Genomic DNA, 57,671 nt, shown 5'->3' with positions numbered 1-57,671 from the left:
TTTTTTTGCTCAGAAAATGAATGAGCATTCATTCAACGACTCAACGACCAACCATTAACCAACTCAACGACCATCGAGTCAACGAATCAATGAACGCAAAGAAGGGGGAGACAAATGTGATTCAATCGATTAGAAAAGCTGCCGTGCTTGGCTCTGGCGTCATGGGCTCAGGGATCGCCGCACACCTCGCGAACATCGGCATCCCGACACTTGTCCTCGACATCGTCCCAAGAGAACTGACCGCCGCAGAACAGACAAAGGGACTCACACTCGAAGACAAACAAGTCCGCAACCGGATCGCCACCGAGTCGCTCCAAAAGCTGCTCAAGCAAAAGCCGGCACCACTCACAGTCAAAGAAAACTTGAACCTCATCGAAGCAGGCAACCTTGAGGACGACATCCAGCGCATCAAAGATGTCGACTGGATCATCGAAGTCGTCACTGAGAACCTCACCTTAAAAAAGCAAGTATTTGAAAAAGTCGACCAGTACCGTAAAACAGGCAGCATCGTCTCATCCAACACTTCCGGCATCTCGGTCGAAGCAATGGCGGAAGGGCGCAGCGAGGATTTCCAGAAACACTTCCTAGGCACCCACTTCTTCAACCCGCCAAGATACCTAAAATTGCTCGAAGTCATCCCAACCCAGCACACCGACCCCGAAGTACTCAGCTTCATGAAAACCTTCGGTGAAGACGTGCTCGGCAAAGGCGTTGTCGTTGCGAAAGACACGCCAAACTTCATCGCCAACCGAATCGGCACCTACGGCCTGCTCGTCACACTGAGGGAAATGCTGAAAGGCGGCTACTCCGTCGGCGAAGTTGATTCCATTACAGGTCCGCTAATCGGCCGTCCGAAATCGGCAACCTTCCGTACACTTGACGTTGTCGGACTCGACACCTTTGTCCATGTAGCCAAAAACGTCTGGGATGGGGCAGTAGGCGAAGAAAAGGAAGTCTTCACAGTACCGGCATTTATGAACGAGATGCTGAAGAACGGCTGGCTTGGCAGCAAATCCGGCCAGGGCTTCTTCCTGAAGCAAGGTAAGGAAATCCTTGAACTGGATCCAGCAACACTCACATACGGACCGCGTAAGCAGCTGAAAACCGCGGCAACAGAAATGGCAAAACAAGAAAAAGGCACAGCGAATAAATTGAAAGCGCTTGTATACGCAAACGACCGCGCCGGTGAACTGCTCTGGAACATCTTCAGTCCGGTTCTCATCTACTCAGCGGACCTGCTCGGCACCATTGCCGATGACATTCCGTCCATCGACCGCGCGATGAAGTGGGGCTTCGGCTGGGAACAGGGGCCATTCGAAACATGGGATGCAATCGGCCTTGAAAAATCTGTTGCGAAAATGCAGGAAGAGGGCCGCACAGTTCCTGGCTGGATCTACGATATGCTCGCAGCTGGCCGCACAAGCTTCTATAAAGAAAACACCTACTACGACAACGGCGAATACAAACCGCTCGAAGTCAATCCGAAGGTAATCGACCTGAAAGCAATCAAAAAGGAAAAAGGCGTCATCAAAAAGAACTCCGGCGCAAGCCTGATCGACATCGGCGACGGCGTCCTCCTGCTCGAGTTCCATTCACAGAGCAATGCAATCGGTCCTGACATTCTTCAAATGATCAACTTCGCCATCGACGAAGTTGAAAAGAACTACAAAGGGCTCGTCATCGGCAACCAGGGCAAGAACTTCTGCGTCGGCGCAAACCTGGCGATGATTCTGATGGAAGCCCAGGATGACAACATCTGGGATCTCGACATGGTCGTCAAGATGTTCCAGAACACCATGATGAAAATCAAATACTCGCCAAAGCCAGTCGTCGCTGCACCATTCCAGATGACACTCGGCGGCGGAGCTGAAGTCTGTCTGCCAGCAGCCCACATCCAGGCAAGCATGGAAACCTACATGGGTCTCGTTGAAGCAGGTGTCGGGCTAATCCCTGGCGGAGGCGGCAACAAGGAGCTTTACATCAAGCACCTCAACTCGCTGCCTAAAGGAGTCGACTTCGACCTCATGAAGGTCGCAGCCAAAGTATTCGAAACCATCGCGACAGCGAAAGTCTCCATGTCCGGAGCCGAAGCACGCGAAAACAACTTCCTGAACTTCGCAGACGGCATCTCGGCAAACAGCGACCACCAGCTCTATGATGCCAAGCAGGCAGCACTTGCCTTGTATGAAGGAGGCTACAAGCCGCCAGTCCGGAAGAAAGTTCCGGTCACAGGTGAAACCGGCTATGCCGCACTCATCCTCGGCGCCCAGGCGATGCAGCTATCCGGCTACATCTCCGAGCACGACATGAAGATCGCCAAGAAGCTTGCTTACGTCATCGCAGGAGGAAAAGTTCCATTCGGTACCGAAGTCGACGAACAATATCTCCTCGACCTCGAACGCGAAGCCTTCCTAAGCCTCGTTGCCGAGCCAAAATCCCAGCAGCGCATGCAGCATATGCTAGTCAAAGGCAAACCATTAAGGAACTAAGAGTTTAAAGCCCCTTTTGGAAAAAGCGGTCGACGCTCGATGTTGGGTAATTCATATCTACGCACAACCATTCGGCGGACGGGTACCTACCGGTACCCAAACCCGCCTACTCATAGAACACTAGACCGAAAGAGAGGGAAACCAATGAGAGAAGCGGTGATTGTTGCCGGAGCGCGCACCCCAGTCGGGAAGGCGAAAAAAGGTTCGCTTGCCGGGGTCCGTCCCGACGACCTTGGTGCGCTCGTTATCAAGGAAACGTTGAAACGCGCCGGCAATTACGAAGGAAATATAGATGACGTCATTATCGGCTGTGCAATGCCGGAGGCTGAACAGGGCCTAAACATGGCGCGCAACATCGCGGGCCTTGCCGGGCTGCCATATGAAGTACCGGCGATTACCATCAACCGCTATTGCTCATCCGGATTGCAGGCCATCGCCTATGCAGCGGAGCGGATCATGATTGGCCACGCTGACACCGTGTTAGCTGGGGGCGCCGAATCGATGAGCATGGTGCCGATGATGGGACACGTAACCCGCCCGAATATCAAACTTGCAGAAACAGCTCCGCAATATTACATGAGTATGGGCCATACAGCCGAAGAAGTAGCAAGGAGATTCGGCATCTCTCGTGAGGACCAGGATGCCTTTGCCGTTCGCAGCCACGAACGTGCAGCACGCGCCATTCAGGAAGGTAAATTCAGAGACGAAATCGTTCCTGTCGATGTTACGATCCGCTCGGTCGGTGCCGACAACAAACTAAAGGAAAAGTCCTTCCAGTTCTCTGAAGACGAAGGTGTCCGTGTTGGTACAAATATGGAGACACTCGCGAAACTTCGCCCGGCTTTCTCTGTCACAGGATCTGTTACAGCCGGAAACGCCTCACAAACAAGCGACGGTGCAGCAGCTGTCATGGTGATGGAGCGCGAAAAAGCCGAATCGCTTGGGCTAAAGCCACTGGCAAAATTCCGCTCATTCGCAGTCGGTGGAGTGCCGCCTGAAATCATGGGTGTCGGGCCTGTCGTTGCGATTCCAAAGGCATTGAAGTTAGCTGGCCTTGAAGTAAGCGACATTTCACTATTTGAGCTCAACGAAGCTTTTGCTTCCCAGGCAATCCAGATCGTCCGTGAACTTGGCCTTGATGAGGAAAAAGTCAATGTCAACGGTGGTGCAATTGCCCTAGGACACCCGCTTGGCTGTACAGGTGCAAAGCTAACCCTGTCCCTAATTCACGAACTGAAGCGCCGTAATGAACAGTTCGGTGTTGTCACGATGTGTATCGGCGGCGGTATGGGGGCTGCCGGTGTATTTGAACTTCTATAACCGTTCTACCGTTCTATATAAAGCGTATCCAACTTATATAATAGAAGAAACTCGTCGAATAAGTGAAAAATAAGTCGAAAAATGTCGATTTTTTATAATGAAATGGAGGAATCATAATGACCAATACGCTTGATCAGTCCATCAAAGGCGGCAGCTTTCTAATTGAGGACGTCTCCTATGACCGTGTCTTTACCCCTGAGGATTTTAATGATGAACATAAAATGATAGCTAAAACGACCGAAGAGTACGTAAACAAATCAGTGCTTCCACAAGTAGAAGCGCTTGAAAACCACGAATTCGACAAATCCGTTAAGTTGTTGAAAGAAGCAGGCGAACTCGGCCTGCTTGGCGCGGATGTTCCCGAAGAATATGGCGGCCTTGGCCTTGATAAAGTAAGCTCGGCTGTTATCGCTGAAAAGATGGCCCGTGCCGGCGGCTTCTCGATTTCCCACGGAGCCCATGTAGGAATTGGTTCTCTACCAATAGTCCTCTTCGGTAACGAAGAGCAAAAGCAAAAGTACCTTCCAGACCTCGCAACAGGGGAGAAGCTTGCGGCATACGCACTAACTGAGCCAAGCTCAGGATCCGATGCCCTTGGCGCAAAAACAACTGCAAAATTGAATGCAGCGGGAACTCACTACATCCTCAATGGGGAAAAGCAATGGATCACGAACTCCGCGTTTGCTGATGTCTTTGTAGTTTACGCAAAAATTGATGGCGAGCAGTTCTCCGCCTTCATCGTTGAAAGGGAATTCCCAGGGGTCTCCACTGGTGCCGAAGAGAAGAAGATGGGAATCAAGAGCTCGTCTACTCGTACATTGATTCTTCAGGATGCAGAAGTACCAGTTGAAAACCTGCTAGGTGAAGCTGGTAAAGGCCACGTAATTGCCTTTAACATTCTGAACATCGGTCGTTATAAGCTTGGAGTAGGTGCTAATGGCGGAGCAAAGCGTGCTTTCGAAATCACTGTTCAATACGCAAACCAGCGCCAGCAGTTCAAAACGCCTATTTCTTCTTTCAACTTAACGAAAGAAAAGCTTGCCACGATGGCATCTAAAATCTATGCAACTGAAAGCTCAGTATGGCGTACGGTGGGTCTGTTTGAAGACAGAATGGGCCGCCTTTCTGAGGAAGAAGCAAAAGACGGTCTTCAAGTTGCTAAGTCTATTGCTGAGTATGCAATTGAGTGCTCGATGAACAAAGTATTCGCCACAGAAACACTTGATTATGTAGTTGACGAAGGCGTCCAAATCCATGGCGGCTACGGCTTCATGGCTGAGTATGAGATTGAACGTGCTTACCGTGACTCAAGGATCAATCGTATCTTCGAAGGAACAAACGAGATCAACCGCCTGCTTGTACCGGGTACATTCATCCGTAAAGCTATGAAAGGCGAGCTGCCATTGTTCGAGAAAGCAATGAAGCTCCAGGAAGAGCTCATGATGATGATGCCAGAAGAGCCAGGGGATGCGCCGCTCGAACAGGAGAAGCACCTTGTAACAAATGCCAAGAAGATTGGTCTTCTTGCTGCTGGCCTTGCGGCCCAAAAATTCGGCAAAGCCCTCGAGCAGGAACAAGAAATCTTGGTTAACATAGCCGACATCATCTCGAACGCGTATGCGATGGAATCCGCCGTTCTACGCACTGAAAAGGCCATCGCAAATCAAGGACTTGAGAAAGCCCAGCAGAAGCTTCTTTACACACAAATTTTCTGTCAGGAAGCGTTCAACGAAATCGAGCAGCATGCAAAAGAAACCCTTCTAGCCACAGAAGAAGGAGATGCTCTCCGTATGCTTTTGTCAGCGTTACGGAAGTTCACCCGCCACACACCAATCAATGTTGTGGCCAAGAAACGCCAGGCAGCTGAGAAGCTGATTGAAGCTGAAAAGTTCGTTGTATAATCCAACCATAAAGAAACGGCGTCCCGAAACTCGGGATGCCGTTTTTTACTTCGCTATTAAATAATTCAGGATATAGTTACTCCAAAGCTTGTGACCGGCCTCATTAGGCTGTTTTGTCGTTTGGTCAACGTAGTCATGGATTTCTTCGCTAGTAGGATCAGGCCATGATTCCCAGTGATCGAAATAGACGATCCCATTCTCAGTAGCGTATTTTTCAAGCTCAGCAACCTGAGTTTTGTACATCTTTGGTTTAAAGATGGGATTTGGCGGTTGAAGAATGAATTCTGCTTGTGGGTTGTCAGCCTGAACGTCTTCAATGATAGAAGTGACATTTACAAGCGTATCTTCTATCCGAACATAACCATTGTCACTAAGAAGAAACGGTTCGAAAATAACAAGGTCTGGATTTTGGCCTGAAAGCTGATCCTGCAGATTTCCCCTAACATAATCCATGGTAGTGGAGCTATATTTGGTAATTTCGACCTCAATTACTCCCTCACCATATGCTTCAGTCATGCCTTGCTTGACTAAGGATCCCCAGCCAATGGTTTCGTCGCCAATAGCGTTGGAACCAACAATGACAACCTTAAATGGTCTATTTTCCGATAATGCCTGTTGGAATCCACTCAAGCTCTTTGCGGGCCAATTTTTAGCCAAAGTTAAAAGGGCTTGATCTGGTGAAGCTTTCTCTACTTTAGCATCCTCACTATCATTTGATGACGGACTCTTAGTCTCAGTTTCCTTAGCAACCACAGAGGAATCCCCGTTTTTAATAACATTTTCCTTCCAATGCACATTCCCGAGAATTAATACAGCGGCACAAGCAGTAGCTAATACAATAGATAAGAACACTTTCATATATAAACCTCCAAAACCGTTTAAGTACCCAATCTTCTAACTTAATAAACTTTTAAATTTTTCCATTTCGAAAAAACTCTTTAACTTTTATTACAAATGGGTTACATTATCTAAAGAGCAAAATTTTCCACATTATCACTTAGATTATGACAATATTTTTAATAATTTACAATCATCCTAGTAATATTTTGGAGAAAAAATTAGAATTACATACGTTCGGAGGGGCACATGGAAGAAACAATCAGTTTAAAAGAATTGTTGGCAACACTACGGAAAAGATTAAGTTTAATTGTTATAACAACATTAGCTGCGGTTCTTATTGCTGGAATAGCCAGTTATTTCTTTATGACACCAATTTACCAGGCATCCTCGCAAATTCTTGTTAACCAGGAAAAAAAGGATGCAGTAGCATACAATACCGGTGATATTCAAACGAACCTTCAGTTAATTAATACGTACAAGGGAATCATTGTTGGTCATGCTATTCTTGATTTAGTGATAGACGAAATGAATCTCGATATGTCCTATGAAACATTAAAATCTAAAATATCTGTATCTACTGAGCAAGATTCACAACTTATGAACATTGTCGTTCAGGACGAGGACCCAAAACGGGCAGCAGATATCGCCAATAAAACAGCAGAAACTTTCCAAAAGGAAATTCCTGGAATTATGAGTGTTAATAATGTAAGCATACTTGCAAAAGCAACAGTTCAAGACGGTCAAGCACCTGTGAAGCCGCAACCACTTCTTAATATTGCTATTGCACTAGTCGTTGGTTTGATGGCAGGCGTGGGAATCGCATTCTTGCTGGAGTATTTTGATAACACGATTAAAACTGAGCAAGACGTCGAAAAATTACTGGAGCTTCCTGTCCTAGGTTCCATTCCTGTATTCGATGAACCGACATCCAAACAACAACGCACCGAACGTAAGTCAAGGGCTTAAGGAGGGTTACCATGGCGAAAAAGAAGCTTCTACAAGGAAAAAGAAAACTAATTACTAAGCTTGATCCTAAGTCCCCTATTTCTGAACAGTACCGGACCCTTCGGACAAATATCCAGTTCTCCTCAGTTGATGAGGAAATTAAGAAAATCATGGTCACTTCTTCAGGACCTGGTGAAGGGAAATCAACCACGACTGCAAACCTCGCAGTTGTATTTGCCCAGCAAGGCAAATCTGTCCTGCTAATTGATGCGGATCTCAGGAAGCCTACTGTCCATTATTCGTTTAATTTAACCAATACAATTGGGCTTACAAATGTCCTTTCCCATCAGGTTGAATTGAAAGAAGCAATTAATGAAACAGATGTAAAAGGGCTTTATGTTGTATCAAGCGGGCCGATTCCTCCTAATCCTTCAGAATTGCTTGGCTCTAGGATGATGGACAGCTTCATAAAAGAGGCAGAAGGGAAATTCGATATTGTTTTATTCGATACTCCACCAGTTCTAGCAGTAACGGATGCACAAATCCTTTCAAATAAATGTGATGGCACGATTCTAGTAGTTAGCAGCGAGAAAACTGAGATTGAACAAGCCGTTAAGGCGAAAGAATTGCTTGCTACAGCCCAGGCAAAAGTTCTTGGTGTCGTACTCAACAATAGAAAATTCGAGAAAAACCAGCAATATTACTATTACGGAGTTAAATGACAAGTTTCGACAAATTCACCCCCTTTACTGCATAGTTTGTAACATAGTACTATTAGATAAGGTAATTCAAGATATTGGAAGTGTTGTAAAATGATAGACATACATTGCCACATACTGCCGAAACTTGATGATGGAGCAGCAAACATGGAAGAAGCTCTGCGAATGGCAGCTCAAGCTGTCGAACAAGGAATCGATACCATAATTGCTACTCCACACCATATGAATAGTCGTGATGACAATCCAAGGTCTTTGGTTACGGAAAACGTGCAGAAGTTAAACCGGGTATTCCAAGAGGAAAGCGTAAATTTAACACTCCTTCCAGGCCAAGAGGTCCGGATACACGGGGAACTTCTCGAAGGTATAGAAAACGGGAATATCCAAGGTCTTGGAAATTCAAATTATCTTTTAATAGAATTCCCATCCAACCATGTGCCTCGGTATACAGAAAAATTATTTTTTGATTTGCAGCTGAAAGGGTTCATCCCAATTGTCGCCCATCCAGAGCGAAATCAGCAATTAATCGAGCGCCCCGAGCTTCTCTATAATCTAGTGAAAAATGGGGCCCTTTCACAAATTACCTCTGCAAGTGCAGCTGGCAAATTTGGCAAGAAAATCCGCAAGTTCACACTACAATTAATCGAAGCAAACCTGACACATTTCCTTGCATCTGATGCCCATAACACAACAAGCCGCGGCTTTGTAATGGGTGAAGCATACAACACGATCCAATCCGAGTACGGCATGGACATGGTCTATCTGTTAAAGGAAAACGCGGAACTTCTCCTTGAGGGAAAACAAGTGATCCGCGAAATTCCCGAAATGATTAAACAGAAAAAGTTCCTTGGCCTATTCTGAATCGGATACTAGTATTCTAGCTATTCATTTCAATATCATCGCCAAGTGAATTCTTGGCCGGCGAAGCTATCCTGTCCGTTACACATGGAAGCACTCGGTTATGCAGTGGGAGGGTTACCCCTCCTTAGACGCCAGTCGTCAATTGCGTGATGTGAGGGTGGGTTAGATGCCCATACATATAAAGGCGGACGGTCCTCGTATAGCTTACTGTACTAGACGCTGGACTAAAACAGGAAATATAAAATCTTATTAAATATCTAACGACAATACATGTTATTAAACGTGTATTGCCCTTAGGTATTTATTTTTTATTGATTATTTAGGGAATCTAAAAAGCATTTGGAGTGAATTATTTGAAAAAAGTACGTAAGGCAATCATACCTGCTGCAGGCTTAGGGACACGTTTTCTTCCTGTTACAAAAGCAATGCCAAAGGAAATGCTACCAATAGTTGATAAACCAACAATACAATATATTGTCGAAGAGGCAGTTGCATCCGGTATCGAGGATATAATTATTGTTACCGGTAAAGGTAAACGTGCAATAGAGGATCACTTCGATTTTGCCCCTGAATTGGAACAGAATTTAATAGAAAAAGAAAAGTTTGACTTGCTAGATAAAGTGCAATATTCCACGAATCTAGCAAATATTCATTATATTCGTCAGAAACAACCCAAAGGACTTGGGCATGCTGTTTGGTCTGCAAGAAAGTTCATAGGCAATGAACCATTCGCAGTTTTACTAGGCGATGATATCGTCCAAAGTGAAACGCCTTGTTTAAAACAACTTATCGACCAATATGAACAAACTTTTTCTTCTATTATTGGTGTTCAAACAGTTCCAGAGAATGAAACGCATCGATATGGGATAATAGACCCTTTTATTCAAGAAGGCCGACGATTTCAAGTGGAAAACTTTGTTGAGAAGCCCCTACCTGGTTCAGCTCCATCAAACTTGGCAATTATGGGTCGATATGTTCTTACACCCGATATTTTCTTATTCCTAGATGAGCAGGAAACTGGAGCCGGCGGTGAAATCCAATTAACTGATGCTATACAAAAGCTTAATAAAATCCAACGAGTCTTTGCTTATAATTTTAATGGACAACGCTATGACGTTGGAGAAAAAATGGGCTTTGTAAAAACAACGATAGAGTTTGCACTACAAAAAGAAGAAATGAAAGATGAATTACTAAACTATCTTAAAGATTTAGTATTAAATAATCAGAAAGAAAATGTTTTAATATAGAACTTTACGATTAATGTATTAAAAAGGGGAAATGAAGAGTGTCCTATAAATCCCGTTTAGCATTGCTAATTCTTATTGATTCAATTCTTGTCCTTAGTGCTGTCTATTTTAGTTACATTCCGTTGCATCCGTCGTTGGGAATTACTTCATTTCCTGCCGTAACTGTAAGTGCTCTTACTTTGCTAGTCAGCCATCATATTTTTTCTTTTTATTATCGTCTTTACCAAAAAGCATGGGAATATGCGAGTATAGGGGAGTTAATGGCAATTGCGAAGGCTGTTACCTTTTCTGTTCTAATGACGGCCTTAATGGAATTTGCCTCCTACGACGAAATACATGTTAGAGGATTAATTAGCACATGGATGGTATACCTATTGGCAATTGGCGGTTCAAGATTTATATGGAGATCATTTAGAGATTCTGTAATCCGTAAAGCTGCTAACAAGAAACGTGCACTAATTATCGGTGCAGGATCTGCAGGGACAATGGTTGTAAGGCAACTGCAGCACAATCCTGATGCAGAGTTGCTTCCGGTTGGGTTTATTGATGATGACTCACGAAAACATAAATTACAGCTTTATAATATCCCGGTAATCGGAGGGATTGAGCATATTAGAGAATCAGTCGAGAAGCTGAATATTGACCATATTATCATAGCCATCCCTTCTTTAAGCAAAAAGGAACTGAACCGCATTTTTAATGAGTGTTCGGCAACTAAGGCAAAAACGAAAATCATCCCAATGCTTGAAGATTTAATGACAGGGAAAGTATCGGTGAATAACTTTAGAGATGTTGAAGTTGAAGATCTTCTCGGTAGGGAACCAGTCAAACTTGATATGGAAAGTATAGCTAGTTACGTTACTGGTAAAACAGTTTTAGTTACCGGGGCGGGCGGCTCAATTGGTTCGGAAATCTGCCGTCAGATTAGCGTATTTCATCCAGCAAAGCTTGTACTTCTTGGCCACGGGGAGAATAGCATCTATCTGATTGATATGGAACTAAGAAGAAAGTACGGCGAACAATTTGAAATTATTCCGGTGATCGGTGACATTCAAGACCGGAATCGAATATTCGAAGTAATGAAAGAGCACCAGCCGAATGTTGTATATCATGCTGCAGCACATAAGCATGTGCCATTAATGGAATATAACCCTATAGAAGCAGTAAAGAACAATGTGTTCGGAACAAAGAATGTTGGCGAAGCAGCTGACACATTCGGTGTGGAAACCTTTGTTCTGATTTCATCCGATAAGGCAGTCAACCCGACGAACGTTATGGGTTCAACAAAACGAATTGCAGAAATGATTATCCAAAAGCTTGATCAAGAAAGCAAAACTAGGTTTGTAGCTGTACGCTTTGGGAATGTACTTGGCAGCCGTGGGAGTGTAATTCCATTGTTTAAAAAGCAAATACAGGCTGGTGGGCCTGTTACGGTTACACACCCAGATATGACCAGGTATTTCATGACAATACCCGAAGCTTCAAGGCTAGTCATTCAGGCGGGGGCACTTGCAAGAGGAGGAGAAGTCTTTGTCCTCGATATGGGAGAGCCTGTTAAAATTGTTGATCTGGCTAAAAACTTAATTAAACTTTCTGGTTATACTATAGAAGAAGTTGGGATAAAATTCTCAGGTATACGGCCTGGGGAGAAGATGTTTGAAGAGCTTCTTAATGAAAAAGAAGTTTATCCAGAACCTGTGTATCCGAAGATATTTATTGGTAAGGCTGTACTGGAGCAGGAGAAGGAGATAGAGTTTCTGCTAGAAAGGTTCGAAAACTTTACTTCTGAAGAAATGAAAACATTTGTAATTAATTTAGCTAATAGGCGCGAAAACAGGATTCTAACAATTGCAAAATAACAAGTTTCAAATAAAAGTACAGCTCCTAAACTAAAGATAGATAGGGGCTATTTTTTTGACCATAATTAATTGTTTTGTGTTTTTAGTAAATTAGCTCCCATTGGATAAGGAGATTAATAATATGTATCTTAAAGTAAAACGTTTACTAGACATTCTATTATCTTTATTTACTTTAATTATTCTGGCGCCCCTCTTTTTAATATTAATAATTGCTATTAAACTTGATTCAAGAGGTCCAGTATTCTTTAAACAGAAACGTGTTGGTATTCATAAAAATCATTTTAATATTTTGAAATTCCGAACAATGCGCATTGAGACACCAAACGATACCCCAACTCATTTATTAAAGAATCCGGATTCATACATTACTAATTTAGGAAAATATCTAAGGAAAACTTCTTTGGATGAGTTACCGCAAATTTGGAATATCTTTGTGGGAGAAATGAGTATAATTGGTCCTAGGCCGGCACTATGGAATCAATATGATTTAATAGAAGAGAGAGATAAATATGGTGCAAATGACATTCTTCCTGGATTAACAGGTTGGGCTCAAATCAATGGTAGAGATGAACTTCCAATTAAAATAAAGGCAAGTCTTGATGGCGAATATGTTAGTAATTTGTGTTTCTGGATGGATGTTAAGTGTTTCTTTGGAACTATAATTAGTGTTATAAAAAGTGAAGGTGTTCTTGAAGGTGGCACCGGACTAACCACAAAGAAGGAAAATAGTAAGTAATAGGAGATCTCTTAAATTGAAGAAAATACTCATTACAGGAAAAAATAGTTATGTAGGTAACAGTTTCATTAAGTGGTTACAAAACTATCCCGGTAAATATTCAATAGATACAATTAGCCTGAGAAAGGATACTTGGAAAGAGAAGGACTTTTCCATTTATGACGCTATTTTACATGTAGCAGGTATTGCTCATGTTTCATCTGATCCGAAATTAGAAGAACTTTATTACAAAGTTAACCGCGATCTTACAATTGAGATTGCTAGGAAGGCTAAGGCGGAAGGGATAAAACAATTTATTTTTATGAGTAGCATTATAGTTTACGGAGACAGCGGCAACGAAAATAGAGTTATTAATTTAAACACTAGGCCTTCTCCAAGTAACTTTTATGGAAATAGTAAACTCCAGGCTGAAAAAGGACTAGAAAGCTTAGTGAGTACGGAATTTAGAATTGTAATTGTTAGACCTCCCATGATATATGGTAAGGGTTCAAAAGGTAACTTTCCTAAATTATCAAAAATAGCAAGGGTGACACCTGTTTTCCCAGATATTGAAAATAGGCGAAGTATGATACATGTAGATAATTTAAGTGAATTTCTACGTTTGATGATTGAGTATGAAGAAAGCGGCACATTCTTTCCTCAAAATCTTGAGTACGTTAAAACAAGTGAAATGGTTAAAATTATTTCTGAACATCATGGGAAAAAGCTGAGGGTGACTAAATTATTAAATCCTTTTTTGAAATTGGTTTGGGATAAAACTAAACTATATAACAAGGTTTTTGGGAATTTGGTTTATGACCAAGAAATGTCTAAATATAAAGTAAATTATAGAGTATGGGATTTTGCTACTACTATATATAAGACAGAAAAATAAAAAGCTTGGTACAAATAAAATCGAGGAATGTGATACAAAAGATGGCGGACTTAACGGCAATAATTCTTACTAAAAATGAAAGTCAGAATATTGTTCCTTGTTTAGAATCAATAAAGGGTTTTGCAAGTAGAGTAGTTATTATCGATAGTGGAAGTACTGATAATACAGTTGAAATTGCCGAGGCTAATGGGGCAGAGGTTTATTATAATCCATTTGAATATTATGCTCAACAATTTAACTGGGGTATTGATAATACAAATATAACAACGAAATGGATACTTCGATTAGATGCTGACGAGAGATTTACTCCGGAATTGTGCAAAAAACTAGAGGATTTGATGGAGCTTCATTCAGACGATGATATAAATGGTTTTACAATGGAAGCTTGGCTTTATTTTTTGGGGAAGAGATTAAAATATGGGGCGAGTAAAAAAAGGAAGCTAATGGTTTTTAAGAGAGGGAAAGGAAAAATAGAGGATAGAAAAAGAGATGCTCATACTATCTTATTAAGCGGAAAGTCTATTTTCTTGAATGAAAGATTTATACATCATGATTTTAAAGATATAGATAGCTTTATAAAAAAATACAATTGGTATGCTACTCGAGAGATGCAAGATTATATCGCTTACAAAAATGGGTTATCGGAAAGTATAAAAACTGATAAGAAAATTGAGCAGACAAGAAAAAAGAAATTTGGAATATATTACAGGGCACCGAGATATATGAGAGCTTGGTTATGGTTTGTTTATAACTACTATATAAGATTAGGCTTCTTAGATGGAAGGGAAGGCTATATTTTCCACTACTTTGAGTGTTATTGGTACAGGTATTTAGTTGATGTAAAGATTTTTGAACAAGAAAAGTTCGGTGGAAATTTTACAGAACTTAAATCTCTTGGTGAATAAACTGTAAAGGGAAGTAATTTAATGAAGAAAAAAATTAAGAATATTTTGCTAACCCCACTAAACATACTCTATAAATATAATCCCAAAATAGTTTTTATTATTATATATTTTGTTAAATTTAGGCGAAAGTTAAATTTAGATAACCCCAAAACCTATAATGAGAAGCTCAATTGGATGAAATTAAATTATAGAAATGAATTAATGCCAGTCTGTACTGATAAGTTCTTAGTAAGAGAATATATAAAAAATATGGGTGGAGAAGACCTATTAAACGAGATAATTTGGGTCGGGCATGATCCTAATGAAATTCCGTTTGATGATTTACCTCGACAATTTGTAATTAAAGTAACTCATGGATCAGGAAATAATATTATATGTAAGAATAAAGACAAATTAGATAGAATTAAAACTAAAAAACAACTAGCAAAGTGGCTTAAAATGAAGTATGTCCCATGTTACGGCGAATGGTTTTATGGTGTAATTAAACCAAGAATAATAATTGAGCGTTTTCTTTCAGAAGATAATTTAAATGTTCCCGTCGACTATAAAGTGTTTTGCTTTAATAATATTGATGGGAAGCATGAAATTGCATTTACAGCAGTTGATACAGATAGATTTATAGAACATAAAAGAAGAGTATACGATAAAAATTGGAGCCTTTTGGAAAAGGTGCAAATAAATTTCCCCTATGAGGAAAGTAAGAATTTCAATAAGCCAGCACAGTATGAAAAAATGATAGATTATGCAAAGAAATTATCTTCTCCCTTTCCCCATGCTAGGATAGATTTTTATGTTATAAATAATAAATTATATTTCGGAGAAATTACATTTATGAGCGATGCAGGGTTCGGGAAAATTCAACCTCATAATATGGAATTAAAAATGGGTGATTGGATTAAATTGCCTAATTAATCTTCTGAATTAGAAAAATAGAGAGGGTTATAATGAAGATTTTAATAATATCAACTACTCGATTTGATATGGATGGAATAACAAACGTTATATTGAATTATTTTCGCGCAATGGATAAATCGGATATACAATTTGACTTTGTGGTTCCCAATACCATTAGGAGTGAATTGGAAGAAGAAATCTTATCATATAATAGTCAAATATATAAAATTGAAGGCAGAATGCGTAATCCCATTAGATATATCAATAAATTAATAAAAATAATCAAAAATAATAAATACGATATAATACATGCGCACGGAAATAGTTGCACATTAGCAATAGAAATGTATGCAGCCAAAAAAAGTGGAGTTCTTATAAGAATACCCCATAGCCATAACAGTAAAACAAAATACAAAATATTTCATGTTCTATTACGAAACTCTTTTGATTCCTATTATACTCATGGTTTTGCTTGTGGTACTAAAGCGGGAAGATGGCTTTATAAAGAAAAACCATTTGAAGTTATTAATAATGGTATTGATATATCTAAATATATTTTTAATAAAAACACTAGAGAAGAATATAGACAGAAGTTAAATCTTAAAGATGACAACATCTTAATTGGACACGTTGGTCACTTTAATTATCAAAAAAACCATGATTATTTAATAGAAGTATTTAAAGAGTTATATAAACTTAACCCTAAATTTAGATTAATGTTAATAGGTGAAGGTGCTTTAAAAAATGATATTGAACAAAAGACAAAAGAAATGGGACTTTCTGAATTTATATACTTTGTTGGAAAGTCCTTTGAAGTGCCAAACTTAATGCAAGCAATGGATATGATTGTAATGACTTCAAGATTCGAAGGATTACCATTAACATTAATAGAAGCACAAGCAGCTTGTTTACCATGCTTTGTAGCAGATACAGTTTCTAATGAAGTAGAAATAACTGACTTAGTGAGGTTTATTTCTTTAAATCAGAAACCTAATGAGTGGGCAAGTATAATAGTTAATAATAATCCTAAAGACCGTTCATTAATCTTAGAACAAGTTAAAAATAAAATAATAAGTTCAGGGTTTAGTATAAAAGAAAATGCCCAAAAAATGAAGGAACTTTATAACAACTATTACAGTAATGTTATCAAAAGTTAATTTTAAGGGGTGATTTAATGCCTAGTTTTGAAGGATTTAAAATTAGAGTGAAAAAAAAATATATAGAAAAAACATGCAAATATAGAAAGAAGATAGTAAAGGGAAAAGATTTTACTATCATATCAAATAATTGTTGGGGAGGATTTATATATCAAAGTTATGAACTACCCTATAATAGTCCGACTATAGGTTTATATTTTATGGCAGACGATTTTTTAAAGTTTGTTTCAAATTTGAGGTATTATTTAAATTCAAAATTAGAATTTATTAACCCTAATAATTCAAAGTATTATGAACAACTAAAAACTGATAAGAAATTTGGAACATACCCAATTGGCAAACTTCAGGATATAGAAATTATCTTTCTGCATTATAAAAGCGAGGAAGAAGCGCTCCGTAAATGGGTTAGAAGATGCAATAGAGTAAATTTAAATAAATTATTAGTGAAGTTTAATGATCAAAATGGATGTACAGAACAACATTTAATAGAATTTGATAACTTGCCCTTGAAAAATAAAATATGTTTTACATCAAAAGATTATCCACTTTTAAATTCGGTTGTTTATATTAAATCAGCAAAAAATCAAAAGCATATTGAAGCTTCCCAGGAGCCGTTTGGGTTATCAAGATTCATTGATATAAACAAATTAATCAACTCATTGTAATTTTTTTATTATATAAAGAGAAAAAGGGAGTTTTATTATTGAAAATAGCTTTTGTAACTCGTAGTATGTGGGCGGGTGGAGCTGAGCGAGTTATTTCAGAACTTGTTAAATATGCAGACAACATGGGAATACAAGCCACTATAATTACAATTGATAATGAAAAAGTATTATATGATATCCCTGAGAAAGTAAAGGTTCTACCTATAGGAAAGAAATCAATTAATTCTTTATTTGATAAAATGCTTAGATATAAAATTTTAAGAGATTTAGTAAAAGGGGTAAAACCGGATATAGTCTTATCATTACCAGAAGACATTGGAATTTATGTTATTCCTGCATTGTTAGGGACAAAAATCCCCGTAGTTGTCTCAGAAAGAAATAATCCTTGGGTGATGCCATGGAAAAAGGAGTCAAGAATATTAAGGAAAATTTTTTATCCTTTCGCATCCGGAATTATATTCCAAACTAAAGAAGCAGCTAGCTTTTTTTCTGCGAAAATTCAAAAAAAAGGAAAAATATTACCTAATCCATTAGATTTAAATCGTTTACCGCTCCCTTGGGAAGGTGAGAGACGAAAAGAAATTATAGGTGCTGGTCGATTTGATAATCAAAAAAACTTTCCATTATTAATAAAGGCTTTTGCCTTATTTCGGGAAACTCACCCAGAATATTCTTTAACTATTTATGGAGATGGTAATTTAAGAAACGAATTAACTGGTCTTGCTTCCTTACTTTTACCAGCTGGTTCATTTAATTTTCCAGGAAGGAGTTCCGAATTATTAGAGGACATTAACGGAGCTTCCATGTTTGTACTAAGTTCAAATTACGAAGGTTTGCCGAACGTTGTTATAGAATCTATGGCTATAGGTGTACCAGTAATATCAACTGATTGCCCCTCTGGCGGACCTGCTGAGATTATTAAAGACAGAGCTAATGGTATACTAGTGCCGGTAAATGATATTGATGCAATGAGTAATGCGATGAAAGAGTTAGCTAGTTCAAAAGAATTAGCTGATAAAATTAGTAGGAATGCAATACAAATTAGAAACTTATTTGATTCAAATATAGTCAGTCAAAAATGGGTGAATTATTTGCAAGATATTATAGCCAAAGGACGTAATAAAAACATGCGGTGCAACGATGAATAGGAAACAAGATATCTTATTAAGATCATTTGTAAATTTGACATTTGTTATATACCTCCTAAGTGAGGTTTTCCTCCCACACACACTGATTAATCAACTATTCATGTTATTATTTTGTGGGTTTATTGTACTTGTGATTTTAACAAAAAAAAAATTCTATTTTAATATATATTTCATTTTTTCTTTCCTTTTTATTGCCCAAAGTTTATTTGTTTCTTTTATGGGAATCTCAATTAATCAAAACACAAGCTTATCTATGGCCACTACACTAATTATTAATTTTATTTTTACCCTTTTATTTTATAATTTTGTTCTGATAAATGATTATTTGGAAAAGAGCCTTATCATTTTTGCAAGAGTAGGAATGATTTTTTCATTAGTTATTGTTTTCGTATCAATTGATCAAATTTTTTCAGGTAGACTGGGTTGGGATATTAGTTTAACTATCTTTGGACAATATGTCAGGTATAATGCAAATACAATTGCCTTAATAAGTGGTATTTCATATTTAATTTATCTTTATAAATATAACAAACTTAAAAATAATTGTGATTTATTTTTTCTAGTTTGGTTTAGTTTAATTGTTCTTCTCACGGGCTCTCGAAAAGGACTATTTTTAGTTGTTTTTGGTACTATACTTCTATTATTTATGTTGAATCCTAAAAGTAGAATAAAAAATATTTTTTTTGCATCCCTTGCTGCTATTACTTTTTATCTTGTTGTTATGAAAATGCCTGTTTTCTATAACATTATTGGTTATAGAATGGAAGCATTAATTAGCATGTTTTCTGGTGAAGAGATAGAAGAGGGTTCAGCTAAAACTAGAAATTTATTTGTTGAATTAGGGTGGGAGTATTTCAAATTAAGACCATGGACCGGATACGGATTAGATACTTTCAGACATTTCCCAGGATCATATGGGACATATTCGCATAATAACTACATTGAAATATTAATATCAGGAGGAATACCTTCACTTATATTTTATTATTTTATTAGATTAATAATATTAGTGAGGTTGTTTTTAAATCAAAATAAAGACTTTATAAATAAATTACTATTCGTAATATTATTAATCTTATTAATTTTAGACTATGGATTTGTTTCTTATTTTGATCGTATATATATCTTGCTCTTTGTTTTTGTTTTGTGTGGTTACGGACAAATAAAGTACAAAAGATCTAGTTAGGAGTATAAAACATTTAATCTTTAAAAGGGGAATTAAATTGCAAGAGTTAAATACTTCATATACTGCTCGTAAAATATTGTCAAAGGTTTGGCACTTGCCCATAATACAAACTTTTATTCCAGACAAATCTTATTTAAAGCTTCAATATAAAAACTTTACAGGCAATAGGCTTAATTTATCTAATCCGAAATCTTTTAACGAAAAACTACAATGGTTAAAGCTTTATAATCGCAACCCCTTATATACAGATTTAGTAGATAAGATCAAAGTTAGGGAACACATAAGTAGTGTAGTTGGTAATGAATATTTAGTACCAATTATAGGTATATATGATTCCTTTGAAGAAATTAACTTTGATGCTCTGCCTAAACAGTTTGTATTAAAGCCCAATCATACTTCTGGAGATGTATTTATTTGTAAAGATAAATCTAAAATTGATTTTTTAAAACTGAAAAAAGAAATTAACTCTTGGTTGAGAAAAAGATATTATTTGGTACACAGAGAGTGGCCTTACAAAGATATTAAGCCCAAAATTATTTGTGAGGAATACTTAACCCAAGAAAATGGAAAAGAATTATTGGATTATAAATTTATGTGTTTTAATGGAGAGGTAAAGTGTTCATTTGTATGTCTTAATAGAAATTCTTCAGAAGGTTTAAATATCGATTTCTATAATTTAGATTGGGAAAAAATGCCCTTTAAAAGACATTATCCCAACAGTACCAAGGTAACACCTAAGCCAAAGCATTATAACCAAATGATTGAATTTGCACAAAAATTGTCAAAGGATATTCCTTTTGTGAGAGTTGATTTTTATGAAACTAACGATCGGCTATATTTCGGAGAGTTAACATTTTTTCCGGGATCTGGTTATGAAAAATTCAGTCCGGAATCTTATGATCATTTATTAGGTAGTTGGTTAAAGTTGCCTACTAAGTATTAGGAGGAAATGATGAAGATAATTATAGGTGGCGATTTAGTGCCAACTAATTCTAACCTAGATGAATTTAATAGTGGCAATGTGGATAATTTACTTGGCAAAGACTTACTTCAAATATGGAAATCTGCTGATTTTAGAATATTTAATTTAGAGGTCCCCCTTACAAATATAAAGGACCCAATAGATAAAAATGGACCAAACCTTATAGCTCCAACTTCAACTATTAATGGAATACTGAAACTAGAACCTTCACTAATCTCATTGGCAAACAATCACATATTAGATCAAGGCATTTCAGGGCTAAACTCAACTCAAGAATGTTTTGAGAAGAATAAGATTCCTTATGTGGGGATAGGCAATAACTTAGCTGATTCTTACAAACCTTTTATTTTTGAGAGACAAGGTTTCAAAATTGGTGTATATGCGTGTACAGAAAGTGAATTTACTTTAGCTTCAAAAGAAAAACCAGGTGCTAATCCATTTGATCCATTAGAAAGTCTAGACCATATCAGAGAACTAAAAAATAAATGTGATTATGTAATTGTTCTTTATCATGGAGGTAAAGAGCACTATCGCTATCCCTCACCTTACTTGCAGAAGGTTTGCCGTAAAATGGTTGAAAAGGGAGCGGATATAGTAATTTGTCAACACAGTCACTCAATTGGATGTTATGAGGTTTATAATCAGGCAACGATAGTTTACGGCCAAGGGAATTTTATTTTTGATAACTCTGATAGTGAGTTCTGGAAGACGAGTTTATTAATTCAATTGGAAATTGACAATTTCGGAATTAATATAGATTATATTCCATTTGTTAAGAAGCAAGAATCTATACGTTTAGCTATAGATAAAGAAGCAACTAAAATATTGAATGATTTTGAGAATCGGTCAAGAGAAATAATTGAAGACGGAATAATAGAGAGTAAATATGAGGAATTCGCCCGAAAAAATATAGACGCTTACTTGAGAAGTTTTAGCGGTACTGGAAAGTGGATGTCACGCTTAGACAGAAAATTATTCAATGGGAAAATTTTAAAAAATAAGTATAAAAAAAGTCAAATGCTTGCCATTCAAAATTTTATTGAGTGTGAGGCTCATAGAGAGCTTTTAATAAGCGGCATAATTCAAAAGAGAAGTGAGAAGTGACAATGAAAGTTCTACATGTTTCTTGTGAAGGGTTGGGGAATGGTGGTGTTCAGTCGGTAATTATGAACACATGTCGGACTTTTACCGGAAAGTCTGACATAATACTATTTACAAAAGAGAAAAGGTATTATGATGAAGAGTTTCAGAGTCTTGGTGGGAAAATATATAGGTTACCAAATTATGAGGGAAGAAATAATCTAAGAAAAAAACTTGATTACTATATTAGATTTATAAGAATACTTAAAGGGACTTATAAAATTTTGAAAGAGCACGGTCCATATGATGCAATTCACTGTCATAATGAATTAGAAAGTGGAATTTGTAATCTAGCTGCTTATTTTGCTGGTGTGAAAGTTCGAATTAGTCATGCTCACACGTCCAATTTAGGTATATCCAAAAATAACCCAATTGCATATTACTATAAGAAATTTTTACAGAAATTAACCAACAGGGTTAGTAACATAAAAATAGGATGTTCTTTAGAAGCAAGTGTAAGTACCTTCGGAACTGATGTAAAAACTTTATTAATTCCAAATCCTATAGATACATCATTTTTTAAAAGAAAAGTTGAAATTAATCCATATAATAATGACCAAGACCAACGTATAGTTCATATTGGAAAATTCACAAAAAATAAGAACCAACTTTTTTTAATAGAAATATTACCAATTATTTTAGGAGAATACTCAAATGTAAAACTCCAATTAGTTGGTTATGGTGACGAATATAGAGAATTAGTTGAGAGTAAAGTACTCTCATTAGGACTTGAAAAACATGTAGAATTTTTACCTTCAGACTCAAATATAAAAGAGATACTTCAGAATTCAAGTTTATTTATGTTTCCTTCACTGCATGAAGGGTTTGGGATCTCATTATTGGAAGCACAATCTATGGAATTACCTTGTTTAGTTTCGGAATCTGTCCCAAAATTGGTTGATTGTGGATTATGTATCTATCTCCCTTTAAATAAAATGGTTTGGGCAGGTAAGGTTTCGGATATTCTGGCTGGCAAACATAATTTGAAATTGGATGTGACTAAACTTCATTCTTTTGATATTAAGGAGTATTCCAATAAAATATCCACTTTATATAGAGGAGAAAAATATGAAAATAGGCACACTAACTTACCATCAAGCGAATAATTATGGTGCGGTTTTACAAGCATATGCACTACAAAAATATTTAGCAAAACAGGGGTTTCAAACAGAAATTATAAATTACCGCCCTAAAAGTCATCTGGTAAGTCAAAACTTTAAAAAAGAAAACGTAGTAAGAAAAAAGATAAAGAAAATTTTAAACTTTAAGACATTTATTAATAATAGAATAAAAAGTAAAAGGTTTACATCGTTTAGAAAAAGTTATTTCAACATCTCAAACACTATATTTATAGGGGATGAGCAGATTTTAAAAAGCAAACCTAAATATGATGCATATATTGTAGGTAGTGATCAAGTGTGGAACACAGAGATTTCTAATAAATCAAAAGCATATTTTTTTCATTTCGTTAGTGAAGGGAAGAAAATTTCATATGCGGCCAGTTTAGGTAAACAAGAACCAAATGAATTAGAAAGACAGTATTTTACTAGCTTTTTGCCTTACTTTGATGCAATTTCAGTTAGGGAAAGATCTTTAAAGGATCATCTCAAGGAAAATTTCAACATTAATGCTGAACATGTGCTAGACCCTGTATTTTTATTAGATAAAGAAGAATGGTTTAAGATTGCACGAAAAACAAATTTACCTCAAAATTTTGTTTTATGCTATATGATGGAGTACTCTGAAGATCTTATAGAGCATACAAAACAAATAGCATTGGAAAAGAAATGTACAGCTATATTTATATCTCCCTCTCACCAGAATTTTAACGGAAAGAAGATTGAAAGTTTTGGTCCGGCAGAATTTATATATGCTTTAGCAAGAGCTTCTTATATTTGTACGAATTCATTTCATGGAACTGCTTTTTCTTTGATTTTTCAAAAGGACTTCTCCATTGTAAAACATTCAAAGTTAAATTCCAGGATTTCAAGTTTAATAGAATCAGTTGGTTTGGGATCAAGGTTTTTAGATTCAAAACATTTCTCAAATGAGGAAATTAATTACCCACTAGTGCAGAAAAGGCTATTTGATCAAGTAAACGAGTCGAAGAGTTTTTTAAAAAGGCATCTGAATGCTGATTTAAAATAAAGATAAGCAAGAGTATATTGTGCTCGAATATAACAAAAAGGAAAAACTATGAAAATATTATATAGATTTCTAAGTGCAAATTCTTCAAATGAAAGAAAGATAGGAATTATTACATCATACCTTAATTTAGTACTTCATATCTTGATTGGCTTATTAATGGTTCCTTTTTTAATAAGGAATCTTGGAGCTTCTGAATATGGACTATATATGTTAATCGGAGCTTTTGTAGGTTATATGAGTATTCTAGATTTTGGGATTGGCAGCACGATAGTTAGGTATGTAGCTAAGTACCAAAGTATGAATAAAATGAGAGACCAAGAAAATTTCCTAGGTCTTTGTATTTTAATTTATACTGCAATGTCTTTATTGGTCTTATTAATAGGGTTATTGTTCTATATAAACATAGAAATGATTTTTTCTTCATCATTAACCGAGGGTCAACTTGAAAGAGCGAAAGTTATGTTTAGCCTCTTAGTAATAAATATTGCCGTTTCATTACCTTTAAATTCTGCTGGCTCAATTATGCGCGGTATGGAAAAATTTTTAGCATTAAATTCATTTGAAACTATTAGGCTTATAATAAGACCGATAATTCTGGTTACTCTTTTGTTAAACGGTTTTGGAGTAGTTTCTATTGTTGTAGTAGATACAATTTTGAATTTAACGCTACTTTTAATAAAGGTTTTTTATGTCTTGTTTATATTAAAAGTAAAAATCAATATCTTTTATTTTGATAGAGTATTATTGAAAGAAATTTTTTCTTATTCTTTCTTTGTTTTTCTCGCTGTAATGGTTGACCAAATTTACTGGAAGCTAGGACATACTATTCTTGGTATATACGAAGACACTGTTAAAGTCGGTATTTATGCAATTGCTATGCAATTGGTTCTCTATTATATGCAATTTGCCACAGTTGTATCAGGAATATTTTTACCAAGGGCAACGCAATTGGTTAGTCAAAATGCTTCAAAGGAAGATCTAACTAAATTGATGATTAGAACTGGAAGGATGCAACTTTTTCTTCTGGGGTTATTTTTTATTTGCTTTGTATCAATAGGTAAGGAATTTATTCGACTTTGGGCTGGGGAAGAATTTTTAGAAGCCTACTTTGTTACTCTGATTTTAATGGTCCCTGTAACAATCCCAATGATTCAAACTGTTGGTGTATCGATCCTACAAGCTAAGAAGATGCACCGTTTTAGAGCAATAGCCTATGTCTTTACTGCAATATTAAATATAGCAATTAGTATTCCCTTAACTTCCTTATTTGGAATATATGGAGCAACAACTGGTACTTTCATTTCGCTAATAATCGGTAATATTCTAATCATTAACATATACTATTCTAAAAAAATTGGTATAGATATAAGAAAGTTTTTTTCTAGTGTTTCAAAAGGTTATATAGTAATTATTCCGCTTCTATTGTTATTTGGAAACATATTAAATAACCTTCAGGTGTTGGGATGGTTGGGTCTGCTTATAAAAGCAGTACTCATAACTATAATGTATGTGTTATTAATGTGGTTGTTTGGTTTAAATAAGGATGAGAAAAATCTTATTTTAACTCCCAAAAAAAGTACTAATTAAGGCTGAATAAGGAAGGGGGATTTAAAGATATGAATAGCAAAATTATCAGTAAAAAAACTGATACCTTATCGAGGTATCGAACCCAACACTATTTCCAATATTATGGTGAAATTGAATCTATAGAAGATTATATTTTTTATATTGATTGGGCTAAAAAAAATAAGAAAAAGCTTTTCTTTTTAGGAAATGGCTCAAATACCTTATTTACTAGGAAAAATGTAAAAACATTGGTATTAAAAAACAACTTAAAAAAGGAAATTAACTGTATTTCAGAGAAAGAGAACCTATATGAAATATCATCTAATGTCTTAGTTTCTGAGGTGCTTAGCTACTGCTATAAAAGATCACTTGACTCTTTTTACTATTTAGCTTCAGTACCAGCAACCATAGGTGGGGCACTGGCCATGAATGCAGGTCAGGGGCGACAAGTTAATCAATCTATATATGACTTCGTGGAAAGTGTAACATATATAGATAGTGACCAAAGAGTTGTAAAATTAATGAGAAATGAAATGAATATAGAATTTAGGAAAACTATTTTCACAGGATGTCAGGATAAGTTTATTATAGGTGCTGTTTTTAAATTCCCAAATAAAGAATTTCATGGTCAAAATCCTATTATGGATCGAATTAGATGGGCAAAAGCCCACCAAGATAATGTATTACCTAATTGTGGTTCAGTCTTTAATAAAGGTAGCAGTAGATTGTTGAGATATCTGAAAGGATTTAGGATAGGTAAAGCAAAGTTCTCCTCAAAGGCTCAAAACTGGATCAATAATGAATCCACTAGTCCTTATCCAATCCTAACATTAATATTCATTACTAGATTACTACATCTTTTTATCTTTAAAAAAACAAAAATAGAGGTTATACGAGTTAAGTAAGTGTTTTCACTTTACTGTGTTTGCTAACCAGAATGTCATTTAAAGGTTTAATATCTAATAAGGAGTTTCTATCTATGAATAAAATAGCAGTTGCAGGAACTGGGTATGTAGGATTGGTTGCGGGTGCTTGTTTTGCAGAAGTTGGACATTTTGTTACCTGTGTAGATATTGATGAGAGTAAAGTTAAACTAATGAAATCTGGTATCTCTCCTATATATGAAGCCGGTTTAGAGGAGTTAATGAAAAAAAATTACTCTGCAGGAAGAATTGATTATACAACAGATTATAAGACAGCCTATAAAGATGCAGATGCTATTTTTATTGGCGTTGGTACTCCGGAACAATCCGATGGTTCTGCGAATCTTTCATATATTGCTACTGTTGCGAGACAAATTGCCGAATCAATAGAAAAAGATTGTTTAGTCGTTGTTAAATCCACAGTTCCAGTTGGTACAAATGATAAAGTAGAACAATTTATTAAAGACTTTTTAGTTAATGATGTACGTGTTGAAGTAGCTTCTAATCCAGAGTTTCTTGCTCAAGGTTCTGCAGTACACGATACTCTTTATGCTGAAAGGGTTGTTATCGGTACAGAAAGCAAATGGGCAGAACAAAGACTAATGGAAATCTATGAACCGTTCCATTTGCCAATTGTTTCTGTTAATAGAAGATCTGCTGAGATGATCAAGTATGCCTCTAATGATTTTCTTGCACTTAAAATCTCTTACATGAACGATGTTGCTAATCTATGTGAATTAGTTGGTGCCGATATCCAGGATGTAGCCAAAGGAATGAGCTTTGATGAACGTATTGGCAGCAAATTCCTTAATGCTGGTATCGGTTTTGGGGGGTCTTGCTTCCCTAAAGATACAAAAGCACTTGAATATATTGCTAAACAAAATGGATACGAGCTTAAAACTGTAAAAGCTGCAATTGATGTTAATAAAGATCAAAAAACAATGTTATACAAGAAAGCTAGGAAACGACTTATTACCTTTAATGGACTTAAGGTTGCAGTGCTTGGTCTTACATTTAAGCCTGGGACAGATGATTTAAGGGAAGCGGCCTCCCTTGAAAATGTTCCACTGTTGCTAGAACAAGGGGCAGATATCTTTGCTTTTGATCCTGTAGGTGCTAAGAATTTCTCAAAAGTATATCCTGAGGGTCAAAATGGAAGAGGAACTATTACGTATGTAGATAGTCCTGAAGCAGCATTAGAAGGAGCAAATGTTTGTTTTATCTTCACTGAGTGGGGGGAAGTCAAAGCAGTAACTCCTGAAGATTATAAGGAGTTAATGAGAACTCCGCTTGTTTACGATGGGCGGAATATTTATAGTGTAAACGATATGCGAGAAGTTGGGGTTGAGTATCATTCTATTGGACGAGCTTCAACTAGCAGGAAGGGTACAAAGGAGTCGAAGGAACTTGACCTACAATCAGTTAGATACTAATAAAGTCTACCTAATTACCGGAGCAGCTGGGTTTATTGGATATTATCTTTCTATGAAACTATTAGACCGAGGCTGCAAGGTAATCGGATTGGATAATATAAATGATTACTATGACGTAAACCTTAAGTATGCCCGTTTACATCAACTAGAACCTTATGAAAACTTTACTTTTATTAAGGGAGATATTGCAGACAAAGGGCTTATCACCGAGATTTTTGAAGGGCAAAAACCTAACATCGTGGTTAATTTAGCCGCCCAGGCGGGTGTTAGATATTCTATCGAAAATCCTGACGTGTACATCCAGAGTAATATTATTGGCTTTTACAATATACTGGAGGCATGCAGACACTATCCGGTTGATCATCTAGTATATGCTTCATCTAGTTCTGTATATGGGGCTAATAAAAAGGTACCTTTTGAAGAAACTGATTTTGTTGATACCCCAGTGTCTTTATATGCTGCTACGAAGAAATCTAATGAATTGATGGCTTATACTTACAGCCACCTCTATAAGATTCCAGCAACAGGGCTTAGGTTCTTTACCGTATATGGTCCGATGGGAAGGCCAGACATGGCTTACTTTGGCTTTGCAGATAAGTATTTTGCTGGAGAGCCAATTAAAATCTTTAACAATGGCGACTTTGAAAACGATCTGTATCGTGACTTTACCTATGTCGATGATATTGTAGAGGGAATTGAACGTTTGTTAAGCAATCCACCTGTTGGTGATGTTCAACACAAAGTCTTTAACATCGGGAACAATAACCCAGAGAAACTAATGGTTTTCATTGAAACACTAGAAAAATGCTTAGGCAAAGCACTTGGCAGGGAAGTTGTCTTTGAAAAGATGTTTGAACCAATCAAGCCCGGGGATGTTCCGGCAACATATGCTTCTACAGATGAACTCCAAAAAGCTGTTGGGTTTAAACCGAAAACTTCTATTGAAGAAGGGTTGCAGAAGTTTGCGGATTGGTATGTGGAGTATTACAACCAAAAATAATTATTCCTCAGCACCAATTGTCAGGCGGAATTTTTAAGGCGGCCAAATTCATGGCCGCCTTTTATCTTCACAAAGTATTAAATTTCTAAATGTGATTTTAAATCAGTTTGGATGTTTTTTATTTCACTTTCTGGAACAACATAATAATAAATTTTGTTTATTTTTGTTCCTTCACCTTTTATTTCTAGCTGCTGAACATTACCAACCACAGGCTTATAATTTTTCTAAATATCCATCATTTGATCAAAGCTTAAGTTAGTTCGGACATTTTTGCCCAGTGCGTTAAATATATCACCGAAGTTAGTTAGTGATGAGAGGGAAGCCCCTTCTTTTATTACAGCCTGAATAATGTTTCGCTGCCTATTTTGGCGCCCAAAATCACCTCTTGGGTCATTATACCTCATTCTTGCAAACTTTAATGCTGAATCACCATCGAGGGTGATTTGCCCTTTAGGGAATGTTTCTCCTCCCGAAGTGAATTCAAAAGAGTTTGTAACTGTAACTCCTCCAACAGCGTCCACAATATCCTTAAAACCTTCCATATTGATTTGAGCATAGTAATGTATAGGGATATCGAGAAAACTTTCTATAGTGTCCATTGACATTTTTACTCCACCAAAGGCATAAGCATGGTTGATTTTATCCACTGTTCCATGACCTATTATATCAGTTCTAGTATCCCTTGGTATGCTTAGCATTTTAACTGACTTTTGCTTTGGATTTACCGTTAGGACAATGATTGTATCTGAACGACCTCTGTCTCCTTGTCTCTCATCAACACCAAGTAGAAGTACAGAAAAAGGTTCTTGGTTTTCAAAGGTTACTTGGTCGGTCCTTTTGGGAGATTTGTCTCGGTCAATCGGATCATGCATTCTATCTACAGCAGCGGTTAAAGATTCATAAACGATAAAAGTATATGTGCCAACAGCTAATGCCAAGACGAAAAAGGAAATAAATAGGATGCGAACCCAACGTTTTTTCTTCTTCTTTTCTGTTCTCATTTTTCTCCTACGTTTTTCTGATTGCTCCTACTAGAGTACCAAAAATTTGAAGTAGTGGCTATATCGTTTAGTAATAATTTGTCAATGTTTGTAGAATTAAAGCTAACAAGGGGACTACCCCTATTAAAAAGGGAGTCTGCAAACAATTACAATTATATATGCTGGGATTATCCGAAACAAAAATGCACTGGAAGCCTCTATTGATATCCTCGAGCAAATCTACCTTAAGACCCCCGTTCAAAATATCAATATACTGATACAAATCAGTACCGCCTAAATCCTCTTACACCAAATTTAATTTTTCGTTCATTTGGAAAAGAGTAAAAAGAAATATTTACCTTTATTATTTTGATACAAAAATAGACCCCTATCTTTGGGAACCATTTTTGTTGTAAATGGCAGCCTAAAAAGAGAAACAGAAGACAAAAAAATTTAATAATATCAGTAAAAAACTGGGTTTTTCATGGTAAAATATTGATGCTATTATACTGTGAGTTTTTAAAATAGGAGGCAACAGGATTAGAAGAATTAACATGTTTTTTATTGATATGTTGGGATATGTTTATGCGGCTTTTAGGGATAGGTTATGGTCACGAAATACGGAAATAATACAATTAATTTATGGTTCTATGGGGGAATTTTTATTAAAAAGAGATTACTAGTATTGCTGACTGCCTTTTGTATTTTGTTTACTTGCTTTAGTAACATTCCGGTTAAAGCATCAATATCTAATGATGACGGCTCCAATGTTGTTGATACAATTTCTGTTGAAAAGAAGAATATCCTTGTACCTAATCTCCAGGAAGTAAGAGTGACTATCAAAAATAATAATGGAATTGGTTATATAGGGGGTAGCTATACCGGGGTCCAATATATGACCGTAAGTTATAAGTTGCCTTCTGGCAGTTATATGCAAGTTAGACTTTCAAGAAATAACGTATCAGAATCTACTTTCTATGGTTATGCATATACAAATTATTCTGATGTAGGTACATTAACCGTCGCAAATATTACTCAATATTTTTATAGTGGTGGTTTTAGAGTATATTTTGATAAGGATGAAGGCGGAAAATATGAATTAGATGAAGGGAATTACACTGTTTTTGCATCGGATACTATAGGACCGGAGCTTAAGGGTGCTTCAGTCAGTAATACAAAATTAGCTCCTGACCAAAGCATTATACTAACGCTGGATGCCGAAGATCAATTGGGGAGTATAGAAAGTGTATCCGTACAATATTCATTACCAAATGGTGGCGGATTAGGTACAAATGCAACCTATATAGGTAACAACCAATTTCAAGTGACCATGTATGCTTCTATTTTACAAAATTACGGATATGGTAAGTATGAACTTGAATCGGTTCGTCTGACAGATAATCAAGGTAACTCTACGGTTGAATATGATTATAGTGCATACAACTATAGTACAAGGAGTCTGGATGGTGGAGATTTCACTTTCATTCCGGAGGAGAATCCTCCAACCTTGAAGTCTATAACAGTAGAAGATAATGATGTCTTTTCAGGTGATCCAGTAACATTAATTGCAGAAGTTGAAGATGCTTCAGGGGTATCGGAAGTTAAAGCAAACTTCAAAACCCCTCTTGGTTATTCACATACAGAAATATTTACACACTGGTACGGCAATTATTATAAAGCAGAGGTACCTGGATTTTGGACTCAGTATCATTCTATAGGAAGTTGGAAAGTTCAATTTATCTATTTAAATGATACTTACGGGAACTCCACCAATATATGGAACTACAATGTGTACCCATACTGGGGCCAGGATTTGTCTGCTTTTGACTTTTACGTGAATGAAAGAGATGTCACGCCTCCGAGTTCGCCTTCAGTCTCCACGGTAGACGAATATTCTAATTACATTTATGGCAACGCTGAAGCAAATTCAACCGTTACGGCCAAGGTGAATGGAAATACGATTGGCTCAGGGACAGCTGACAATTATGGGTACTATTCAATCTATATTCCAAGACAAGTCGCTCATACAGAAATATATATAACAGCCACTGATGCAAGTGGGAATGAAAGCCAGGCTACCACGGTTATTGTTAGTGATGTAACTCCTCCTGGTAAGGTTTCCGTGGAAGAGGTATACGACTCCTCATCAACTATAACTGGTTATGCCGAAGGAAATTCTCTAGTAAAAGTAGAAGCTAATGGCGTGGAAATAGGCAGCAATTACGCATACTGGCATGGTTGGTATTATGTCTATATTCCTCAGCAACCTGCTGGAACTGAATTAACAGTGACGGCAACTGATAGCTCTGGAAATACAAGCGAAGGAACAACAATTACAGTTAAGGATGGTACTGCACCAAGCAATCCGAGTGTAAACGAAGTTACGGACAAAGATACAAAGGTGACTGGTTATACTGAAACTGGAGCAACAATTGAAATTCATAAAGATGGAACGGTTCTTGGAAGTAGTACTGCAGATGATAACGGTGCTTTTAGTATAGAAATTCCTAAGCAAGACGCAGGAACTCCTTTGTTTATCTATGCACGAGATGTTGCAGGGAATCAAAGTAGTGCTACGGAAATCGTAGTACAAGATGCAACGGCTCCGTCCATTAGTCTTGATCCTATTACTGATCAATCTCTTGCAATTACTGGGACGACAGAAATTGATGCAACTGTAAGTGCCGATATAAAAGGGACTATTTATACAACAACAGCTAATTCAGATGGTAAATTTGAGCTGCAAATTCCAAAGCAAGCCGCTGGAGAAAGGATTAGCGTCACCGTCTCTGATGGTAGGAATACGAGTCAGCCAGTCGTGGTTACCGTACTAGATGTAACGCCTCCTGTTGTTGAAGGTGTTACCGATGGTTCTTTTTACAATAAGGATGTATCTATATCCTTCAATGAAGGAACAGCGACATTGAACGGAGAAACCTATGAGTGGGGAACTGTTATTAAGTCAGAAGGTACGTATATTTTAGTTGTTACTGATGACACTGGGAATCAAACTACCGTTAAATTTACTATTGATAAAACCCCACCAAAAGTAATGGGTGTAGTAAATAACAGCAGTTATCGTGTCGATGTGACCCCAACCTTTAACGAAGGAAATGCTGCTCTTAATGGTTCGGCTTATAAGAGTGGTACTGTCATTAAGGATGAAGGTTCATATACGTTAGTTGTAACAGACTTGGCTGGCAATAAAACTATTGTTAAATTTGCCATCGATAAAACAGCTCCGGTTGTTTCAGGTATTAAAAATAATACCTACTATAATACCGATGTTATACCTTCCTTTACGGAAGGAACGGCTACTTTAAACGGTGTTGCTTTTAAAAGTGGGAATGTGGTTAGCGTCGAGGGGGCGTACACCCTAATTGTAACTGACTCAGCTGGCAATAAAACGACTATTACCTTTACGATCGATAAGATTGCTCCAGTTGTAACAGGTATCGAAAATGATACACACTATAATACAAATGTCACTCCGTCGTTTAATGAAGGAGTTACTAGTCTTAATGGAATAAGCTTTACTAGCGGAACCGAGATTAAGCTGGATGGATTCTATACACTTGTTGTAACCGATAGGGCGGGGAATAAAACAACTGTGAAATTTACTGTTGATAAAATTGCCCCAGTTATTACAGGAGTAGAAAATAACAAAACTTATACCAGTGCAATCACACCGGCCTTTAATGAAGGGACTGCAACCCTCAACGGTGAGAACTTTGAGAGTGGAACAGCTATTAAAGTTGATGGAACATACACTTTGGTTGTAACGGATAAGGCTGGAAATCAATCGACTGTCAAATTCATTATCGACCTAAACGCGCCACTTGTTTCCGGGGTTGAGAATAGTGCCAGCTATAATAAGGATGTAACACCGACATTTGAAGAAGGAACAGCTACCCTTAATGGTTCACCTTTTAAGAGTGGTGAGGTAATTAAAGCAGAGGGAGATTACACTCTGGTTGTAACTGATGGTGCTGGCAATAAAACAACCGTTAAGTTTACTATCGACAAATCAGCACCAGTAATATCAGGAGTTGAGAATAATAAAGTTTATAAATCAGAGGTAACACCTACATTTAACGAAGGAACTGCTACCTTGAATGGGTCAGCTTTTTCGAAAGGTAAAGTCATTAGTTCCGACGGGGCTTACACTCTGGTTGTTACTGATAAGGCAGGAAATACATCTACCGTAAAGTTTACAATTGATAAAACTGCACCAAAGGTGACCGGTGTTACAAACAACGCCTATTATAATAGAGATATAACAGTTCTCTTTAATGAAGGGGCCGCAACATTGAACGGGGCTGCTTTTAAAAGCGGAGCGGTTGTGAAAAATCCAGGAGTTTATACTCTAGTAGTTACTGACTTGGCCGGCAACAAGACTACTGTGAAGTTCACAATTGATAAGACGGTCCCAAAAGTAACCGGTGTAACGAACAATGGTTTTTATAACAGGGATGTTAAAGTGACCTTCAATGAAGGTAAGGCAACTTTAAACGGAGTAACTTTCGTTAGTGGCAACGTGGTGAAGGCTGCAAAGGTTTATACATTGGTTGTAACTGATGCGGCGGGCAACAAGACCACGGTGAAATTCACAATCGACAAAGCGGCTCCAAAGGTAACCGGTGTTGCCAACAACGCTTACTACAATAAAGATGTCCGTGTTTATTTTAACGAAGGTAAAGCGACCTTGAATGGAGTAGCCTTTAAGAGTGGTACTGTCGTTAAAACAGCAAAAGCATACACGCTCGTCGTGACTGATTCTGCTGGCAATAAAACAACGGTCAAATTCACAATTGATAGGACACCTCCCGCGGCTCCGAAGGTTAACGCTGTAAAAAGCGGATCCAAGACGGTAACCGGAACAGCGGAAGCCTATTCCGTTGTAACAATTAAGGTTGGTACAAAAGTAATTGGTAAAGCGACAACTGACCGTTATGGAAAGTATAAAGTTACAATTCCGGCACAGAAGCGGAACACGGCATTGTATGTTACTGCAAAGGATCGGGCTGGGAATGTGAGCAAGGCGACGAAAACCGTAGTGAAATAGTTTAAATCCAGGGGTCTAAACTGAAAATACCTTTCCAGTTAAGACCCCTAGTAATCTATAGAACAAATTTGTGATGCTTTTATTAGCCAACTATATTTGTTTTATAACATTAGGGAGAGCATATTCCATTGAAAAAGAAACTGTTTTTTCTCATAGCTGCGATAATATTATTCATAAGCACTATCCCTGTAAATAATACATTAGCGTCAGATTTAAAAGAGCCCGTATTGAAAGTTTTAAATGTAAATAAAAAAGAGGTTACTGTTGGAGATTCAATTGAATTGAGTATAGGCTTAGAGGATGTAACGGATGTAAATTATATTGTTGCCTGGTATATCTCACCTATCACAAAAAGTACTACGTACGTTACTCTATATTACAATGTTGAAACAGGTTTGTTTGAAGGTATTATTCCAATACAATCAACATCAGAAATCGGAGAATATCAATTAAACAGAATTACATTCTATCTAGATGGTTATACTACCAATATTTTTGAATCTACATTCTTTACAGACGGAAATTTTAATGTAAACGGTACAAATACCGAAGATTTTATTAAAAGCATTAGTGTCGATAAAAAGGAAGCTGTTTCTGGCAATAGTGTAAAAATTAGTGTGAAGGTTTCCGATGCAAAAGGGATTAATTATATTAATGCTTTGTATGTTATGCCAATTAGTAATAATTCAATTTATGTAAAACTCAATTACAATTCTGAATCAGGCTTCTTTGAGGGGAGTATTCCCATCCAGTCCATTTCGGAACCGGGGGAATACACTTTTACCAGACTTGATGTTTATAAGAGCGATAATATAATTAGCTTTGACCAGTCAGAATATTTAAAGGATGGTAATTTCACTATAACTGGTACAAGTGGAATGGGATTTTACAGCAGCTTAAGTATTGATAAGAAGGAAGTAACTGCAGGTGAAACGGTAAATCTTAAAATGAAAGTAAATGACAATGAAGGAATTCGCTATATCCTGCTTTGGTATAGTGAGCCTCTGACAAATAAAACCAAATATTTTTACCTTTATTTTAATAACCAAACCGGATTTTTTGAAGGAAGCCTCAAAATCAATAGTGAATTTGAATTAGGTCAGTATTCAACTAATAGGTTCGACTTATATGCATCCGGCCTAACATATAGTTATATCTTTTCTGATCATAAACTGGAAAATGGGGATTTTATTGTCGTAAAAGATGTTGTTCCTCCTAGTGTTCCGGTAGTTATTAATATATCAGATCACTCAACAAGTATCTCTGGGACATCTGAACCAGGTTCAACTGTAAAAGTGCTGGATGGAGAAAATATCTTAGCTAGTGCGGAGACCGACCAAAATGGAGACTTTATAGTCTATATTCCGATTCAACGCGCAGGAACCGCTTTAATGATAACAGCTACAGATACTTCTGGAAATGAAAGTCAAGGTGTAACAATTCTTGTAGAAGACAAGACTCCACCGCCAAATCCTATTGTGAGTGACATTGGGGACAGTGACACTGTAATTATTGGAGAAACGGATCCTTATGACAATGTGGTCGCTTATGCAAATGGAAAAATTATAGGAGAAGCCTTTGCAGAAGGGGACGGAAAGTTTTCTATTCAAATTAGTCCCCAGCATAAAGAAACCTTGGTAACTGTGTTTTCCATTGACAACTCCGGAAATCAGAATGATGGAACCACAGTTTTGGTAAAGGATAAAACTAGACCTATTGTACATGTAAATGCTGTTACAGACCAAGATACGTTTATTGTTGGTACTACCGAAGCAGAGGCGTTAGTCACCGCTATGATTGAAAATGAAACACTTAGTACGATTGCTGATGATGAAGGGAAATTCCGCATTCAAATATCACGGCAAATGGCGGAGAGAAAAATTACTTTAACAGCAACTGATGGTATTAATGATAGTGAACCAGTAGTGATTACCGTTATCGATGTAACAGCTCCAATCATTTATGGAGTAACAGATAATGGAATTTATAATAGAGATTTAGTTATACATTTTAATGAAGGAGCAGGGACTCTTAATGGTGAAAACTTTATAAGTGGAACTGTTGTTAATATGGATGGAATATACACCTTGGTTGTAACGGATAAGGCTAGTAACAAAACAACGGTTGAGTTCAGTATTGACCTCCAAGCGCCAGTGGTCTCGGGGGTTCAGAATGATGTCAGCTACAATAAGGATGTGATACCAACTTTCGAGGAAGGTACAGCCACTCTAAATGGAGCGCCTTTCAAAAGTGGAGAGATAGTTAAAGTAGAAGGGGACTACGACCTAGTTGTAACAGATACAGCTGGCAATAATACAACTATTAAGTTTACCATCGACAAAACGGCACCAATTATATCAGGGGTTGAGAATAACAGAGTTTATACATCAGAAGTAGTTCCAGCCTTTAATGAAGGAACTGCCACCTTAAATGGATCGTCTTTTTCGAGGGGAGAAGTTATTAGTTCCGAGGGGGCTTACACTCTTGTTGTTACAGATAAAGCTGGAAACTCAACAACAGCCAAGTTCGGAATAGATAAAACTGCTCCAGTCGTATCAGGTGTTAAAGATAATACGAGTTACAATAAGGATGTAACAGCTACCTTTAATGAAGGAACGGCTACTTTGAATAAAGTCCATTATTCTAGTGGAGATGTAGTTGAAGCTGAGGGAGATTACACCTTGGTTGTAACTGATCAAGCCGGTAATAAAACTACAGTAAAGTTTACTATTGATAAAACAGCACCCGTAATATTTGGAGTAAAAGCTGATAGCATCTATAACCAAGACGTTACGCCAACGTCCAATGAAGGAACGGCTACACTTAATGGCTCCGTCATTACTAGTGGTACAACTGTTAAGGCAGATGGGTCTTACACACTTGTGGTTACTGACAAGGCTGGTAATAAAACTACAATTGAGTTTTCTGTCGATAAAACATTTCCAGTTGTAACTGGTGTTGAAAACAATGGCTACTATAACAAAGAAGTAACTCCAGTCTTTAATGAAGGAACAGCGACACTAAATGGTGCTGCTTTTACAAGTGGTACAAAAGTAACAGCGGCTGGAATCTATACGCTCGTTGTTACTGATAAGGCAGGAAATGCAACTACCGTTAAGTTTACAATTGATAAAACGGCTCCAAAGATAACCGGTGTTACAAACAACGCCTACTATAATAAGGATGTTAAGATTACCTTTGAAGAAGGTAGAGCAACATTGAACGGGGTTGCTTTTAAAAGTGGATCGGTTGTGAAAAATCCAGGAGTTTATACTCTAGTAGTTACTGACTTGGCCGGCAATAAAACAACTGTTAAGTTCACGATTGATAAAACTGCACCAAAGGTAACGGGTGTCACGAACAATGCTTTTTATAACAAGGATGTTAAAGTCTCCTTCAATGAAGGAAAGGCGACTTTGAACGGAGTAGCTTTCACAAGCGGTACGGTGGTAAAGACTGCAAAGGTTTATACATTGGTCGTAACCGATGCAGCCGGAAACAAGACCACCGTGAAATTCACAATCGACAAAACGGCCCCGAAGGTAACTGGTGTTGCCAACAACGCTTTTTACAATAAAGAAGTCCGGATTTATTTTAACGAAGGTAAAGCGACCTTGAATGGAGTAGCCTTCAAGAGTGGAACTGTCGTTAAAACAGCAAAAGCATACACGCTCGTCGTAACTGACTCTGCTGGCAATAAAATAACTGTCAAATTCACTATTGATAAGACACCTCCCGCGGTTCCGAAGGTTAACACTGTAAAAAGCGGATCCAAGACGGTAACCGGAACAGCCGAAGCCTATTCCGTTGTGACAATCAAGGTTGGAACAAAAGTGATTGGTAAAGCAACAACTGACCGATATGGAAAGTATAAAGTTACTATTCCGGCACAGAAGCGGAATACGGCATTGTATGTTACTGCAAAGGATCGAGCGGGGAATGTGGGTAAGGCAACGAGGACAGTAGTGAAGTAATGTTAAATGACTAAACCAGGTAGGGATTCCCTTACCTGGCTTGGTCTTTTTTATATAGTCATTTATGAATTTATTCTGAAGGTGGAGCTAGCTTTATTCAAGATGCACTTATTTTATATGGGGTTCGATTGTTCTTAGTTATTTCCCCCTAATATCATTGTTTTTCATTGAATTTACTACCGTTGTAAAATCCTTAATACAGGTATTATCATTGCAATTATTAGCCTTCCTGGACATACTTGAATTAATCCTATGAGTTTCAATTAATTCGTTCCGTCTATTAGTGATATTGCATTCCTCTTACTGAGTAAATAATTAATTTTCCTTTAAGCTCAGTTTCTTCTTTTTCTTCTCTGCTAACTTTACCCGTACGCTAGCATACTCTATTAATCTCTCAATAAAATCTGAACCAGCTTTTATTGATATTGCTTCTTTTGATGGAAATGAGCCGAGATATATTTTCTCATCCACAATGAGTTCAGGAGAAAACTTCTTTACTTTTTCAAATACTTGGCGGTTTTTAAATCCATTACGACGCCCATTATGGAAAATCTTATAGATATTTTGCTCTTTGGATACTGAAATAAACTGGTCAATATTTAATTGAAGAATGTTTGTTGAAAGCCCAGAATTATCAACAGCAACTATTAGATAGGTATTTCCATCCCTATTTCCATAAACAGGATCATACTTCAGTTCAGCAGTCCCAAAAATACCAATGCGGTAGATTGAATGCTTCCCATTTAATTCTTTAACGATAAGACTTCGATAGTATCCGGGGAAACTTCCCCCACCTGCATTTCCAAAAGAAAATATTCCGTATGATAAATCCTCTATGATATTTGTATTGTATTTGCCACTCTTAATAAATACACCACATAATATGTAATTTTGCAGTTCTGAAATAAATGGGTGCAACTCCGTATGAGTGCCTTCTCCAATATATCCTTTTTGAAGTAAGAAACTAATATAACGGTCATATGTGGTCAAATCATATGGTAATCTCCGTAATTCACGTAATCTCGTATATTCCACCTTTCCCTTTACCAGTTCTGCATACTTAAAGAGTTCATTGGTTAAAGGAATTACTTTATCATTCATTACCTCATACAATTGCATTTGTTTTCCATTTGCAATCCCAATATACTTTGCTTTAAGGATTTTGTTGTAAGTTTTAACCTGCTCTAAGGTATGATCTGTTAATTCTATATGGCTAGCTTTTATTTCTAACACTAAAAGGGCATGTTGAATACCATCACGATCTTTATGCCAAACTACTATATCAGCTCGTTTTTTAGATGTTGAATCAATATGGTTAAGAGCAAATTCTGTACTGATTGAGTCTTTCGGAATTTCCATCTCCTCAATTAATACCTGAATAATTTTTTGTCTAACTTCCTCTTCAGGTGTATACTGAAGCAAAATTTGACGGCATGGATCATAAATCAACTTCTTTCTTCCATTTTTAAGTATCTTCATTTGTTTGTTCCCTTTTATAGAATTTGATAGGATGCCTATCAACCATGCCCACATCAATAAACTCTAAATATCCTTTCTCTAGAATAGATAACTTTGTTGTTAAAGTTGTATGCATCTGCCTCGATATATCATAAAGGATTACATTGTCTTCGAAATCAACAGAGTACAAAATTAGAAAAGTTGTCAACATAGGTTCTTCTTCTTCCAAGCTCTCATTTACCATGGCATACACTTCATAAGGGTTATTAATAAATAACGTTTTCAATTCATAATGCGTCAAATGATTATTAATAATTTGGCATGAATTATTCTTTATTATAATTTCAGTTGGAAACACAAAATCATCCTCCTAGGAATATTTTACCAAGTATATAATGGTGCTAGTCCCTTATTATTCAATATGAACCGTTTAATTACGCCAGTAGTTATTCCATACAACCCCGTTATACAACATTTTAACAGTCTAACTACTAGGGTATGCAAGCGCTTTATGAAAAAACTCCTCTCATTTTCATAATAAAATGAGAGGAGTTTTTTTATTAAGAGAATACTGATTAAAGCCACCCAAATGTACCGCTTATGACATAGTTTGTACCAATGAATGACAGAGAATTTACCACCATATAACAAGCTACTTACCAGTACTCCCAGATTACTGAGAGGTTTATATATTCATATAATCCGGTTTCCGATAAAGCCTAAATGTGCAACAGTAACAGAGCCACAGCGTAGTTGCTTGCCATTGACTGTAACGTCCCGATGCTTAGAATTCGGTGAAAGGGGACGGGGTCCCACCAGCGGGCAACTTAGAATCAATTTGTCCGTGTTTGCAGGCGAACCTCTAGGCTTTTATTTTAGCTAAGCGGATTTTAAATCTGTGAAATTGAAAAATTCGAATTGCCTGAGATTAGCCCCTCCTGTTGAGCTTTATAAAGATAAACAAAGCTATTATCGGACAGTTTTGTCTTTATACTTTCTTTCATATCAACATAATTTGTTCCTATTTCAATGCCACCGGATATACTTGCTCCCATAACATCTATATTTATCGGAACATGAGTTGATAATGGGGTTAATAGACTTGTTAATATAAGAGAATTCTTTGGATTTACTATGGAACTCAGTGAGGAGAAGACGAATTTAATATAGGACCCCTTAAGAGCTTTCGCTATTTCACTCGTACCAAGTTCAATCTTTTCTTTATAACTAATTGTTTTTTCTTTAATCTCAATAATAGAATCTGAATTAGCTATTTGCGATTCAAATTCGTTAATAATAGTTCTGAATTGCAGAAGTTCGTCTCGGTGTCTTTTTTTAAAATCTAATATTTCCTCGTAAGGAACATTTGGAAGAGGTGTAGGCAATATATTTCTTAAATGGTTACTTAGGAAAGGCTTCTCATTATTGTCAACCCTATTTTGATTAGTGCATTTTAAGTAGGATAAATCATAATACTGATTTTGGTCAGTACCAATAACAGTTTGATTCTCATCCCCAATAGCTAGATACTTTGCTAATATTGTCATATATAAGTTTGCCGCTTGTCCGTCCATTTCTACCCACTTATCAGAATCCTTTCTGGAAAGCACTCCACTTTCTTTCAATAAATGAATCATCATATAGTTAAGTTTCTTGGTGTGAATCTTATGCTTTCCATCTACATTTCTAAAAACCGTACCTATTCTTTTAGGCCTGCTAGTAATGTAATCATTTATTTTTAAAGTAAACTCGGTTTCAAACTCTTTATATAATTCACTTTTCAAAAGCTGTGTCGGGTTCATAGTTCTGTATTGTCCTACGCTAGATAAATATTCAATAGAAGGGGATAGTGAATTGAATTCAGGGGATTCTGGGACAATAGAACTAATTTCATCCCAGTAAAGTAAAGAGTTTCTAATCCATTGACCATCTGGAATATCAATGTTAGGAAAGTAAAGTATCGTTCTTTTCATCTAATTCACCCACTTGTCATTTTTCCTATATTTTCTATATAAGAAGGGGAAAATCCTTCATATACAGAAATTTTAGTTAGTTTTAGGAAATATTTCCTATTTCGTACCTATATTAGAAATGAATGGATACAATATCTGCCGCCATTTAAAAAAAACCCTAATCTCTACTTACTGTATAAGAGTAACAACCACTAACGTTCTCCCTTTCATCCCCTACCGTCTTTTCCATCTTATTTACAGCCATCGACAATGAGTTGACCAACTTCTGCCTAGGGTTTACCAGACAAGGTGATCCAATAGAGACTGAAAAAAGTGAAGCAGATATCAAAGGGCAAGACTATTTTATTGTTTCGAACAATAAGGAAGGCTAAGCATTCACCAGTTTAACAGAAATAATGTAAAGCTAATAAAAAGGAGAATGCGGGATATTGGCATTACTGAGTAATAAGTTTTTTTATTTTTAATAACAAGAAGATATTGTTTGCAGAATATATTTAATCTGTAAATAAATTGTTTATTAACGTGTTAGTTGTCCATTATAATAAAATTGTAATTTAAATACTTTTAAGGAAAAGGCTTATTTATTTCTCTAAAAATGGGGGAACTTTATGAAACAAAGGAGCTTCTTGATAATTTTCACAGCCTTCCATGTATTCTTCACGTGTTTAGTAGGTATTCAAGGTAAAGCAAGTTCAGGGACTAGTGTAAGTGGAATAATTAATCAGAATACAACATGGACGGCTGAAGGTTCTCCATATTTTTTAGCCGGAGATATTCAAATCGCTAATGGTGTCAAATTAACCATAGAACCTGGGACAACGATCGAAGGAAATAATAAAAGAATTAGAGTATTTGGGGACTTTGAAGCAGTAGGAAATTCTGAGTCAAAAATAAAATTTAACAATGTAGATATAGAACCGGGAGCTGGTGATTATACTAAGAGGTTCCTAATCCACATTGAGTATGCTGATATTAATTATGGTAGTTTGTATCGCCCAGGTCCTGGAGCTATCTATGGAAGTTTAATATTAAGAGATTCAAGGCTTTCAAATCTATCTAGTTACTTATATCTTTGGTATCCGACGAATGACGTAAATATTGAAAGAAATGTATTTATTAGTTCTGAAGGAATCAGTGTTGGAACAAGCGATAATGTTAAAGTAAATATTTTAAATAATGTGTTTTATAATTATAAAAATTTTGCCGTTGAAAACTGGGCAAGCTATTCAAATTCCGAAACCATTGTTTCATATAATTCTTTCTTAAACCGTAAGGATTATACAGGTTATGCTCTAGTACTTCCCGCTGGTTACTCATCTTCAAAAATGACAGCAATGAATAACTATTGGGGAGCAACAAATGAAGCAGCTATAGAAAGAATGATATTTGATAAAAATGATGACCTTAGTTCTGCATCATATATCAACTTTAAACCTTATTTATTATCACCAGATCAAAATACACCTGATATAATTCCTCCTAACGTTCCAAGCGTTAATGAAATAACCGATAAATCAACTAGTATAACTGGAACATCAGAACCAGGTTCGACGATTACAGTAAAGTCAGAAACAGGTGTAATAGGAACTACAGTAACTCAAGATGATATGACATTCTTGGTGCCCATCAACTTGCAAAAGGCAGGAACAACTTTAATGGTAACCGCAACAGATTATGCTGGTAATGTAAGTGAGGGAAAGGAAGTAACTGTAAAAGATGTAACTGCGCCTTTTATACAAACAATAAATGAAGTAACGGATAAATCAACGAGTGTTAATGGAATTTCAGAAATGGGTTCAACCATAAATGTCAATGCAGGAACCTTGCCAATAGGAACAGCATTGACACACGAAGATGGATCTTTCACTGTACCTATTAACCTACAAAAAGCAGGAACCACTCTAACCATTACCGCAAGCGATAATGCAGGGAATGTTAGTGACCCTAAGGAAGTTACCGTGAAGGATGTTACATTCCCTATCATTGAAGGAGTGACGAACGATTCTTTATACAATAGAGATGTAACCATCTTCTTTAATGAAGGAACAGCCACTTTAAATGGAGAAAACTATGAGTTGGGCACCCTTATTAAGGATGAAGGTTTTTATACATTAGTAGTTACAGATGAAACAGGGAATCAGACTACAGTAAAATTTATCATTGATAAAACACCACCACATGTTTTTGGTGTAGAAAATGACGTTATTTATAATAACGACGTGACGCCTTTATTTGGTGATGGTACTGCTACACTTAATGGTTTGGCTTATACTAGTGGAACTGTAGTTAAGGATGAAAGAACTTATACTCTAGTGGTTACAGACCCAGCGGGCAACAAAACAACAGTTCGATTTACCATTGATAAGACGGCACCAGTCGTTTCCGGAGTTATCAATAACGCTTACTATAACAAAGAAGTAACTCCAGTGTTTAATGAAGGAACAGCAACATTAAATGGAGCCACTTTTGCTAGTGGCCAAACCGTTAAAGAAGAGGGATCATATACTCTGGTTGTAACTGATAAAGCAGGAAATAAAACTACAGTTCAGTTCATCATCGATAAAACTGCACCTGTTATTTCCGGAGTGGCAACTGATGGTATTTATAACGAAGAAGTAACACCAACGTTCAACGAAGGTACGGCTACCCTAAATGGCTCCGCATTTACAAGTGGTACAACTATTAAGATGGATGGATCTTACACGCTTGTGGTAACAGATAAGGCAGGAAATAAAACTACTATCAAATTCACTGTCGATAAGACCCCACCAGTGGTGGAAGGTGTAGTAAATGATAGCTTATTCAACAAAGCTGTTACGGTGACATTTACTGAAGGCACCGCAGAATTGAATGGTGAAAGTTTTAATAGTGGTACATTAATCGAGAAAGATGGAAACTACACCCTAGTTGTAACAGATACAGCTGGAAACATAACAACAATCAAGTTTATCATTGATACAACTGGCCCGATTGTAACAGGTGTAACGGATAATACCCTTTACAATAAGGATGTAACTCCAGTCTTTAATGAAGGAACAGCGACACTAAATGGTGCTGCTTTTACAAGTGGTACAAAAGTAACAGCGGCTGGAACCTATTCGCTCGTTGTTACTGATAAGGCAGGAAATGCAACTACCGTTAAGTTTACAATTGATAAAACGGCTCCAAAGGTAACCGGTGTTACAAACAACGCCTACTATAATAAGGATGTTAAAATTACCTTTGAAGAAGGCACAGCAACATTGAATGGGGCTGCTTTAACCAGCGGATCGGTTGTGAAAACTCCAGGAGTTTATACTCTAGTAGTTACTGACTTGGCTGGCAATAAGACAACTCTGAAGTTCACCATTGATAAAACTGCCCCTAAGGTAACCGGTGTAACGAACAATGCTTTTTATAACAAGGATGTTAAAGTGACCTTCAATGAAGGCAAGGCAACTTTAAACGGAGTAACTTTCGTTAGTGGCACTGTGGTGAAGACTGCAAAGGTTTATACATTGGTCGTAACCGATGCAGCCGGAAACAAGACCACCGTGAAATTCACAATCGACAAAACGGCTCCGAAGGTAACCGGTGTTGCCAACAACGCTTTTTACAATAAAGATGTCCGTGTTTATTTTAACGAAGGTAAAGCAACCTTGAATGGAGTAGCCTTCAAGAGTGGTACTGTCGTTAAACCAGCAAAAGCATACACGCTGGTTGTAACCGACTCTGCTGGCAACAAGACAACGATTAAGTTTACGATTGATAAGACACCACCTGCAGCTCCTAGGGTTAACACGGTAAAAAGCGGAGCAAGGACGGTAACTGGAATAGCCGAAGCTTATTCCGTTGTGACAATCAAGGTTGGAACAAAAGTAATCGGAAAAGTAACCACTGATCGATATGGAAAGTATAAAGTAACAATTCCAGCACAGAAGCGGAACACAGCACTTTATGTTAATGCGAAGGACCGGGCTGGGAATGTGAGTAAGGTGACGAAAACTACAGTGAAATAGAGAAATAGTAAAAGAGATTATTCCTAGTATGTATGGGAATAATCTCTTTTTGTTAAGGTGCCTGTGAATCGCGGCATAAAAAATTTTATAACCTACTAATAATTTTTAGAAAAATAGAGTATGTAGTCATAATTAGAATCTCATTGAATATTTTAACTTTAATAGGGGTTGTTCAATGAGTAAAAGAAGTATAGATGAACTACTTGTAAAAAAGAAATTGATCGAGGAAATGGTAGAAATCATAAACAATCCAATACTGACGGGATATTCCAAAGCGTATTACCTACGTAATGTAGCAATTCAGACATGGACTGAACATTATCCGGTTAAGAGTTCAAAACATGAAGGTTGCAAATATTGGTCAGCGCAGGCTTTTAAACAGGTATTTGAAAGAGATGAATATACAAAAGCAGAACCTTTGTTACATGAACATGTAATCCCAAAAGAGTTTTTAATTAAAAATATTTTTCTAAGTGGCGGGAACGGACCTGTGGATTACCAATATATTGAACATTATCTTAATGAGTATACCTTTGCATGTGTTCTAACCAAAAGTGAAAACTCAAGGATTAATGCTGTTTCTATTTCAACCATGCCTCCTGAGTTTATGGAAATTAAGAATGAGAATTATTTAAAGGGCTGGCTTCGTTACTCTAGAGCAGGAATAGATGTATACGAAGTAAAATGGAATGATAAAGTACCTGTAAAGAAGAGGAAAGTGGATACAGATAACATACAATTAGTTTAATTTTTTCACCATTTGTTTAGGTCTTGCTATTACCCGGTATTTATTGTTTCATACCTCGATTGTCACAGTCTGTGTGAAAATACCCGCTGAAATTCATATGCTTGGATTCCAGGGAATTTCTTGTTTCGCTGTTAAATGAAAATATTTCACCGGTTGAATCGGTATATAGAAGGCATTGTGAATTGTAGGTTCACAGCGCCTTTTTAGTTTGCGGCGCGGGAGGGTTGGTTTGGGTGTTGCAATGTGTCCGATTTAGTAGAACTCTTTCTGATTTTATACCGCAGCATAAATTCAGATGCCTGTCACTCCACGGTTACCACCTCTGCCATCTTTTTTACTACCCTTTGACAAAGAGTTTACCAGCCTCAACGATCAATTTTCAAAATACGTTAAGATTAAACAGAAACAGTGTTATTCGAATATCCACCACCATTGACTTAACTTTTGTCCGTTTAGTGGTACTAATGTAGGTTAGGCAAAAATAAAAACCTAGAAGCTCACCTGGAATTTATGATAATACGGACAAATCAATTCTAAGTAGTCGCTGGAGGTGCCTGGTATCCAAATTTGTATTTGCTGTTGGGGATGAAACGGTAAATATAACTCCTCGAGCCCCAATTCCTACAATTCCAGAGGATATTGATTTCTTTAATCGATATGAATTGGATGGTATACCGGTAGAATCCTTTGAGCCTATCAATATTAAATGTTTCCTTGTCAGAACTGTCCGGGTATATGATTCGTCCCGGGCTGGGAAATGATGCCGGGATTATTGGTGATCTTTTGCTTGCCAACCAAGCAGGATATAAGTGAATACTCTATTATGTAGATAGGGAATAAAGAATAATCAATTATATTTTGAAGGGTGTTGGATTTAAATGCGATTACAAGGAAAGAAAGTGATCAGCCTGGTCCATCAGGATTTTGAAGACTTAGAGCTTTGGTATCCGATTTATAGGCTGCGCGAAGAGGGTGCGGTTGTACATCTTGCAGGAGAAGAGGCAGGCGCTGAATACAAGGGGAAATACGGAGTACCGGCCAAAGCGGATTTCACTTATGCAGATATTGATGGCGATCAATATGATGCCATTTTAGTACCAGGGGGGTGGGCCCCGGATAAAATTCGCCGTTTTCCTGAAGTGCTATCCCTAATACAGAACATGGATGCAAGTGAAAAGGTTATAGGACAAATCTGCCATGCTGGCTGGGTGCTCATTTCTGCAAAGATTCTATCTGGAAAAAAGGTAACAAGTACCCCGGGAATTCGGGACGATATGGAAAATGCAGGAGCCATTTGGTATGACGAACCAGTTGTCGTTGACGGCCATCTTGTATCAAGCCGCCGACCGCCAGATCTCCCCGATTACATGAGAGAATTTATTCATGTTTTGGAACGAAAATAGCGCGAAGTAAAAAAGCTTCTGTAAAGCAAATATATATAAGGCGGCCTAATCATGGTCGCCTTTATAATAGTACAGTTAAAGTTCTCTATGGGCTTTTAAATCAAACTGAATCTGTTGTTTCTCATCTGGTAATATCCAAATGAAGCAGCTGTACATATAAAAATTATTTAATAGTCTATCACCACCCGATTTTTCTTGTTTCACAGGTTGAATTAGATTAAAGAAGGCATTGTGGACTAAGTTCACAATGCCTTTTTGTACTAGGAGGAATGAGGGTGTTTCGCTTTTAAGCTCTCTTCACAACTTCCAGATAAACCGTCCCTATGGTTTCAGGATTGGAAGAGAAATCTTTACAGTCGTCCCTTCATTTTTGGTACTCTTAATGTCAATCTCGCCATTCAGGTTTTCAATAATCCTGTAAACGACCATCATTCCCAGGCCTGTCCCATGAGCGGTAGGCGAAAAGAACGGCATGCCTAAATTCCGTAATTGTTCCTCCTGCATTCCGTTGCCGTTGTCTTTGATCAGGAGGGTACAGACAGAGCCTGCTGCAGTGTAACTGATTTCAATGACTCCACTGCTTGTATCAATGCTATGCTTATAGAGATTAACCAGTGCCTGGACAAATTGTTCGGAACGTCCGGATATAGTGAATGAGGGAATAGACTGAACCGTAATCTGCGTATCAGTGCCGGATAGGAGCGGTGATATGACATCAATTGAATTTGTAATTGCAGCATCCAATTTAAACGTACCGCCAGACTCTGTGTATGGTCTGGCAAATGTTAGATAATCGCTCATAACCTTATCCGCACTATCAATTTCATCAAGCGCCAGTTGAATAAAATACTCCTTCCTTTCATTGCCCAGCTCAGGGTCATCCTTCAATAATTGCAGGACTCCTCTTGCAGTTGTTAAAGGATTTTTTATTTCGTGATTGACCGCTGCAGCCAGCTGGCTTAACACGTCAATCTTTTCAGCCTCGATCACCTTTCTCCTGATTAAATAATTCTTACGGATGATGTCGAACATGCAACATACGAGAATGATTCCCAGAGTATTGAAAAGAATATAATCTATCCACTTTGCAAGATCGAAGAAGTTGTTTTCAAAATACGAAATTCCAATAAGAAAAATAATTGAAAAAGTGATATTGACGGCCACACTAAGAAGTAAACGATGTCTAGCCGTTAGGCGGAAATACAATGGCCTTACATAAACCGTTAAAAGGAACAGCAGAATCGAAATCGAAATGCTCACTAGTACATGCGGACCGCCCTGCAGCACTTTTATAATAGCTCCCACAACTACCAGGACAAATCCGGTTACAGGGCCGCCATATAAAATTCCAAACCAAAAAGGAATTCGGCGCAAATCATAATGAACCCCTACAACTTCATAAACAGTAAAGGACATACAAAGTGCCATTGTTATACTGGATACAATGAGAATGGATAGTTTATTGTGATTGCGATTAAGCGGAGAGCTTTCTCGCCAAATTTGATGAATGATAATCCCTAATAGAACGACCAATAGATTTAATAAGAGATTGACTGTTACTTGAGTCATGTGTTCCAGAACTCCTTGTATTGAATAGCTTCATAACATCATTTGTTTGTGTATCTGTTACTTAGGAATGTGAAGAATTGTATAAACATACAATAATCCCCACCTAAAAACTACGTGGATTGGCATGCCTTTGCGTCGCATTCCGAATCTGTATTGTCAAATTTTCAATAGTTTTATTATACATTAAATGTTATTTCTGGAGTTAGAGTTTGGGAATGCTAAAACCTTATTTCTTTGTCAAAGGGGATGTCCAAAAGGCACGTGAATGTTTGAACTGCACCCCAATTGTTAGTCATATCTAACAATTGGGGTGCAGTTTTTTAATGGCAAAATTTACTTTAGAAGTAACCTAGGCACAATAGTAATCGGGTAGCAAGTGATTGTAAGATAATTACAACAATAATACTTTTTATATTTTTTGAATATTATTACATTTCTTATCTTAAAAAAAGTAAGAGGAGAGATCAAAAAGAGCTCGAATGAAAAATATGTCAATGAACGTGTAGCAATGTTGGAATTAGAAAATATACCTAAGCCAGTAAAGTTTTCAGTTTCTATAGAAAATGAAACGAATTACCGTTTACAGTATCTCGCTAAACAATTAGAAACTAGCAGGGCAAATTTAGCTGCTAATTTTATTCAACTGGCTATAGTTGAAGCACAAAAAACACTGGGAATTAATCCTTTTGATTTCGAGAGTGAATATGGAAAGGCCTACTTAAAGAATTGTAGTGGGAACTTTCATCAAGATGAGACAGGCTATTATCGTGTTAACTCTAATGGAGAGAAGATTAAAATTACAGATTCAACGAACGAGGAAGAAGTGGATTATAGTTCAAAGTCGAAATGAAAAAGATAAAAGGTTCCAATCATCACCAATTTTTATAGAATCCTTTTTGACTAGTTCCAGGCTTCAAACAACAAGTTCTTAAGCGCCCGTTCCTTTCTAGTAAGGCCGAACATATATCTTGGTGACGGCGAGTTCAATATGTCGTCGTCTTCTCCGGAAATCGGGTTGAACTCATACTTTGTTACTGGATGGTATTCAACCATTTCAAATACAAGACTCTCTTGACGCGGAATAATCTACTCTTTCTAACAGGTACATTGGTCCCCTTCAAATCAATTCCGATTATCCTTTCTTTGTCGGTCAAGATTAACGTATTAGTCGGAATCCTTTCGTGGTTCACACGGTCAAAAGAGTGTCCTTTTACATCATGAACAAGCTTTTCTGGAAGTTCGTTGATGCCATCCTCCGCGTAATCATAAAAGTCCTTCTCCACTACGAGTATAGGAATCTGATAATCAGCGAGGGAAACATTGTCGCTCTTCTTCCATTAATGAAAGTCATAAACCTCATAAGTTCGCAATGCGCACCTTCGCTCCAGTTTAACCAAACGTCATGTAGGTAGAGCATCCTGGAACCTCCTAAAATATTTTTAAAATTTATTCCGTGAATTCTTCGTTTTGCTAGAATCGCTTGATATAATATAAGCAATGGCAGGACTTACCAGATTTACTATGGGATACGAAAGCAATAATCACGGATAACCCCTGGCCAGGATGGTTCTTTTCGGACCAGATAGGGGGAATCGGGATGATAAGAGTAGTTAGGCTTGTCACAACCATCACTCTGTGTGTTGCACTGACAGTGATGCCAGTGTCCCTCTCTTTAACCAGTGAGAAGTTGCCGCCTGTAATTATCGCTCGGAAAAGAGATTAATACCACCAAGTAACTTGTCGTGGGAGAGTGCAAGGAAAGGAGGAACCCCTAGCCAAGGGGATAAACCTCCTTTTTTATTTTTCTTCGTAAATGTAATCGTGAGGGATTAAACATCCATATGTCCCATCCTTATTTTTAACCCACACAACTCCATGGTCCATAACCTCTACCACTTCAACGATTGTATTTGAAAAGAAGGGATGCTCCCTTGGGTCGTCAGTCACTCCCCGTAACTTATCCTTCAGGACGGGCTTTCTTTGATCTTTCAAGTTTCTCCTTTTTCCATTTCATTCGAATTTGAAGCCGTTTGAGTTTTTCAATAAGCTATAATTTTATAAAAGTAGGCACAATAGAGAGTAAAAGTGGAACTCTTATTGTCCTCCCAGGTTTTTAAAGTAATATTTGGCGCCTTGAAGAATTGTTAGAACAAAATGATGATATAAGTTTTCTTGAAAACTCCTTAAAAGGGTGGATTGGTTTTATAGAAATTCCCAAGTCTAAGTCTAAATTAAATCTATATACAATTAGTGCAAATAAAGAAAGAGGAACTGCTTTGATATTAACGAGGGAATAATCTTTTTTGTGAAGGAGATTATTCTTTGTCGAACCAGATATTTAATAAAAGGATATTTGATTTTTAGTAAGCGAAGGAAAAATGAGAAATGGCCCACCTTAAAGAGCCATTTCTGTTTTGCATTATTTAATTACATACTCCTTAGCCTTTTCACTTTAATTTCACGATTTTTCCTATCTTGCGTAATAAAAATACCACCGCCACACGACCGGGCTAAACCCGATCCTTGATTTAGCTTGTGGCCAAGACTCGTTTTCGCTTTTATAGAAAGTTAGAGTTTCAGGACATTGATCCTTAACTCCCTTACCTAAGTCCAGTAGTACGAGATGCTTCTCAATTCTTCTCAAAAATAAATTATTTTTGCCTTGGCTGATTACAAAAAAATCATATTGTGGTATATTTGGATATTTCATACAATTAACTTGTTCTACATTTTGTTTGAGGGGGAGATAATTATGTCAATCATAACTGTTACGAAAATAGGTGGTAGTAATGGCGAAGTACCCTATTCCATTGAAACAAAGGACCTTGAACATATAATGGAAGATCGTTATGCTGGTTGTTGGTTATATACCTTGAAAAGTACATGGGCTAAGTATGAAGGTGGAATGGGTAGACACATTAAAGAAGAAATTGAAGAATTAAAGAGGTTGATAGGATCAGACTGGACATATTTAGAAAGGATTGTAGAAAGGACGCGGATAAATAAGGAAGTTGTTTTTGATGATTATAATGAGTATGCAGAAGAGGAAGAAGTTACTGATGAGGAACTATGGAACAGGAGTTGGGATGAGGGTAATACTGAAGGTGGTTGATTGATGAGAATTATGCAGATATAAATAAGAAAATGGCCCAATTCTAATGAATAGAGTTGTTTACCCTCCTTCAACTTTTTTCAGAATACTTAGTTCTACATCTTTCGCTAATACGAGGATGTTTTGTTCCCATTAAGCACCCTTTTTAACATTTCTTGGACTTTCATTGCATTTTCTATTGTTGCACCGTTAGGTAACTTAGCCAGGAGAACATCGCCGGGTTCCAAATTCATTTCACTCTCAACGATGACATTATTGTGTTTGTCAGTGATCCAAAGGGTTACATGCCTCTGATCCATTCAACCTCGACCCCTCTCTTTTTTCTATCCCCCGACATCACAAGAACTGCCTTGAAGGAAATTTTTCATCGTATGCGTACTTCTTCGCGTATTCAGCGTGGTTTGTTGTGTTTCCGCAAATGAGCCAATGCTTGCGTTTATGAATTCATTGGAGTGGTCCATAACAATCCGCATGACAACCTCATAGAAATCGCATTCTCTCATTGCGGCTGTTAGAGATAGGACAATCTTTACAAGAATCTAAAATATGCTAAAATGTTTCCGGGAAAATTGTTTCTAGGAGGAAAGGATTAAAATGATAATCTTTATTTGGGCTTTAAGGGTCTCATTTTGTTCTCACTTCTTCTTACTGCCGGACAAGGGCTTACCTTATTCGGGGAGTACCAATCTCATATAACCGCGGCCGACTCAATTCAATTATTCAATGAATACCTTTTGAGAGGATTAAGCCATCTTATCTTTTTTATTACTGAAGGAATACTCTATATTGTTTTTGAAATCGCCCTAAATACTTATTACCTAATGCGCCAAAACAATATCGGTGGAAAATAACAAAACAAAGGCTCCCCGGAAGACCGTGGGAGCTTCGTTGCTTATAGATCGTGTCCTCCTAAATTGAAAGTACCTAATCTTTCAATCTCTGTTTGGAACCTTCCATCGGCTTTCAAATACTTCAGAATGTCCACTACTTTCGAATGGCTTATCCCTTTTCTTTCAAGGTCCATTCTGAAAGTCATGAAGGATGGGATTTCTTCGATATCTCTCTCCCCGTTCCAATAAGGAGCAAGTTCGTCAGTCACCTTTTTCACATCTTCATCACTGATGAATTGCAGGTTGCCAAGCTCGCTATCAATAGCTTCTTCGAACCCGTTCAGCAACCCAAAAAGTCTGCTGTCGGAAACGGAGTCTATTTCTTGAGCTTTTTGAATCCGGTAAATCTCACCTAAAATCTTTCCCAAAGCCAATTTTAGTTCCTTATCCATATAATCAACTCCCTTCACCCTTATATTTTCGACATTATCCATAGTGAATCCTTCACCTTCGGATTTATAAAAAACAAAATAAAAGACTCATTTTAGCAATCTGATATTATTTTCAAGCTATCTATCATTTCTTTCAGTGTATCCGTGGTTTCTCGAGAGTATCAAAGAATCGGTTTGTCCATTCGTCTATCTGCTCCTGGGTATGGACTTCATCATCCACCACACTATTATCGGAGAGCCAAATCCAATTCTGTAAGATTTTGTTCAGGTCATCTCCATAACCCAATTCTAAACCTTTCGTTGAAACGATTTGAACCTCTATTAGCATCCTGGTTGTTGCTCGGCATTCATTTCCTCTGCGATACCACTAACTAGTTCACTGAACTCTGTCAAAGTATCTAAATTTTAATTCTACATCATTAGATAGTTCGACTCCATCAGGCTCTTTTTCGACAGGTCGCGTTTCATCCTTTTCTTCCACTTTAGAAGGTTCTTCGGCAACTACTTTAACCGTCTTCTCGGAGTCGATTTTGGAGCAACCTATTAAACTGAACAGCAAGGTGATCGCAAGAATCTTCTTCAAAAAGGAAAACCTCCTAATTGGTTATTTTTCAAAAATATTATAACCAATTAGGAGGTATTTGGAAGCTTATTTTTAGTCAATTTGTTAGTTTTTTAATATTTTGTTTTAACCAATTATTTTTGAACCTTTTTCGCGTCGACGTGGGCCTGGCTGATGATATAGCTCATTCCCAAGCGAACGACAGATCAGTAAGTCTCTTCGCTGATTGGCACTTCCAGGATGTCGGTCAGGATGATGAAAACGGCCGTCCCGATCAAGGTCCAAAGGTTGAAAATAATGTGAAATTGCCCTCGGGTTGCAAATTCAAGGGATAACGAGTTCAATTGCAGCAAAAAAGCCGGTCCCGTGACCGGCTTTTACAAATTCTCCTTTATATAAGCTGCGGCTTCATTGTACATGCCGCCCTGGTTTCCATACTTAATATAATTCTTGATCGTTGACAGCCATTCCAGTGTTGTTGGTTTCGTTTTGTTGATGGCTTCCAGTAAATCTTCCATTGTAATAGGTCGTTCAGGGCCACCATCCATGATTTCGGATAAAACCTGTTCAGATGCCAGTTCTACTATATTTTCAATATCAGCACCTGAATAGAGTGGGGTTCGGTCAGCGAGGATATCAAAGACAATCCCATTTTCGACCGGCCTGCCGCTGAGCTTCAATTGAAAAATGGCTTTTCGTGCTTCCCGGTCCGGTGGCGGGACGAAGACGAGTTTATCAAATCTGCCTGGTCGCTTAAAGGCATCATCCACATCCCACGGCATATTGGTCGCGCCGATAACAAGCAATTTTTCGTTCGCTGTTTCCACGCTTTGAAGTTCATTCAGCATCGTGTCGACCAACGGACGCATCAAATCGGAACGCGATTTCGAGCGGCTGAAACCAAGGGCATCCAATTCATCGAAAAAGACAACAGCAGGTGAGTTGCTACGAGCTGTTTCAAATGCATTATGAAGGTTCTGCTCACTTACGCCAACATACGGATCAAGAATTTCTGAAATATGGATAGGATAAAAATTGGCCCGGCATTCGCCGGCAGTCGCTTTGGCAATAAAAGTTTTCCCGCAGCCTGGCGGACCGTATAAAAGTATTCCGCCGCCAGCTTTTTTTCGAAACTTCGCAAAAAGCCCCGGGTTCTTAAATGGTTTGATAATTTTCATTTCAATCGTTTTCTTTAAATCATGGAGGCCGCCAACATCTTCGAACGTGACCTTCCTAGAAATATGATTCCCTAGTAAAATCACATTCTCCTGTTTTCGTCCCTCAATAACCTTAAAGCCCTTTGTCTTTGAAGCAGGCACTTCTTCAGCCGGAGCAGGACTGCTGGTGTCTGGCTCATCGGGTTGGACAGGTTCATCACGAGGTTCTATGGGGTACTCAGCATCAAATTGATTGGACTCTAAACTAAGAAACTGTTTGAGAGAAGAAAGCACTGCTTCTTCCAGAGCCGGGTCCTCTCCCTTTAAAGCTGCAGAAAAAGCTTGCAACGCTTCTGATAGCTTTCCGCTTTTCAGATATTCTTCTCCAAGTAAAAATTGAACTTGATAATTGTCCTCATCTCGTTCCAGAATTGACTGGTAAATCGCTATTTTATCCATTTAAAGCCTGCCTTTCACGAACCATTTATAAAATAAAGGGGTTATCCATGTGGAAATGGCAAAAAAGACATAAGCAACGACAAAGATGGCGAGCAGATTAGGCAGATTCAGCTCAACTAACAGGATGCTGATTACGATAAACCCAAGCCAAGCGACAGCCGGCCCGCCGATTTTTCCCATAAGACGATGAGGGGCAAAAAGAGGGTGGGACACAGTATCATAATACTCCAGCAATGCCAGGATATTCCGGTCCTCGGGATTGAGCAGAAACGCTTGTCTGTAACATTCTCTCGCTTCCTTCAATTCCCCTTTTAACACATGGAACATCGCCATGTTTGTCAGGTTCTGCACCTCATCAGCCGACGTCTCCATGACGTTCCGGATATATTCCCGCTGCATGCTCTTATCGTCCTTAGCAAAGTAGAAATCCAATAAAAGCTGATTCACTTTTTCACTGTATGGTTCCAGCTCCCTCGCTCGATCCAGCAACGCAAATGCTTTTTCATAAAGGCCGGCTTGAAGCATCAAACCGCCGTAGGAAGCAATCAATTCTTCATCGAGCGGATCTTTTTCAAGTGCAGCCAAATAGGCTTCCTCTGCCTCAGCTAACTTCCCCTCCTGCTGATAAGCCACGCCAAGGAAGTGATACCCGATGATTGAATTATAGCCAAATCGCAATGCTTCTCGGCAGAGTTCCCTAGCTTCCTGAAAGTTTTCCCTGGATAGTTCCACTACCGCCATTTGATATAAGGCAGTGACGTTTTTGGGATCCTGCCGCAGCAGGTTTTCAATGAGTGGAGCTGCCGCCTCGTATCTGCCAATCCTAAAATAATGCGCAATCACTGCTTCATCATTTTGATTGTCCTGAATCATCATAGCATTATCACTCCACGCTTCCAGTTATCATAGAAGCCGCAACCATAATAGCAAACTGAATCCCGGCTCCAATAAGTATCCACAGCAAGGCAGGCTTAAACAAAGGCAGGATTTCCCCAT

46 protein-coding genes and 1 pseudogene (1 of these 47 running past the window's edge) are annotated in these 57,671 nt (G+C 37.4%); 32 read left to right on the top strand and 15 right to left on the bottom strand.

Annotation, left to right across the window (positions count from 1 at the left end):
* The first annotated feature begins 119 nt into the window (after positions 1-119).
* The 3 genes from TY16_RS07350 to TY16_RS07340 all read left to right on the top strand — a co-directional run bounded on the left by TY16_RS07350 (position 120) and on the right by TY16_RS07340 (position 5,710).
* Positions 120-2,489, top strand: coding sequence for a 3-hydroxyacyl-CoA dehydrogenase/enoyl-CoA hydratase family protein (locus TY16_RS07350; protein ID WP_197028463.1), 2,370 nt, complete (start codon positions 120-122; stop codon positions 2,487-2,489).
* A 144-nt stretch (positions 2,490-2,633) separates the two neighbouring features.
* Positions 2,634-3,809: an acetyl-CoA C-acetyltransferase gene (locus tag TY16_RS07345; RefSeq protein WP_043931179.1), complete on the top strand. Its 1,176-nt coding sequence runs from the start codon at positions 2,634-2,636 to the stop codon at positions 3,807-3,809.
* A 116-nt stretch (positions 3,810-3,925) separates the two neighbouring features.
* A complete protein-coding gene (locus TY16_RS07340) occupies positions 3,926-5,710 on the top strand; it encodes an acyl-CoA dehydrogenase family protein (protein ID WP_043931178.1) in 1,785 nt (594 codons plus the stop codon).
* A gap of 45 nt (positions 5,711-5,755) precedes the next feature.
* Here the strand turns inward: TY16_RS07340 and TY16_RS07335 are convergent, their stop codons facing one another.
* Positions 5,756-6,568, bottom strand: a complete 813-nt coding sequence (locus tag TY16_RS07335) for an SGNH/GDSL hydrolase family protein (RefSeq protein WP_052342637.1) — start codon at positions 6,566-6,568, stop codon at positions 5,756-5,758.
* Positions 6,569-6,796: 228 nt separating this feature from the next.
* On the opposite strand from TY16_RS07335, the gene TY16_RS07330 reads away from it, so the two are divergent.
* The 21 genes from TY16_RS07330 to TY16_RS07230 all read left to right on the top strand — a co-directional run bounded on the left by TY16_RS07330 (position 6,797) and on the right by TY16_RS07230 (position 28,935).
* A complete protein-coding gene (locus tag TY16_RS07330; RefSeq protein ID WP_043931177.1) occupies positions 6,797-7,516 on the top strand; it encodes a YveK family protein in 720 nt (239 codons plus the stop codon).
* Positions 7,517-7,527: 11 nt separating this feature from the next.
* Positions 7,528-8,217 carry a CpsD/CapB family tyrosine-protein kinase gene (locus TY16_RS07325; RefSeq protein WP_043931175.1) on the top strand — a complete coding sequence of 230 codons (690 nt, stop codon included), beginning with the start codon at positions 7,528-7,530 and terminating at the stop codon, positions 8,215-8,217.
* A gap of 90 nt (positions 8,218-8,307) precedes the next feature.
* A complete protein-coding gene (locus tag TY16_RS07320) occupies positions 8,308-9,072 on the top strand; it encodes a tyrosine-protein phosphatase (protein ID WP_043931174.1) in 765 nt (254 codons plus the stop codon).
* 353 nt (positions 9,073-9,425) lie between these two features.
* Complete coding sequence (gene galU, locus TY16_RS07315) at positions 9,426-10,319, top strand: UTP--glucose-1-phosphate uridylyltransferase GalU (RefSeq protein WP_043931173.1); 894 nt, start codon at positions 9,426-9,428, stop codon at positions 10,317-10,319.
* A gap of 38 nt (positions 10,320-10,357) precedes the next feature.
* Positions 10,358-12,178: a polysaccharide biosynthesis protein gene (locus tag TY16_RS07310; protein ID WP_043931172.1), complete on the top strand. Its 1,821-nt coding sequence runs from the start codon at positions 10,358-10,360 to the stop codon at positions 12,176-12,178.
* Between the two features lie 121 nt (positions 12,179-12,299).
* Positions 12,300-12,914, top strand: coding sequence for a sugar transferase (locus TY16_RS07305; RefSeq protein ID WP_043931171.1), 615 nt, complete (start codon positions 12,300-12,302; stop codon positions 12,912-12,914).
* A gap of 16 nt (positions 12,915-12,930) precedes the next feature.
* Positions 12,931-13,788, top strand: a complete 858-nt coding sequence (locus TY16_RS07300; RefSeq protein WP_043931170.1) for an NAD-dependent epimerase/dehydratase family protein — start codon at positions 12,931-12,933, stop codon at positions 13,786-13,788.
* Between the two features lie 41 nt (positions 13,789-13,829).
* The gene (locus TY16_RS07295; protein WP_043931169.1) at positions 13,830-14,693 is read left to right on the top strand and encodes a glycosyltransferase family 2 protein; all 864 of its coding nucleotides are present in this window, start codon (positions 13,830-13,832) and stop codon (positions 14,691-14,693) included.
* A 21-nt stretch (positions 14,694-14,714) separates the two neighbouring features.
* Positions 14,715-15,605, top strand: a complete 891-nt coding sequence (locus TY16_RS07290) for an ATP-grasp fold amidoligase family protein (protein ID WP_043931168.1) — start codon at positions 14,715-14,717, stop codon at positions 15,603-15,605.
* 32 nt (positions 15,606-15,637) lie between these two features.
* Positions 15,638-16,744, top strand: a complete 1,107-nt coding sequence (locus TY16_RS07285; protein ID WP_052342636.1) for a glycosyltransferase family 1 protein — start codon at positions 15,638-15,640, stop codon at positions 16,742-16,744.
* Positions 16,745-16,761: 17 nt separating this feature from the next.
* Entirely contained in the window at positions 16,762-17,409 is a 648-nt protein-coding gene (locus tag TY16_RS07280) for a DUF1919 domain-containing protein (RefSeq protein WP_052342635.1), read from the top strand.
* 38 nt (positions 17,410-17,447) lie between these two features.
* A complete protein-coding gene (locus TY16_RS27075) occupies positions 17,448-18,557 on the top strand; it encodes a glycosyltransferase (protein WP_043931166.1) in 1,110 nt (369 codons plus the stop codon).
* Positions 18,558-18,687: 130 nt separating this feature from the next.
* A complete protein-coding gene (locus tag TY16_RS07270; protein WP_197028368.1) occupies positions 18,688-19,743 on the top strand; it encodes an O-antigen ligase family protein in 1,056 nt (351 codons plus the stop codon).
* Positions 19,744-19,780: 37 nt separating this feature from the next.
* Positions 19,781-20,686, top strand: a complete 906-nt coding sequence (locus TY16_RS07265; RefSeq protein ID WP_231505579.1) for an ATP-grasp fold amidoligase family protein — start codon at positions 19,781-19,783, stop codon at positions 20,684-20,686.
* Between the two features lie 9 nt (positions 20,687-20,695).
* A complete protein-coding gene (locus TY16_RS07260; RefSeq protein ID WP_043931164.1) occupies positions 20,696-21,829 on the top strand; it encodes a CapA family protein in 1,134 nt (377 codons plus the stop codon).
* Positions 21,830-21,831: 2 nt separating this feature from the next.
* Complete coding sequence (locus TY16_RS07255; RefSeq protein WP_043934573.1) at positions 21,832-22,971, top strand: glycosyltransferase; 1,140 nt, start codon at positions 21,832-21,834, stop codon at positions 22,969-22,971.
* Entirely contained in the window at positions 22,934-24,013 is a 1,080-nt protein-coding gene (locus TY16_RS07250) for a polysaccharide pyruvyl transferase family protein (RefSeq protein WP_043931163.1), read from the top strand. The genes TY16_RS07255 and TY16_RS07250 overlap by 38 nt, the downstream gene beginning before the upstream one ends.
* Positions 24,014-24,061: 48 nt before the next feature.
* Positions 24,062-25,600: an oligosaccharide flippase family protein gene (locus TY16_RS07245; protein ID WP_043931162.1), complete on the top strand. Its 1,539-nt coding sequence runs from the start codon at positions 24,062-24,064 to the stop codon at positions 25,598-25,600.
* A 29-nt stretch (positions 25,601-25,629) separates the two neighbouring features.
* Positions 25,630-26,484 carry an FAD-binding protein gene (locus TY16_RS07240; RefSeq protein WP_043931161.1) on the top strand — a complete coding sequence of 285 codons (855 nt, stop codon included), beginning with the start codon at positions 25,630-25,632 and terminating at the stop codon, positions 26,482-26,484.
* 74 nt (positions 26,485-26,558) lie between these two features.
* A complete protein-coding gene (locus tag TY16_RS07235; protein ID WP_043931160.1) occupies positions 26,559-27,935 on the top strand; it encodes a UDP-glucose dehydrogenase family protein in 1,377 nt (458 codons plus the stop codon).
* Positions 27,910-28,935, top strand: coding sequence for a GDP-mannose 4,6-dehydratase (locus tag TY16_RS07230; RefSeq protein ID WP_043931159.1), 1,026 nt, complete (start codon positions 27,910-27,912; stop codon positions 28,933-28,935). The genes TY16_RS07235 and TY16_RS07230 overlap by 26 nt, the downstream gene beginning before the upstream one ends.
* Before the next feature lie 77 nt (positions 28,936-29,012).
* Here TY16_RS07230 and tagU read toward each other — a convergent pair.
* Positions 29,013-29,936 (bottom strand): annotated as a pseudogene (gene tagU / locus TY16_RS07225) (polyisoprenyl-teichoic acid--peptidoglycan teichoic acid transferase TagU).
* 586 nt (positions 29,937-30,522) lie between these two features.
* Between tagU and TY16_RS07220 the strand changes: the two are divergent.
* Positions 30,523-34,980: an Ig-like domain-containing protein gene (locus TY16_RS07220; RefSeq protein ID WP_043931158.1), complete on the top strand. Its 4,458-nt coding sequence runs from the start codon at positions 30,523-30,525 to the stop codon at positions 34,978-34,980.
* Positions 34,981-35,108: 128 nt separating this feature from the next.
* Positions 35,109-38,954 (top strand): Ig-like domain-containing protein, encoded by a 3,846-nt coding sequence (locus TY16_RS07215; RefSeq protein WP_043931157.1) that lies wholly within the window; start codon positions 35,109-35,111, stop codon positions 38,952-38,954.
* Positions 38,955-39,269: 315 nt separating this feature from the next.
* Here TY16_RS07215 and TY16_RS07210 read toward each other — a convergent pair whose 3' ends face one another.
* The 3 genes from TY16_RS07210 to TY16_RS07200 form a co-directional block, all read right to left on the bottom strand.
* Positions 39,270-40,433 carry a type I restriction enzyme HsdR N-terminal domain-containing protein gene (locus TY16_RS07210; RefSeq protein ID WP_043931156.1) on the bottom strand — a complete coding sequence of 388 codons (1,164 nt, stop codon included), beginning with the start codon at positions 40,431-40,433 and terminating at the stop codon, positions 39,270-39,272.
* A complete protein-coding gene (locus TY16_RS07205) occupies positions 40,420-40,770 on the bottom strand; it encodes a hypothetical protein (RefSeq protein WP_043931155.1) in 351 nt (116 codons plus the stop codon). Before TY16_RS07205 ends, TY16_RS07210 begins: the two co-directional genes overlap by 14 nt.
* 532 nt (positions 40,771-41,302) lie before the next feature.
* On the bottom strand, positions 41,303-42,385 hold the full coding sequence (locus TY16_RS07200) for a DUF6236 family protein (protein ID WP_043931154.1): 1,083 nt from the start codon (positions 42,383-42,385) through the stop codon (positions 41,303-41,305).
* Positions 42,386-42,993: 608 nt separating this feature from the next.
* On the opposite strand from TY16_RS07200, the gene TY16_RS07195 reads away from it, so the two are divergent.
* The 3 genes from TY16_RS07195 to TY16_RS07185 all read left to right on the top strand — a co-directional run bounded on the left by TY16_RS07195 (position 42,994) and on the right by TY16_RS07185 (position 48,534).
* Positions 42,994-46,383, top strand: a complete 3,390-nt coding sequence (locus tag TY16_RS07195; protein WP_043931153.1) for an Ig-like domain-containing protein — start codon at positions 42,994-42,996, stop codon at positions 46,381-46,383.
* A 175-nt stretch (positions 46,384-46,558) separates the two neighbouring features.
* Complete coding sequence (locus TY16_RS07190) at positions 46,559-47,131, top strand: hypothetical protein (protein ID WP_043931152.1); 573 nt, start codon at positions 46,559-46,561, stop codon at positions 47,129-47,131.
* A gap of 878 nt (positions 47,132-48,009) precedes the next feature.
* Positions 48,010-48,534 (top strand): type 1 glutamine amidotransferase domain-containing protein, encoded by a 525-nt coding sequence (locus TY16_RS07185; RefSeq protein WP_043931151.1) that lies wholly within the window; start codon positions 48,010-48,012, stop codon positions 48,532-48,534.
* A 321-nt stretch (positions 48,535-48,855) separates the two neighbouring features.
* Here the strand turns inward: TY16_RS07185 and TY16_RS07180 are convergent, their stop codons facing one another.
* Positions 48,856-50,103, bottom strand: coding sequence for a sensor histidine kinase (locus tag TY16_RS07180; protein WP_043931150.1), 1,248 nt, complete (start codon positions 50,101-50,103; stop codon positions 48,856-48,858).
* 508 nt (positions 50,104-50,611) lie between these two features.
* Here TY16_RS07180 and TY16_RS07175 point away from each other — a divergent pair.
* A complete protein-coding gene (locus TY16_RS07175) occupies positions 50,612-50,953 on the top strand; it encodes a hypothetical protein (RefSeq protein ID WP_155922178.1) in 342 nt (113 codons plus the stop codon).
* A 50-nt stretch (positions 50,954-51,003) separates the two neighbouring features.
* On the opposite strand, the gene TY16_RS27270 is transcribed toward TY16_RS07175, so the two are convergent.
* Together TY16_RS27270 and TY16_RS25625 are read right to left on the bottom strand one after the other, a co-directional pair.
* Positions 51,004-51,156, bottom strand: coding sequence for a DUF3603 family protein (locus tag TY16_RS27270; RefSeq protein WP_081772918.1), 153 nt, complete (start codon positions 51,154-51,156; stop codon positions 51,004-51,006).
* A complete protein-coding gene (locus tag TY16_RS25625; RefSeq protein WP_269320337.1) occupies positions 51,135-51,395 on the bottom strand; it encodes a DUF3603 family protein in 261 nt (86 codons plus the stop codon). Before TY16_RS25625 ends, TY16_RS27270 begins: the two co-directional genes overlap by 22 nt.
* A 305-nt stretch (positions 51,396-51,700) precedes the next feature.
* On the opposite strand from TY16_RS25625, the gene TY16_RS27070 reads away from it, so the two are divergent.
* Positions 51,701-51,826, top strand: a complete 126-nt coding sequence (locus TY16_RS27070) for a hypothetical protein (RefSeq protein WP_269320275.1) — start codon at positions 51,701-51,703, stop codon at positions 51,824-51,826.
* Positions 51,827-51,900: 74 nt separating this feature from the next.
* On the opposite strand, the gene TY16_RS07170 is transcribed toward TY16_RS27070, so the two are convergent.
* Positions 51,901-52,095: a hypothetical protein gene (locus TY16_RS07170; protein ID WP_043931147.1), complete on the bottom strand. Its 195-nt coding sequence runs from the start codon at positions 52,093-52,095 to the stop codon at positions 51,901-51,903.
* Between the two features lie 760 nt (positions 52,096-52,855).
* Here TY16_RS07170 and TY16_RS07165 point away from each other — a divergent pair.
* Positions 52,856-53,215, top strand: coding sequence for a hypothetical protein (locus tag TY16_RS07165; RefSeq protein ID WP_043931146.1), 360 nt, complete (start codon positions 52,856-52,858; stop codon positions 53,213-53,215).
* Positions 53,216-53,322: 107 nt separating this feature from the next.
* Here the strand turns inward: TY16_RS07165 and TY16_RS07160 are convergent, their stop codons facing one another.
* From TY16_RS07160 to TY16_RS07120, 6 genes are all read right to left on the bottom strand, one after another.
* Positions 53,323-53,514, bottom strand: a complete 192-nt coding sequence (locus TY16_RS07160) for a hypothetical protein (protein ID WP_043931145.1) — start codon at positions 53,512-53,514, stop codon at positions 53,323-53,325.
* Between the two features lie 593 nt (positions 53,515-54,107).
* A complete protein-coding gene (locus TY16_RS07150; protein ID WP_155922176.1) occupies positions 54,108-54,497 on the bottom strand; it encodes a hypothetical protein in 390 nt (129 codons plus the stop codon).
* Positions 54,498-54,873: 376 nt separating this feature from the next.
* The gene (locus TY16_RS07140; protein ID WP_043931140.1) at positions 54,874-55,080 is read right to left on the bottom strand and encodes a hypothetical protein; all 207 of its coding nucleotides are present in this window, start codon (positions 55,078-55,080) and stop codon (positions 54,874-54,876) included.
* Between the two features lie 356 nt (positions 55,081-55,436).
* Positions 55,437-56,675, bottom strand: a complete 1,239-nt coding sequence (locus TY16_RS07130) for an AAA family ATPase (RefSeq protein WP_043931138.1) — start codon at positions 56,673-56,675, stop codon at positions 55,437-55,439.
* Positions 56,676-57,551: a tetratricopeptide repeat protein gene (locus TY16_RS07125; protein ID WP_043931136.1), complete on the bottom strand. Its 876-nt coding sequence runs from the start codon at positions 57,549-57,551 to the stop codon at positions 56,676-56,678.
* Between the two features lie 7 nt (positions 57,552-57,558).
* Positions 57,559-57,671 carry the end of a hypothetical protein gene (locus tag TY16_RS07120; RefSeq protein ID WP_043931135.1) on the bottom strand. It continues 361 nt past the right edge of the window, so only the last 113 of its 474 coding nucleotides appear in the window; the start codon falls outside the window, past its right edge; it ends in the stop codon at positions 57,559-57,561.

It is taken from the genome of Bacillus sp. EB01, assembly GCF_000613125.1.
Lineage (GTDB): Bacteria > Bacillota > Bacilli > Bacillales > Cytobacillaceae > Bacillus_D.
The sequence above is the reverse complement of the archived record's forward strand: the minus strand, read 5'-3'. Positions and strand labels throughout refer to the sequence as shown.

Coding starts and splice junctions, on each gene's coding strand:
- TY16_RS07200 (WP_043931154.1), bottom strand. CDS start 42,385: ATGAAAAGAACGATACTTTACTTTCCTAACATTGATATTCCAGATGGT.
- TY16_RS07290 (WP_043931168.1), top strand. CDS start 14,715: ATGAAGAAAAAAATTAAGAATATTTTGCTAACCCCACTAAACATACTC.
- TY16_RS07245 (WP_043931162.1), top strand. CDS start 24,062: ATGAAAATATTATATAGATTTCTAAGTGCAAATTCTTCAAATGAAAGA.
- TY16_RS07325 (WP_043931175.1), top strand. CDS start 7,528: ATGGCGAAAAAGAAGCTTCTACAAGGAAAAAGAAAACTAATTACTAAG.
- TY16_RS07295 (WP_043931169.1), top strand. CDS start 13,830: ATGGCGGACTTAACGGCAATAATTCTTACTAAAAATGAAAGTCAGAAT.
- TY16_RS07285 (WP_052342636.1), top strand. CDS start 15,638: ATGAAGATTTTAATAATATCAACTACTCGATTTGATATGGATGGAATA.
- TY16_RS07240 (WP_043931161.1), top strand. CDS start 25,630: ATGAATAGCAAAATTATCAGTAAAAAAACTGATACCTTATCGAGGTAT.
- TY16_RS07330 (WP_043931177.1), top strand. CDS start 6,797: ATGGAAGAAACAATCAGTTTAAAAGAATTGTTGGCAACACTACGGAAA.
- TY16_RS27070 (WP_269320275.1), top strand. CDS start 51,701: ATGATAAGAGTAGTTAGGCTTGTCACAACCATCACTCTGTGTGTTGCA.
- TY16_RS07345 (WP_043931179.1), top strand. CDS start 2,634: ATGAGAGAAGCGGTGATTGTTGCCGGAGCGCGCACCCCAGTCGGGAAG.
- TY16_RS07235 (WP_043931160.1), top strand. CDS start 26,559: ATGAATAAAATAGCAGTTGCAGGAACTGGGTATGTAGGATTGGTTGCG.
- TY16_RS07255 (WP_043934573.1), top strand. CDS start 21,832: ATGAAAGTTCTACATGTTTCTTGTGAAGGGTTGGGGAATGGTGGTGTT.
- TY16_RS07185 (WP_043931151.1), top strand. CDS start 48,010: ATGCGATTACAAGGAAAGAAAGTGATCAGCCTGGTCCATCAGGATTTT.
- TY16_RS07175 (WP_155922178.1), top strand. CDS start 50,612: ATGTTGGAATTAGAAAATATACCTAAGCCAGTAAAGTTTTCAGTTTCT.
- TY16_RS07125 (WP_043931136.1), bottom strand. CDS start 57,551: ATGATGATTCAGGACAATCAAAATGATGAAGCAGTGATTGCGCATTAT.
- TY16_RS27270 (WP_081772918.1), bottom strand. CDS start 51,156: ATGGTTGAATACCATCCAGTAACAAAGTATGAGTTCAACCCGATTTCC.
- TY16_RS07130 (WP_043931138.1), bottom strand. CDS start 56,675: ATGGATAAAATAGCGATTTACCAGTCAATTCTGGAACGAGATGAGGAC.
- TY16_RS07320 (WP_043931174.1), top strand. CDS start 8,308: ATGATAGACATACATTGCCACATACTGCCGAAACTTGATGATGGAGCA.
- TY16_RS07280 (WP_052342635.1), top strand. CDS start 16,762: ATGCCTAGTTTTGAAGGATTTAAAATTAGAGTGAAAAAAAAATATATA.
- TY16_RS07165 (WP_043931146.1), top strand. CDS start 52,856: ATGTCAATCATAACTGTTACGAAAATAGGTGGTAGTAATGGCGAAGTA.
- TY16_RS07190 (WP_043931152.1), top strand. CDS start 46,559: ATGAGTAAAAGAAGTATAGATGAACTACTTGTAAAAAAGAAATTGATC.
- TY16_RS07150 (WP_155922176.1), bottom strand. CDS start 54,497: ATGGATAAGGAACTAAAATTGGCTTTGGGAAAGATTTTAGGTGAGATT.
- TY16_RS07180 (WP_043931150.1), bottom strand. CDS start 50,103: ATGACTCAAGTAACAGTCAATCTCTTATTAAATCTATTGGTCGTTCTA.
- TY16_RS07195 (WP_043931153.1), top strand. CDS start 42,994: ATGAAACAAAGGAGCTTCTTGATAATTTTCACAGCCTTCCATGTATTC.
- TY16_RS07305 (WP_043931171.1), top strand. CDS start 12,300: ATGTATCTTAAAGTAAAACGTTTACTAGACATTCTATTATCTTTATTT.
- TY16_RS07260 (WP_043931164.1), top strand. CDS start 20,696: ATGAAGATAATTATAGGTGGCGATTTAGTGCCAACTAATTCTAACCTA.
- TY16_RS07210 (WP_043931156.1), bottom strand. CDS start 40,433: ATGAAGATACTTAAAAATGGAAGAAAGAAGTTGATTTATGATCCATGC.
- TY16_RS07220 (WP_043931158.1), top strand. CDS start 30,523: ATGGTCACGAAATACGGAAATAATACAATTAATTTATGGTTCTATGGG.
- TY16_RS07250 (WP_043931163.1), top strand. CDS start 22,934: ATGAAAATAGGCACACTAACTTACCATCAAGCGAATAATTATGGTGCG.
- TY16_RS07340 (WP_043931178.1), top strand. CDS start 3,926: ATGACCAATACGCTTGATCAGTCCATCAAAGGCGGCAGCTTTCTAATT.
- TY16_RS07160 (WP_043931145.1), bottom strand. CDS start 53,514: ATGGATCAGAGGCATGTAACCCTTTGGATCACTGACAAACACAATAAT.
- TY16_RS07335 (WP_052342637.1), bottom strand. CDS start 6,568: ATGAAAGTGTTCTTATCTATTGTATTAGCTACTGCTTGTGCCGCTGTA.